48 protein-coding genes and 1 pseudogene are annotated in these 46,050 nt (G+C 75.6%); 29 read left to right on the plus strand and 20 right to left on the minus strand.

The window, feature by feature from the left end:
- Positions 1-201: 201 nt before the first annotated feature.
- Positions 202-1,074 (minus strand): AfsR/SARP family transcriptional regulator, encoded by an 873-nt coding sequence (locus ABTZ03_RS36335; protein WP_350517453.1) that lies wholly within the window; start codon positions 1,072-1,074, stop codon positions 202-204.
- Positions 1,075-1,581: 507 nt separating this feature from the next.
- On the opposite strand from ABTZ03_RS36335, the gene ABTZ03_RS36340 reads away from it, so the two are divergent.
- The 12 genes from ABTZ03_RS36340 to ABTZ03_RS36395 all read left to right on the plus strand — a co-directional run bounded on the left by ABTZ03_RS36340 (position 1,582) and on the right by ABTZ03_RS36395 (position 12,938).
- Positions 1,582-2,793, plus strand: a complete 1,212-nt coding sequence (locus ABTZ03_RS36340; protein ID WP_350517454.1) for an aminotransferase class I/II-fold pyridoxal phosphate-dependent enzyme — start codon at positions 1,582-1,584, stop codon at positions 2,791-2,793.
- A 35-nt stretch (positions 2,794-2,828) separates the two neighbouring features.
- A complete protein-coding gene (locus ABTZ03_RS36345; RefSeq protein WP_350517455.1) occupies positions 2,829-4,097 on the plus strand; it encodes a beta-ketoacyl-[acyl-carrier-protein] synthase family protein in 1,269 nt (422 codons plus the stop codon).
- Positions 4,094-4,990 (plus strand): MaoC/PaaZ C-terminal domain-containing protein, encoded by an 897-nt coding sequence (locus ABTZ03_RS36350; RefSeq protein WP_350517456.1) that lies wholly within the window; start codon positions 4,094-4,096, stop codon positions 4,988-4,990. The genes ABTZ03_RS36345 and ABTZ03_RS36350 overlap by 4 nt, the downstream gene beginning before the upstream one ends.
- Before the next feature lie 5 nt (positions 4,991-4,995).
- On the plus strand, positions 4,996-6,609 hold the full coding sequence (locus ABTZ03_RS36355) for an AMP-binding protein (protein WP_350517457.1): 1,614 nt from the start codon (positions 4,996-4,998) through the stop codon (positions 6,607-6,609).
- A 78-nt stretch (positions 6,610-6,687) separates the two neighbouring features.
- Complete coding sequence (locus ABTZ03_RS36360; protein ID WP_350517458.1) at positions 6,688-6,987, plus strand: acyl carrier protein; 300 nt, start codon at positions 6,688-6,690, stop codon at positions 6,985-6,987.
- A 3-nt stretch (positions 6,988-6,990) separates the two neighbouring features.
- On the plus strand, positions 6,991-8,022 hold the full coding sequence (locus ABTZ03_RS36365) for a hypothetical protein (protein WP_350517459.1): 1,032 nt from the start codon (positions 6,991-6,993) through the stop codon (positions 8,020-8,022).
- Positions 8,015-8,887: a tryptophan synthase subunit alpha gene (gene trpA, locus ABTZ03_RS36370; protein WP_350517460.1), complete on the plus strand. Its 873-nt coding sequence runs from the start codon at positions 8,015-8,017 to the stop codon at positions 8,885-8,887. The genes ABTZ03_RS36365 and trpA overlap by 8 nt, the downstream gene beginning before the upstream one ends.
- A gap of 14 nt (positions 8,888-8,901) precedes the next feature.
- Positions 8,902-9,276 carry an ectoine synthase gene (locus tag ABTZ03_RS36375; protein WP_350517461.1) on the plus strand — a complete coding sequence of 125 codons (375 nt, stop codon included), beginning with the start codon at positions 8,902-8,904 and terminating at the stop codon, positions 9,274-9,276.
- A 147-nt stretch (positions 9,277-9,423) separates the two neighbouring features.
- Entirely contained in the window at positions 9,424-10,569 is a 1,146-nt protein-coding gene (locus ABTZ03_RS36380) for an acyl-CoA dehydrogenase family protein (RefSeq protein WP_350517462.1), read from the plus strand.
- Positions 10,566-11,279, plus strand: a complete 714-nt coding sequence (locus tag ABTZ03_RS36385) for a phosphoribosylanthranilate isomerase (RefSeq protein WP_350517463.1) — start codon at positions 10,566-10,568, stop codon at positions 11,277-11,279. The genes ABTZ03_RS36380 and ABTZ03_RS36385 overlap by 4 nt, the downstream gene beginning before the upstream one ends.
- The gene (locus ABTZ03_RS36390; protein ID WP_350517464.1) at positions 11,276-11,971 is read left to right on the plus strand and encodes a beta/alpha barrel domain-containing protein; all 696 of its coding nucleotides are present in this window, start codon (positions 11,276-11,278) and stop codon (positions 11,969-11,971) included. Before ABTZ03_RS36385 ends, ABTZ03_RS36390 begins: the two co-directional genes overlap by 4 nt.
- A gap of 37 nt (positions 11,972-12,008) precedes the next feature.
- The gene (locus tag ABTZ03_RS36395; RefSeq protein WP_350517465.1) at positions 12,009-12,938 is read left to right on the plus strand and encodes an alpha/beta hydrolase; all 930 of its coding nucleotides are present in this window, start codon (positions 12,009-12,011) and stop codon (positions 12,936-12,938) included.
- Between the two features lie 172 nt (positions 12,939-13,110).
- Here the strand turns inward: ABTZ03_RS36395 and ABTZ03_RS36400 are convergent, their stop codons facing one another.
- Complete coding sequence (locus ABTZ03_RS36400) at positions 13,111-13,731, minus strand: TetR/AcrR family transcriptional regulator C-terminal domain-containing protein (protein ID WP_350517466.1); 621 nt, start codon at positions 13,729-13,731, stop codon at positions 13,111-13,113.
- Between the two features lie 105 nt (positions 13,732-13,836).
- On the opposite strand from ABTZ03_RS36400, the gene ABTZ03_RS36405 reads away from it, so the two are divergent.
- Complete coding sequence (locus ABTZ03_RS36405; protein WP_350517467.1) at positions 13,837-14,631, plus strand: alpha/beta fold hydrolase; 795 nt, start codon at positions 13,837-13,839, stop codon at positions 14,629-14,631.
- A 669-nt stretch (positions 14,632-15,300) separates the two neighbouring features.
- Here the strand turns inward: ABTZ03_RS36405 and ABTZ03_RS36410 are convergent.
- The 3 genes from ABTZ03_RS36410 to ABTZ03_RS36420 all read right to left on the minus strand — a co-directional run bounded on the left by ABTZ03_RS36410 (position 15,301) and on the right by ABTZ03_RS36420 (position 16,985).
- Positions 15,301-15,684: a hypothetical protein gene (locus ABTZ03_RS36410; RefSeq protein WP_350517468.1), complete on the minus strand. Its 384-nt coding sequence runs from the start codon at positions 15,682-15,684 to the stop codon at positions 15,301-15,303.
- Between the two features lie 158 nt (positions 15,685-15,842).
- On the minus strand, positions 15,843-16,238 hold the full coding sequence (locus ABTZ03_RS36415) for a hypothetical protein (RefSeq protein WP_350517469.1): 396 nt from the start codon (positions 16,236-16,238) through the stop codon (positions 15,843-15,845).
- Between the two features lie 234 nt (positions 16,239-16,472).
- Entirely contained in the window at positions 16,473-16,985 is a 513-nt protein-coding gene (locus ABTZ03_RS36420) for a hypothetical protein (RefSeq protein ID WP_350517470.1), read from the minus strand.
- A 124-nt stretch (positions 16,986-17,109) separates the two neighbouring features.
- On the opposite strand from ABTZ03_RS36420, the gene ABTZ03_RS36425 reads away from it, so the two are divergent.
- From ABTZ03_RS36425 to ABTZ03_RS36435, 3 genes are read left to right on the plus strand one after another with little or no spacing between them, the layout of a single operon-like run.
- On the plus strand, positions 17,110-17,661 hold the full coding sequence (locus ABTZ03_RS36425) for a MarR family winged helix-turn-helix transcriptional regulator (RefSeq protein WP_502894701.1): 552 nt from the start codon (positions 17,110-17,112) through the stop codon (positions 17,659-17,661).
- Positions 17,661-18,551, plus strand: a complete 891-nt coding sequence (locus ABTZ03_RS36430; protein WP_350517471.1) for an ATP-binding cassette domain-containing protein — start codon at positions 17,661-17,663, stop codon at positions 18,549-18,551. The genes ABTZ03_RS36425 and ABTZ03_RS36430 overlap by 1 nt, the downstream gene beginning before the upstream one ends.
- Positions 18,511-19,374 (plus strand): ABC transporter permease, encoded by an 864-nt coding sequence (locus ABTZ03_RS36435; RefSeq protein ID WP_350517472.1) that lies wholly within the window; start codon positions 18,511-18,513, stop codon positions 19,372-19,374. Before ABTZ03_RS36430 ends, ABTZ03_RS36435 begins: the two co-directional genes overlap by 41 nt.
- Positions 19,375-19,500: 126 nt before the next feature.
- On the opposite strand, the gene ABTZ03_RS36440 is transcribed toward ABTZ03_RS36435, so the two are convergent.
- From ABTZ03_RS36440 to ABTZ03_RS36450, 3 genes are read right to left on the minus strand one after another with little or no spacing between them, the layout of a single operon-like run.
- Positions 19,501-20,226, minus strand: a complete 726-nt coding sequence (locus ABTZ03_RS36440; protein WP_350517473.1) for a DUF6875 domain-containing protein — start codon at positions 20,224-20,226, stop codon at positions 19,501-19,503.
- Positions 20,223-20,912: a GNAT family N-acetyltransferase gene (locus ABTZ03_RS36445; RefSeq protein ID WP_350517474.1), complete on the minus strand. Its 690-nt coding sequence runs from the start codon at positions 20,910-20,912 to the stop codon at positions 20,223-20,225. Before ABTZ03_RS36445 ends, ABTZ03_RS36440 begins: the two co-directional genes overlap by 4 nt.
- On the minus strand, positions 20,909-22,456 hold the full coding sequence (locus tag ABTZ03_RS36450) for a pyridoxal phosphate-dependent decarboxylase family protein (protein ID WP_350517475.1): 1,548 nt from the start codon (positions 22,454-22,456) through the stop codon (positions 20,909-20,911). The genes ABTZ03_RS36445 and ABTZ03_RS36450 overlap by 4 nt, the downstream gene beginning before the upstream one ends.
- Positions 22,457-22,735: 279 nt before the next feature.
- Between ABTZ03_RS36450 and ABTZ03_RS36455 the strand changes: the two genes are divergently transcribed.
- Complete coding sequence (locus tag ABTZ03_RS36455; RefSeq protein ID WP_350517476.1) at positions 22,736-24,319, plus strand: multicopper oxidase family protein; 1,584 nt, start codon at positions 22,736-22,738, stop codon at positions 24,317-24,319.
- 69 nt (positions 24,320-24,388) lie between these two features.
- On the opposite strand, the gene ABTZ03_RS36460 is transcribed toward ABTZ03_RS36455, so the two are convergent.
- The 3 genes from ABTZ03_RS36460 to ABTZ03_RS36470 form a co-directional block, all read right to left on the minus strand.
- Complete coding sequence (locus ABTZ03_RS36460) at positions 24,389-25,879, minus strand: FAD-binding protein (RefSeq protein ID WP_350517477.1); 1,491 nt, start codon at positions 25,877-25,879, stop codon at positions 24,389-24,391.
- A gap of 96 nt (positions 25,880-25,975) precedes the next feature.
- Positions 25,976-26,335, minus strand: a complete 360-nt coding sequence (locus ABTZ03_RS36465; RefSeq protein ID WP_350517478.1) for a hypothetical protein — start codon at positions 26,333-26,335, stop codon at positions 25,976-25,978.
- A complete protein-coding gene (locus ABTZ03_RS36470) occupies positions 26,332-26,667 on the minus strand; it encodes a hypothetical protein (protein WP_350517479.1) in 336 nt (111 codons plus the stop codon). The genes ABTZ03_RS36465 and ABTZ03_RS36470 overlap by 4 nt, the downstream gene beginning before the upstream one ends.
- A 339-nt stretch (positions 26,668-27,006) precedes the next feature.
- On the opposite strand from ABTZ03_RS36470, the gene ABTZ03_RS36475 reads away from it, so the two are divergent.
- The 3 genes from ABTZ03_RS36475 (at position 27,007) to pgm (ending at position 29,871) form a co-directional block, all read left to right on the plus strand.
- The gene (locus ABTZ03_RS36475; RefSeq protein WP_350517480.1) at positions 27,007-27,804 is read left to right on the plus strand and encodes a GNAT family N-acetyltransferase; all 798 of its coding nucleotides are present in this window, start codon (positions 27,007-27,009) and stop codon (positions 27,802-27,804) included.
- On the plus strand, positions 27,789-28,019 hold the full coding sequence (locus tag ABTZ03_RS36480; protein WP_350517481.1) for a hypothetical protein: 231 nt from the start codon (positions 27,789-27,791) through the stop codon (positions 28,017-28,019). Before ABTZ03_RS36475 ends, ABTZ03_RS36480 begins: the two co-directional genes overlap by 16 nt.
- A gap of 211 nt (positions 28,020-28,230) precedes the next feature.
- Positions 28,231-29,871 (plus strand): phosphoglucomutase (alpha-D-glucose-1,6-bisphosphate-dependent), encoded by a 1,641-nt coding sequence (pgm, locus tag ABTZ03_RS36485; RefSeq protein WP_350517482.1) that lies wholly within the window; start codon positions 28,231-28,233, stop codon positions 29,869-29,871.
- A gap of 59 nt (positions 29,872-29,930) precedes the next feature.
- Here pgm and ABTZ03_RS36490 read toward each other — a convergent pair whose 3' ends face one another.
- A complete protein-coding gene (locus ABTZ03_RS36490; RefSeq protein ID WP_350517483.1) occupies positions 29,931-31,196 on the minus strand; it encodes an MFS transporter in 1,266 nt (421 codons plus the stop codon).
- A 191-nt stretch (positions 31,197-31,387) separates the two neighbouring features.
- Between ABTZ03_RS36490 and ABTZ03_RS36495 the strand changes: the two genes are divergently transcribed.
- The 3 genes from ABTZ03_RS36495 to ABTZ03_RS36505 all read left to right on the plus strand — a co-directional run bounded on the left by ABTZ03_RS36495 (position 31,388) and on the right by ABTZ03_RS36505 (position 34,174).
- Complete coding sequence (locus ABTZ03_RS36495; RefSeq protein ID WP_350517484.1) at positions 31,388-31,732, plus strand: ArsR/SmtB family transcription factor; 345 nt, start codon at positions 31,388-31,390, stop codon at positions 31,730-31,732.
- A gap of 11 nt (positions 31,733-31,743) precedes the next feature.
- Positions 31,744-32,472, plus strand: coding sequence for an HAD family hydrolase (locus ABTZ03_RS36500; protein WP_350517485.1), 729 nt, complete (start codon positions 31,744-31,746; stop codon positions 32,470-32,472).
- Between the two features lie 106 nt (positions 32,473-32,578).
- Positions 32,579-34,174 (plus strand): AMP-binding protein, encoded by a 1,596-nt coding sequence (locus tag ABTZ03_RS36505; protein WP_502894703.1) that lies wholly within the window; start codon positions 32,579-32,581, stop codon positions 34,172-34,174.
- 189 nt (positions 34,175-34,363) lie between these two features.
- On the opposite strand, the gene ABTZ03_RS36510 is transcribed toward ABTZ03_RS36505, so the two are convergent.
- Complete coding sequence (locus ABTZ03_RS36510; protein ID WP_350517487.1) at positions 34,364-34,885, minus strand: P-loop nucleotide/nucleoside kinase family protein; 522 nt, start codon at positions 34,883-34,885, stop codon at positions 34,364-34,366.
- A gap of 155 nt (positions 34,886-35,040) precedes the next feature.
- On the opposite strand from ABTZ03_RS36510, the gene ABTZ03_RS36515 reads away from it, so the two are divergent.
- Complete coding sequence (locus ABTZ03_RS36515; protein ID WP_350517488.1) at positions 35,041-35,436, plus strand: hypothetical protein; 396 nt, start codon at positions 35,041-35,043, stop codon at positions 35,434-35,436.
- Between the two features lie 22 nt (positions 35,437-35,458).
- Here ABTZ03_RS36515 and ABTZ03_RS36520 read toward each other — a convergent pair whose 3' ends face one another.
- From ABTZ03_RS36520 to ABTZ03_RS36535, 4 genes are all read right to left on the minus strand, one after another.
- A complete protein-coding gene (locus tag ABTZ03_RS36520; protein ID WP_350517489.1) occupies positions 35,459-36,064 on the minus strand; it encodes an AAA family ATPase in 606 nt (201 codons plus the stop codon).
- 81 nt (positions 36,065-36,145) lie between these two features.
- Positions 36,146-37,921 carry an Nramp family divalent metal transporter gene (locus tag ABTZ03_RS36525; RefSeq protein WP_350517490.1) on the minus strand — a complete coding sequence of 592 codons (1,776 nt, stop codon included), beginning with the start codon at positions 37,919-37,921 and terminating at the stop codon, positions 36,146-36,148.
- Positions 37,922-38,215: 294 nt separating this feature from the next.
- Complete coding sequence (locus ABTZ03_RS36530; protein ID WP_350517491.1) at positions 38,216-38,761, minus strand: DUF6328 family protein; 546 nt, start codon at positions 38,759-38,761, stop codon at positions 38,216-38,218.
- Between the two features lie 3 nt (positions 38,762-38,764).
- Positions 38,765-39,208 carry a PH domain-containing protein gene (locus ABTZ03_RS36535; protein WP_350517492.1) on the minus strand — a complete coding sequence of 148 codons (444 nt, stop codon included), beginning with the start codon at positions 39,206-39,208 and terminating at the stop codon, positions 38,765-38,767.
- 171 nt (positions 39,209-39,379) lie between these two features.
- On the opposite strand from ABTZ03_RS36535, the gene ABTZ03_RS36540 reads away from it, so the two are divergent.
- Positions 39,380-39,877: a hemerythrin domain-containing protein gene (locus tag ABTZ03_RS36540; RefSeq protein ID WP_350517493.1), complete on the plus strand. Its 498-nt coding sequence runs from the start codon at positions 39,380-39,382 to the stop codon at positions 39,875-39,877.
- Positions 39,878-40,198: 321 nt separating this feature from the next.
- Positions 40,199-40,891 (plus strand): annotated as a pseudogene (locus ABTZ03_RS36545) (RNA-guided endonuclease InsQ/TnpB family protein); the annotation flags it as partial.
- A gap of 78 nt (positions 40,892-40,969) precedes the next feature.
- Here the strand turns inward: ABTZ03_RS36545 and ABTZ03_RS36550 are convergent.
- Positions 40,970-41,833 carry an NAD-dependent epimerase/dehydratase family protein gene (locus ABTZ03_RS36550; protein WP_350517494.1) on the minus strand — a complete coding sequence of 288 codons (864 nt, stop codon included), beginning with the start codon at positions 41,831-41,833 and terminating at the stop codon, positions 40,970-40,972.
- 124 nt (positions 41,834-41,957) lie between these two features.
- Positions 41,958-42,461, minus strand: a complete 504-nt coding sequence (locus ABTZ03_RS36555; protein WP_350517495.1) for a P-loop nucleotide/nucleoside kinase family protein — start codon at positions 42,459-42,461, stop codon at positions 41,958-41,960.
- Positions 42,462-42,666: 205 nt separating this feature from the next.
- On the opposite strand from ABTZ03_RS36555, the gene ABTZ03_RS36560 reads away from it, so the two are divergent.
- Both ABTZ03_RS36560 and ABTZ03_RS36565 read left to right on the plus strand, forming a co-directional pair.
- Positions 42,667-43,515 (plus strand): class I SAM-dependent methyltransferase, encoded by an 849-nt coding sequence (locus ABTZ03_RS36560; RefSeq protein ID WP_350517496.1) that lies wholly within the window; start codon positions 42,667-42,669, stop codon positions 43,513-43,515.
- Between the two features lie 36 nt (positions 43,516-43,551).
- Positions 43,552-44,001: a DUF6193 family natural product biosynthesis protein gene (locus ABTZ03_RS36565; RefSeq protein ID WP_350517497.1), complete on the plus strand. Its 450-nt coding sequence runs from the start codon at positions 43,552-43,554 to the stop codon at positions 43,999-44,001.
- A gap of 30 nt (positions 44,002-44,031) precedes the next feature.
- Here ABTZ03_RS36565 and ABTZ03_RS36570 read toward each other — a convergent pair whose 3' ends face one another.
- Positions 44,032-44,628 carry a hypothetical protein gene (locus tag ABTZ03_RS36570; RefSeq protein WP_350517498.1) on the minus strand — a complete coding sequence of 199 codons (597 nt, stop codon included), beginning with the start codon at positions 44,626-44,628 and terminating at the stop codon, positions 44,032-44,034.
- Positions 44,629-44,993: 365 nt separating this feature from the next.
- Between ABTZ03_RS36570 and ABTZ03_RS36575 the strand changes: the two genes are divergently transcribed.
- A complete protein-coding gene (locus ABTZ03_RS36575; protein WP_350517499.1) occupies positions 44,994-45,755 on the plus strand; it encodes an NUDIX hydrolase in 762 nt (253 codons plus the stop codon).
- The last annotated feature ends 295 nt before the right edge of the window (positions 45,756-46,050 follow it).

The following is a 46,050-nucleotide window of genomic DNA, read 5'->3' on the forward strand; positions in this document are numbered from 1 at the left end:
GGCCGCCCCCCGCGCGCGCGGCCCCCCCCCCCCGCCCCCCGGGGGGGGGGGGGCGCGCCCCCGGGGGGGGGGGGGGGGGGGGCGGGGGGGGGGGGGGGGGCGCCCCGCCGGGGGGGGGGGGGGCGGGCGGGCGGCCCCCCGCCCGCACGGGGAAACCGCCCGCCCGCCCCGCCCCTCACGGGCCGGGCGGCGCGGGGCCGTTCAGGCCGCCCGCACCGGCGGCCCCGCCGGACGGGCCAGGCGGGCCAGCGCCAGCGGCTCGAAGATGCCCATCAGCACCGGGTCCACCGGCCGCACCACCGCCGGCGCCGGCACCGCCGGGACGGGGGAGCGCAGCAGCGACAGGTACAGCTCCTGCGTCTGGTCCGCCGGGTCGATCCCCAGCTCCTCCGCCAGCACCCGGCGCAGCTGCTGGTAACAGCGCAGCGCCTCGGCCCGGTTGCCCGCCGCCGCCAGCGCCTCCATCCGGCACCGGTAGGCGCTCTCGCGAAACGGCGCCCGGCGCACCGCCTCGTCCGCCCACCGCAGCGCGTGGTGCTCCTCGCCCAGCGCCGAGGCCGCCAGACTCGCCGTCTCCAGCGCGCCGATCCGCAGCTCCTCCACGTGCTCACGCACCCCCTGCGCCCACTCGCCCTCGTGGTCGGGCAGGAACGAGCCGCGCAGGTTGGCGATCGCCCCGGCGGCCAGCTGCTGCGCCACCGCGTGCGAACGCGCCGCCAGCGCCTCCCCGGCCTCGCCCACCGCGCTCGCGGCCGCCTCCAGGTCCACCGCCGCGTCCGCCGGCAGGCGCAGCACGTACCGCCCGCCCTGGGCGATCAGCGGCGTGGCCCCGGGGCCCTGCCCCGGCGCGGCCACGAACGCCCGCACCCGGGAGACCACGCTGCGCAGCGCCGAGGCCCAGGTGTCGGGCAGCCCGTCGGGCCACACGGTGTCGGCCAGCTGGTCGCGGCTGGTGCCGGTGGAACGCTCCAGCACCAGGCGCGCGAACGCGACCTGGGCCTGGGCGCTGGACAGGTGCTGCGGGGCGCAGCCCTCGTGCTCGATCGTCACCAGGCCCGTCAGTCGGATCAGCATCACGCCGTCCCCGATCTGCCGTACGGGCCCTCGTCCCGAAAACCGTTCAACACAGCTCCAACCCCCTCGAAGCCACAGCGGAAGTGACGGCCGCACGGTCGGCGGCCGCCGGCATGGGAATCCGGACCGGAACATGAAAAGACGCCGACCAGCCGTTCGGTTTCGGCGGATTTCGACCATACATTCGCCGCCGAGCACGGTGTCAACACCCGTAGAGGAAACATACCCGCCGACCGGTCGATGCGTCGTGGACGCAAGGTTCCTGCACGTCAGCGCGCCATCGCAGGCCAGGAAAGCGGCTATTGCGGACGCCTTGCGCATCCTGCCGTAGAAATGTAGCCATCCTTGAGCAGCCCACGTGAAGGCTTCGAGAAAAACCACCCGCCCGCTGTTTCCGATTTCACGGATATCCCGCCCGGCCGTAAAGCCGCCGAAGCCGTAGAGTCCGCCAGCCGTAAAGCCGTGTCAATGCCGTCAGCCGTCAAAGCCGTCGAAGGAGAACCGCCCGTGAACGCCACCGGAGCATGGGACCGCCTGGAGCCGAAGCTCGCCGCGACGAACGCCCGCGTGGCCGCCCTGGAGTCCGACCCCTCCCGCCGCAACAGCTTCGTCGCCTACACCATGGAACGCGACAGCGCCTACTGCGACCTCGACGGCGAGCGCCTGCTCATGATGTCCGGCTACAGCTACCTGGGCCTGGCCGGCGACGAACGCGTGGTGGCCGCCGCCAAGGCCGCCGTCGACGTCTACGGCACCGGCAACCACGGCGTGCGCGCCCTGGCCGGCACCATCCCCCTGCACGAGGAACTGGAGGCCGAGGTCGCCCGCTACGCCGGCCGCGAACGCGCCCAGGTCTTCGGCTCCGGCTACGCCGCCAACGTCGGCACGGTGGGCGCCCTGGTCGGAGCGGGCGACACCGTCCTGATCGACAAGTACGACCACGCCTCCATCGTCGACGGCTGCCGCCTCTCCGGCGCCACCGTCACCCGCTTTCGCCACAACGACGTCGACCACCTGGACCGCCGCCTCAAGGCCGCCTCCCCCACCGGGGTGCGCCTGGTCATCGTCGACAGCGTCTACTCCATGGACGGCGACATCGCCCCGCTGCCCGAACTGCGCGCCGTCTGCGACGCCCACGACGCCCTGCTGATGGTCGACGAGGCCCACGCCCTGGGCGTCATCGGCCCCACCGGCGGCGGCATCGAGGAGCACTTCGGCCACCGCCACCGCGTCGACATCAAACTCGGCACCCTCTCCAAGGCCATCCCCTCCATGGGCGGCTGGGTCGCCGGCAGCCACGACCTCATCGGCCACCTGCGCTACGCCGCCCGCCCGTTCCTGTTCTCCGCGGCCCTGGGCCCCGCGCAGACCGGCGCGGCCCTGGAGTCCCTGCGGATCCTGCGCCGCGAACCCGAACGCGTCACCCACATCCAGCACCAGGCCCGGCGCCTGCGCCGGCGCCTCAACGACGCCGGCATCTCCACCATGGACTCCGCCACCGCCGTGCTGCCCGTCATCGCCGGCAGCGACGACGCCGCCTACGACTACGCCACCGCCTGCCGCAAGGCCGGCGTCGTCGGCCTGCCCGTCGTCACCCCCGCCGTGCCCAACGACCTGGCCCGGCTGCGCATCGCGGTCACCGCCCGCCACACCGCCGCCGACATCGACTTCGCCGCGGACGCGTTCCTGACCGCCGCCGCCCAGACCGGCCTGATCTGACCCACCCCACGGGCCACGGGAGGAGGAAGGAAGCCATGGCACCCCAGCAGCCCCAGCCCCAGCACCGGCACCGGCCCCGCCACCGCGCCGAGATCGCCGTCACCGGCATCGGCGTGATCAGCCCCGCCGGCCACACCCTCGCCGACTTCTGGCACACGGTCAGCACCGCACGCTCCACCGCCACCGCCCTGACCGACCCCGAACTGGCCCGCCACAAGGTCCGCCTCGGCTGCCGGGTCACCGACCTGCCCGACAACGCCCTGGTGCCCGCCAAGGACGCCCGCCGCCTGGACCCCTTCGCCCGCTACGCCACCCTGGCGGCGCTGGCCGCCCACACCGACGCCGGCGCCCCGGCCCCCGACGCCGGGCGCAGCGCCGTCGTGGTCGGCAACGCGGTGGGCGGGCGCACCACCAGCGACCGCGAGTCCCTCCTGTACGCCGGCCACGGCCCGCTGCGGGTCTCCCCGCTGATGCCGCTGGTCACCATGCCCAACGCGGCCGCCGCCCAGATCGCCATGCGCCTGGCCTGGACCGGGACCGCGCTGACCATCGCCACCACCTGCGCCTCCGGGGCGGACGCCATCGGCCACGGCGCCCTGCTGCTGCAGAGCCACCGGGCGGACGTGGTCATCGCCGGCGGCTGCGAGGCCACCCTGACCCCGGTCACCCTGGCCGCGTTCGGCAACCTGGGCGCCCACTCCCAGCGCAACGGCGAACCCGCCCGCGCCTCACGGCCCTTCGACACCGACCGGGACGGCTTCGTGATGGGCGAGGGCGCCGGCTTCCTGGTCCTGGAACGCCTGGCCGACGCCCGCGCCCGCCGCGCCCGCCCCTACGCCCTGCTGGCCGGCTACGGCTCCAGCGCGGACGCCTACCACCTGTCCAACCCGCGCCCCGACGGCGCCGGCGCGATCGCCGCGATGCGCGCCGCCCTGGCCGACGCCGCCCTCGCCCCCGCCGACATCGCGCACGTCAACGCCCACGGCACCGCCACCGTCCACAACGACCGCGCCGAAGCCGCCGCGCTGGCCGCCGTGTTCGGCCCCCACGCCGTGCCGGTCACCTCCACCAAGGGCGCCATCGGCCACCTGATCGGCGCGGCCGGCGCGGTCGAACTGATCGCCGCGATCCAGGCCATGAACACCCGCCTGGCACCCCCCACCGCCAACCACGAGAACACCGAAGAGGGCCTGGACCTCGACGTCGTCCACACCGCACCGCGCCCCATCCGCCCGGGCGCCGCGCTGTCCAACTCCTTCGGCTTCGGCGGCCACAACTCGACCCTGGTGGTGACCCCGCTATGACCACACCCGCACCCGCGACCCCGGCCGCACCCCCGGCCGCACCCGCACCCGCGCCCGCGAGCGCCTCCGCGCCCCCGACCCGCACCCGCCTGACCGTGGACGCCCACGCGCTGGCCGCCTACCGCGCCGCCGCCCGCACCCGCCTGGACGCCCCCGCCCGCCCCGGCGCCAGCCCCGCCCACCCCTTCGTCCTGGCCCACGCCCTGGCCCAGCACACCGTCACCACCCTGACCGACGGCGACCCCGGCTTCACCGGCGTCGTCCACCTCGCCCAGGAGATCCACACCCACACCCCCCTGCGCCCGGGCACCGACCTCGACGTCACCGTCGAGGTCACCGCCGCCCGCCGCGAGAACCGCGGCACCCGCCTGGCCCTGACCACCCGCCTCAGCTGCGCCACCACCGGCACCACCGTGGCGAGCCTGGCCACCGCCGCCCTGCTCACCGGCGCCACCGCCGCCACCCCCTTCGGCACCCCCGCCCCCGCCGCCCACCCCGGCACCACCCCCGACGCCGAACCCGCCGCCTACGCCCTGACCCTCACCCGCGAGGACACCGCCGCCTACGCCCACGCCTCCGGCGACCTCAACCCCATCCACCTGGACGACCACGCCGCCCGCACCGCCGGCTTCCCCGGCGTCATCGCCCACGGCATGCACCTGCTCGCCCTGGCCGCCGAACACCTCACCGACCGCCACGCCGCCGGCGAGCCCTCCCGCGTCACCGCCCTGGGCGCCCGCTTCGCCGCCCCCGTGGCCCCCGGCACCCCGCTGCGCCTGACCCTGCAGCCCTACGACCGCGGCACGGTGGTGCGCTTCACCCTGGCCACCGAGGCCGGCACCGCCGTCAAGGCCGGCTGGGCGCACATCGCCCCCGCCGGGGCGGGGGAGTGAACCCCGTGACCACCGCCCCGGACAACCCGGCCGCCACCCCGGACAACCCGGGCCCCGGCCCGGACAACCCGGCCGCCACCCCGGCCGCCGGCCCGCAGGAAGCCGCACCGCAGGACGCGGGCCCCGCCGGGGACGGGGCGGCGCCGGCGGTGCCGCCGCTGCCGCTGCCCGACGCCGTCCTCGCCCACGCCCGCACCCGCCCCACCGCCACCGCCCTGATCTGGCACGAACGCACCGTCACCTACCGCGAACTCGCCGACGCCACCGCGGCCGAACGCGCCCGCCTGAACGCCCTGGACCTGGCCCCCGGCGAGCCGGTGGGACTGATCGCCGTCAAGTCCCCCGAGGCCGTCGCCCTGGTCCTGGCCTGCCTGGCCGAGCGCCGCCCCTTCCTGCTGCCCTCCCCGCAGCTGGCCCCCGCCCTGCTCGCCGCGCTCTTCGCCCAGGCCGGCGCCCGCCACCTGCTCACCCCCGTCGGCCAGCAGGCACCCGCCCTGCCCGCCCTCACCCGCCCGGCCCCCGTGCCCACCCTCGCGGCCGGCACCTCCTTCCTGCTCACCACCTCCGGCTCCACCGACCTGCCCAAGATCGTCCCCCTCGCCCAGGCCGCCGTGGACCGCTTCACCGCCTGGGCCCACGACACCTTCGACCTGGGCCCCGGACGCACCGTCTGCAGCTACGCCCCCCTCAACTTCGACCTCGCGCTCCTGGACGTGTGGGCCACCCTGGCCGCCGGCGGCACCAGCCTGCTCATCGACCCCGCCCACGCCCTGAACGGCCGTCACCTGCTCGCCCAGCTCCAGCGCCACCGCCCGCACGTGCTGCAGGCCGTCCCCCTGGCCTACGCCCTGCTCCTGCAGGCCGCCGCCCCAGGCGCCGTGCTGGAGGGCGTCGAGCACGCCGCGTTCACCGGCGACGCCATCGACGCCCGCACCCTGGCCGCGCTGCCCGCCCTGCTGCCCCACGCGCGCCTCTACAACATCTACGGCTGCACCGAGACCAACGACAGCTTCCTGCACCGCCTGGACCGCCTGGACGCCGCCGCCGCCCTCCCGGTGCCGATCGGCGAGCCGCTGCCCGGGGTGCGCACCCTCATCGCCACCGCGGACGGCACCGCCCTGACCGGGCCCGGCAGCGGCGAACTCTACGTCTCCACCCCCTTCCAGGCCGCCGGCTACCTCGACCGCTCCCGCGACAGCGGCCGCTTCACCACCCAGCCGGGCGGCGCCGGAGCGGGCCGGCGCTGGTTTCGCACCGGCGACCTGGTCACCCGCGACGAGAGCGGGCGCATCCACCTCACCGGCCGCGCCGACTTCCAGGTCAAGGTCCGCGGCGTGGCCGTCAACACCGCCGAGGTCGAACGCGTCCTGCTCGCCCACCCCGAGGTCAGCGAAGCCGCCGTCGCCGCCGCGAGCGACCCGCTGACCGGCAAGCGCCTGCACGCCGCCGTGCGGCGCACCCCCGGCTCCGCCCTCAACACCCTGCGCCTGCGCGAGCACCTGGCCCGCAACCTGCCGCGCGCCGCCGTGCCCGAGCGCCTGGCCATCCAGGACGCCCCGCTGGCCCGCACCGCCACCGGCAAGGTCGACCGCAAGGCCGTCCTGCCCGCCGCACCCTGAACCACCCCGCCCCACCGCACCCCGAACCACCCCCGTGCCCCCATCCAATTCACCTATCCAGCAAGGGAGTCGAGCGCCATGAGCAGCAACACCGACCGGATCAAGCGCTTCCTGATCGAGGAATTCCTGCCCGACGTCACCCCCGACGAGCTCGCCGACGACCACGACCTGCTCTCCGACGGCGTCATCGACAGCCTGGGCGTCCTCAAGCTCATCGCCTGGGTCGAGGACCACTTCGCCCTGCCCGTCGACGACACCGACCTGGACCCCAACAACTTCCGCTCCGTCACCGCCATCGACGCCTTCATCACCCAGCGCCGCACCACCGCGGCCACCGCCGTCGAGGCCGACGCGGCCACCGCCACGGTCGGCGGCTGACCCGTGCACCCGGCCCTCACCGCACTCCTGGCCGGACGCCCCGTCCCCCTGGAGGCCTGGCGCACCTGGTGGGACCAGCTGGAGCAGCGCACCCCGGGCCCGGCCCGCGACAGCGACCGGGCCCAGGCCGCCGCCCTGCTGGCCTGCCTGACCACCCGCCTGCCCGACCCCGCCACCCTGACCGCCCTGACCACCTCCCTCACCGAACGCAGCCCCCACCCCGGCACCCCCGTGGACGGCAGCGTCAACATCGTCGGCACCGGCGGCGGCCCCGCCACCCTCAACCTCTCCACCGCCGCCGCCCTGACCGCCGCCGCCATCGGCATCCCCGTCGTCAAGACCGGCTCCCGCGCCTACACCAGCGCCGCCGGCTCCGTCGACCTCCTCGAACGCCTGGGCATCACCCTCACCACCAGCCACAACCACACCGCCGACCACCTCGCCGACCACGGCATCGCCTTCGCCGGCCCCCACGTCTACCCGCCCCAGCTCACCCGCCTGGCCCGCACCCTGTACCCGCTCACCCTCAAACCCTTCGGACACTTCCTCAACACCCTCGGCCCGCTGCTGGCCACCGTCCCCGTCACCGCCCAGCTCACCGGCGTCTCCCACACCGCCCCCCTGGACGCCCTGCGCCGCCTGGCCGCCCACACCCCCGCACGCGCCGTGTGGCTGGCCACCAACCCCGCCGGCGCCGACGAACTGCTGCCCTTCACCGACAACACCCTGCACACCCCCGACACCACCGTCCACCTCACCGCCGGCTCCGTCGCCCCCGCCACCGGCAGCCTCGCCGACCTCGCCCCCCGCCCCGACCACCTCACCGAGCACTTCCTCACCGCCCTCGAAGGCCGCGCCCACCCCACCACCACCCACACCATCGCCCTCAACGCCGCCGCCCTCGCCCTCGCCTCCGGCCGCCACACCCACTGGCACACCGCCTACCACCAGGCCCTGGACGCCCTCGCCGACGGCACCCCGCGCACCCTCACCGAACGCCTGCGCACCCGCCACCAGGCGGTCACCCATGCCTGAACCCCTCTTCCCCGCGGACGAGTTCGGCCTGGCCGTGTTCCTCAACGCCGGCGACCCGCCCGGACGCCTCACCGACCTCGCCCTCACCCTCGACGAGGCCGGCGTCGACGTCCTCGAACTGGCCGTCCCCTTCCCCGACTCACCCACCGACGGACCCGTCATCCGCCGCTCCGCCGCCCGCGCCCTCACCCACGGCACCACCCTGGACACCGTCCTGGCCGAACTCACCACCCTCACCCCCCGCCTGCACCGCCTCAAGACCGTCCTGCTGGCCGACTGGAGCCACAGCCTGCGCCACCGCGACCCCGCCGCCTGCGCCCGCCGGATCGCCGACGCCGGAGCCGCCGCCCTGCTCGTCCACGCCCTGCCCCCACGGCTGCGCCCCGTCTGGCAGCACGCCCTGGAACAGGCCCGCCTGCCGCAGGTCACCACCTGCTACCCGGCCTCCACCCCCCAGACCCTCACCGCCGCCGCCCAAGGCGCGAGCGGCGCCTACGTCTACCTCGTCGCCCACTACGGACGCTCCGGCACCGCCCCCGGCGCCGGCCACCGCGCCCTGGCCGGCACCGTCACCGCCCTGCGCGCCGCCGCACCGGGCGTGCAGGTCGCCGTCGGCTTCGGCGTCAAGGCGGCCGCCGACCTCGACGCGGTCGCCGGCTCCGGGGCCGACGCCGCGATCGTCGGCTCCGCCGCCGTCGCCCGCCTGGAGGACGCCCAGCGCCACGGCCACGACCCCGTGACGCAGCTGCGCGCCCTGCTCACCGAACTGCGCCCGCCGCGCCCGGCCCGCCCGGACACCGCGCACGCACCCGCCACCACCCCCGCCACCACCCCCGCCACCAAGCCCGTCACCAACCCCGCCTGAGAGGACCCACCGCCATGCTGATCCGCGACCTCGCCGACGTGAAGACCGTCGAATGGGGCAACGGCCTGTCCCGCCGCTTCCTGCTCGCCGGCGACGGCCTGGGCTACAGCCTCACCGACACCGTCGTCAACGCCGGCACCAAGTCCCGCCTGGAGTACCGCAACCACCTGGAGGCCTGCTACTGCATCGCCGGCTCCGGGGAGGTCATCGACATGGACGGCAACTCCCACCCCATCACCCCCGGCCGGATGTACGCCCTCGACCGGCACGACGCCCACTACCTGGTCGCCAGCCCCGAGGAGGACCTGCGCCTGGTGTGCGTGTTCTCCCCGGCCCTGACCGGCGACGAGGTCCACCAGCTCGACGCCCACTCCTCCTCCGCCTACTAAGGCCCCAGGGCCCCAGGGCCCCGCCGGGCCCCGCAGAAGGGGCCCCGCCGACGAGACGAGCCGTGTGCCGGCGCCACCCACGGGCGCCGGCCCGCACACCCCGCACCCGGCACCCCGCCGGGCCCGGGAGAAAAGGCGGCAACTGCCATGATCCGCTGGAACGCCGACCAGAAGGCCCTGCGCGAGGGCCTGGCCCGCTTCGGCGAGGACCTGAGCGCCGGCCACATCGAAGGCGACGAGCAGGCCGCCTTCTCCCACGACAAATGGCGCCTGGTCCAGAAGACCGGCATCCTCTCCCTGCCCTTCGAGGAACGCTACGGCGGCCTGGACCAGTCCCTGCTCACCACCATGTACGCCCTGGAAGGCCTGGGCGAGCACTGCCGCGACGGCGGCCTCAACTTCTCCGTCACCACCTCCATGGCCTCCACCGGCGTCCCCCTGCAGGCCTTCGGCTCACCCGCCCTCAAGGAGACGTTCCTGCCGCGCATCGCCTCCGGCGAGGCCATCGGCGCCCACGCCATCACCGAGAGCGAGTCCGGCTCCGACGCCATGCAGATGCGCACCCGCGCCGTCCGCGAGGGCGACACCTTCGTCCTCACCGGCGCCAAGACCTTCGTCTCCAACGGCCCCGTCGCCGACCACATCGTCGTCTACGCCCGCACCCACCCCCAGGGCGGGGCCCTCGGCGTCACCGCCTTCCTCCTGGACCGCGCCATGCCCGGCCTGACCACCGGCAACCCCATCAAGAAGATGGGCCTGCGCACCTCACCCATCAGCGAACTCTTCCTCGACCAGGTCCGCGTCCCCGCCACCCGCGTCCTGGGCCGCGTCGGCGGCGGCTTCCTCGTCCTGGACCACGTCATGAAACGCGAGATCCTCTACTCCTTCATCGTCAACACCGGCGAGATGCAGCACCGCCTGGCCCGCTGCCTGGACTACGCCAAGACCCGGATGTCCTTCGGCAAACCCATCGGCTCCTACCAGTCGGTCGCCAACAAGATCGTCGACACCAAGATCCGCCTGGAGACCGCCCGCAAGTGGCTCTACGACACCGCCCAGCGCCTGGAAGCCGGCGAGAACGTCACCGTCGACATGGCCATCGCCAAACTCCTCACCAGCGAATCCAACCTCGCCACCTCGCTGGCGGCCGTCCAGGTCTTCGGCGGCAACGGCTACATGGCCGAGTACGGCCTGGAGAAGGACGTGCGCAACGCGGTGGCCGGCACCATCTACTCCGGCAGCAACGAGATCCAGTACAACCGCATCGCCGCCATGCTCGGACTGGGCAAATGAGCACCCCGCTGCTCACCCGCTCCGCGCTGGGCCACCTCAAGGTCTGCGGCGCCCGCACCCGCGCCGACCTCGACCTGCTCGCCGCCACCGGCCCCACCCTGGTGGGCCTGTGGCACGGCATCCCCGGCGGCCCCGCCGACCTGCCCCCCGAGCGCCTGGCCGACCTCGCCGCCACCGCCATCCGCCTGGGCCTGGAACCCGTCCTGGTCACCTTCCTCGACGACCCCGACCACCTCGCCCGCCTGGCCCGCGCCACCGGCATCCGCTGGATCCAGCTGCACGCCTACCAGAGCCCCGCCCTCGTCGCCCGCCTGCGCGCACAACTGCCGTACGCCGTCCTGGTCAAGGTCCTCCACCTGGCCCGCGGCCGCTGCCTGGAACGCGCCTTCACCCCCGCCTTCGAACGCGCCGGATGCGACCTGTTCCTCCTGGACACCGTCACCGACGACGGCCGCGTCGGCTCCACCGGCACCCCCCTGGACCCCGGCGACGTCCACGCCCTGCTGCCGCGCCTGACCATCCCCTTCCTCCTCGCCGGCGGCCTGAACACCGCCAACCGCGACACCTACCGCACCGTCACCGACCACCCCCTGTACGCCGGCGCCGACATCGACACCGCCGCCCGTGACCGCACCGGGCGCTTCACCCACGACGCCGTCACCGCCCTCGCCCGCGCCTGGCACCCCCGCCCCCAGGAGACCCCGGCATGACCTTCATCGAATCCCTGCTGGCCGCCCGGCGCCCCCTGGTCATGGAGGTCAAACTCCGCGACCCCCACGGCGGCGACCTGCTGGGCCCGCGCACCGTCACCGACCTCGTCACCCGCTACCAGCAGGCCGGCGCCCCCTGCCTGTCCGTGGTCACCGGCCGCTGGTTCGGCGGCACCCCCCGCCTGCTGCGCGAGGTCACCGCCGCCACCTCCCTGCCCGTCCTGCAGAAGGACTTCCTCACCCGCCCCGCCCAGCTGGAGGCCGCCCACGCCCAGGGCGCCTCCGCCGTCCTGCTCACCGCCGCCCTGCTGCCCGCCACCTCCCTGGCCCGCCTGGTCACCTGCGCCCTGGCGCTCGGCCTCACCCCGTTCGTGGAGATCACCTCCGAACGCGAACTCGACCACCTGCCCGCCGTCGCCGACTGCGTCATAGCCGTCAACAACAAGGACATCCGCACCCGCGAACGCGACCCGGGCGACCTCACCCGCAGCCTGCGCCTGCTGCCCGCCGTCCGGGCCGCGGGCTGCCGCGCCCCCGTCTCCGCCTCCGCCATCACCGACCCGGCCCAGGGCGCCCGCCTGCTCGACGCCGGCTACGCCGGCCTGCTGGTGGGCACCGCCCTGATGCGCACCGGCGACCTCCAGGGCTGGCTCACCGCCCTGGACGACGCCCGCACGGGGGTGGCCGCGTGAACGCCGCCGTCCCCGGCTCCCCGACGGGGGCCGGCGCGTGAACCCGGCCCTGCGCACCCGCTCGCTCGTCCTGGACGCCGCCGGCGTCCCCGTCTCCGCGCTGGTCGCCGAACCCGAGCACCGCACGCCCAAGGCCGTCATCCTCGCCGTCCACGGCCGCGGCATGCGCGCCGCCTACTTCGCCGGCCCCGCCCACCCCGACACCAGCCTGCTCACCCTGGCCGCCGACCTCGGCTACAGCGTCCTGGCCCTGGACCGCCCCGGCCACGGCGCCTCCGCCCACCGCCTGCCCCAGGGCCAGCTGATCGCCGACCAGGCCGCCACCCTGCACGCCGCCCTCACCGACTACGCCCGCGCCCACCCCGTCGGCGCCGGCGTCCAGCTCCTCGCCCACTCCTTCGGCGGCAAGATCGCCCTCCACCTCGCCGCCCACTGGCCCGACGACCCGGCCCTGCCCCTGCTCGGCGCCGACATCTCCGGCCTCGCCCAGCACTACGCCCCCGGCGCCTGGGAGCGCCCCGACGACCTGGCCGGCGGCGGCCGCCTCAACTGGGGACCCCTCCACCTCTACCCGCCCGGCACCTTCCACGCCGCCCGCACCCTGCTCACCCCCGTCCCCGCCCTCGAATCGCGCGAACTGGCCACCTGGCCGCGCCGGTTCACCGCCCTGGCCGCCCGCGTGCGGGTGCCCGTACGCCTCACCCTCGCCGACCACGAGGCCTGGTGGCGCCTGGACGGCGCCCACCGCGCCGCCCTGACCGCCGCCTTCGCCCCCGGCCTGGCCCGCCTGGTCACCGCCCACGGCGCCGGCCACAACCTGTCGCTGGGCCACGCCGCCCGCCCCTACCACCTGCGCGCCCTGGCCTTCACCGACGACTGCCTCACCCGCCCCCGCCCCACCCCCGCCGCCGCCCCCGCCGCCGCTGCCGCCGACGTGCCGGCCGGGCCGGTGCTGGCCGCCGTCTGACGGCGCCCCCTCGCCCCGGGCGGGGCTCATGAGGGTGCCGTCGAACGCGGCAAGGGCGCCCCCTGCCTGCCCGCGACGGCCGAGGACGCCGAGATCAGGACCCGCCGGCGCGCGAAGTACCCCGACAAGGTCCCGCCCAGGAAGGGCTAGACCCCCCGGGCCCCGGCCGCGCTCAGCCCAGCCCGGCGGCCAGCCCCGCGGTCAGCAGCGCGAGCCCGGCGTCGAACGGGGCGCCGGGGCCGGCCTGCCGGGCCTGTTCGGCCTGCCACTGCAGCAGGTTGGGGTAGCGCCCCGGGTCGAACCCCGGCCCGCCGCCGCCCCCGCCGTCCTCGGCCCGGGCGGCCTGCTCCTGGAGCACGAAGCCGATCACGTAACTGGTCACCGCGTGCCCCAGCACCGCCGCCTGCGCCAGCGCCAGGCCCTCGGCGCGCATCAGCGCCAGACCCTCCTCCACCGCCCCCAGCGTCGCCGCCCCCGGCGCCAGGTACCCCGACACCAGCCGCGCCCCGTCCCGGCGCCCCAGCAGCGCCGCCCGCAGCCGGTGCGCGAACGCCTCCGTCCGCGCGGCCCACCCCGCCTGCCCGCCGGGCACCGGCGCGGCGGCGAACGCCGGCGCGACCACGGCGTCGGCCATCGCGCCCAGCAGCTCCCGCTTGCTGCGCACGTGCCAGTACAGCGCCCCGGGGGCCACCCCCAGGCGCTCGGTCAGGGCCCGGGTCGTCAGCCGGTCCAGCCCCACCTCGTCCAGCAGGTCCAGCGCGGCGGCGACGACGTCATCACGGTGCAGTGCCATGGGACTTGAGCTTAGCTCAGGTCCCGTGCCTATGATCGACCCGAGCATTGCTCAAGTCGGCGGCAGCCGGCCGCCGCAGGACGGGAAGAACAGGGGACGGGGACCATGGGTGCGTACCTGGACGTGAACGGACTGGACACCTGGTGCGAGAGCCGGGGCGAGGGCGACCCGGTCGTGCTGCTCCACGGCGGAGGGGTGACCGCGGACAGCTGGTTCGCCCAGATCCCCGCCCTGGCCGCGCACTTCCGCGTCCACGCCCCCGAACGCCGCGGCCACGGCCGCACCCGCGACGTCGAGGGCCCCGTCACCTCCGGCCTGCTCGCCGCCGACACCGTCGCCCTGATCGAGACCCTCGCCGCCGGCCCGGTCCACCTCGTCGGCTGGAGCGCCGGCGCCACCGTCGCCCTGCGCACGGCGCTCGCCCGCCCCGACCTGGTGCGCCGCCTGGTCCTGATCGGCGGCGGCGTCAGCCGCGACGGCGCCACCCCCGAAGACCTCGCCGTCCTGGAGGACACCGCCCGCCTGGAGGCGATGCTCCGCCCCCAGTACGAGCCGCTGTCCCCGGACGGGCCCGGCCACTTCCCGGTCGTCTTCGCCAAGTGGCTCACCATGTGGCGCGAGGAGCCCGACATCGGCCTGCCCGCCCTCGCCGCCCTGCCCATGCCGGTGCTGGTCATGCAGGGCGACGACGACGGCGTGCGCATCTGCCACAGCGCCGCCATGGCGGGCACCGCGCCCGACGGCCGGCTCGCCGTGGTGCCCGGCACCTCCCACACCGCCCCGCTGGAGAAGCCCGACCTGGTCAACCGGATCCTGCTCGACTTCCTCACCGAGACCGGCCCCGCACCCCGCCACCTGCCCCTGGGCGCCCTCGCCCAGGCGGCCCGCGAACACCCCTGACGGCCCGCGCGGGGCGCGGCGGCCGGCGGTGGAGCGGGAAGTCGGCCGGTCCGACTTCCTGTGCGTCCCGTGGGTGTTCCGGCGGTCGGTGCCGGGGGTGCCCCCGAGGTGGCCGGCAGTAGGAGGTGGGTGAACCGGGTGCCTGTCGTGGCGTGCTGCACCGGTCGAAGTGCCTTCCGTGGTGGGGGAGTCGGGGCGTGTTGTTGCGGGGGCTTCCTGCCGGTGGTGTCTGTGGGGCGTGGTCGGCGGTGGAGCGGGAAGTCGGCCGGTCCGACCTCCCGTGCGTCCCGCGGGTGTTCCGGCGGTCGGTGCCGGGGGCGTCCCCGAGGTGGCCGGCAGCCGGAGGTGGGTGAACCGGGTGCCTGTCGTGGCGTGCTGCACCGGTCGAAGTGCCTTCCGTGGTGGGGGAGTCGGGGCGTGTCGGTGCCGCCCGTCCGGGTCCGGGCCCGGACGGGCGAGGGGCATGCCGTCGTGGGGGTGGCCGGCGGTGGAGTGGGGAGTCGGCCGGTCCGACTTCCTGTGCGTCCCGGGGGTGTTCTGGTGGGTGGTGCCGGGGGCGCCGGTGGGATGGCCCGGGCTCGGACGGGCGAGGGGCGTGCCGTCGTGGGGGGCGCCGGTGGTGGAGTGGGAAGTCGGCCGGTCCGACTTCCTGGGTGGCGCCGGGGCGTTCTAGTGGTCGGTGTCCAGGGTGCCGCCGAGGTAGCCGACGAGGTGGTCCGGGTGGAGGACGAGGTCGGCGGCGACGGCGGCGGGCAGCAGGAGGTGGATGAACAGGGCGCCCGTCATGGCGCACCGTGCCAGCCGAAGTGCCGTCTGCAGCGGGGGAGTCGGGGTATTCCGGTGCCGCACGTCCAGGCGGGCGCCGACGAGCCCCAGGCCCAGGCCCAGGCCCGCGCCGACCGAGGCCAGGCCCGCGAGGACGCCCGCGGCCCTCCCGTCGTACCGCAGGTGGGACAGCAGCCACCCGTCGAACGCGAGGGTGAGGCCGGCGAAGAGCAGGGCGTGGGCGAGGTCGCTGTCCGCGGCCCGCGCCGCCCGCCGGATCCACCGCATACCGCCAAGGGTGACGGATGGTCGGGCGGATCCGGAAGGCCCCTGCGGGAACCGGGCGGCGGGGCGCGATCCGCGGGCGAACGGGCCTGGGGAGCCGGGGAGTTCCACGATCTCCCGCGGGCCCGCCCGGCCGCCCGGCCGCCCGGCGGTGCGGCGTCCTAGAACGTGGTCCAGTCGTTGTCGTCCGGGGTGCCGAGGGTGCGGATGTGCTCGCCGTCGGCGTCGTCGAAGGTGTCCGTGGCGATCTTGAAGGTGCCGTTCGGCCCGATGCCGTACAGCACGACCTGGTCGTTGCTGATGCCGGTCAGCGTCAGGTAGGTGCAGCCGCCGCGCGGGACCTCGTGCGTTGCGGAGTTGCGCTTGGGGAACACCGCGTACGACGAGTAGCTGCCGTTCGAGCACAGGATGAAGTTGGGCTGCTGGCCCTGCTGCGCCCCGCCGGCGCCGCCCCCCATGTCGGAGGCGTGGGCGGCGGTGGCGCCGGTGAGGCCGAGCAGGCCGGTGGCGGCGAGCAGCAGACCGGCGGAGCGGACGGCGCGGGTCCTGGTGCGCATGGGGTTCCTCCAAGCGTCATCGGGGACGCACGCTGCGTCCCGATCCGCTCAACGGGCTTGCCGTTCAAGGAGGTTCAGGCCGATCCGGCGGCTCTTCCGGAAGCTCCCCGTCCGTAACGGGGAGTGCGCAGGTCCGGGCCCCTGTACGGGAGTTCGGGCGGCATCGAAGGAACGTCCGGGCCGGGGCGGCGGGTTGGGGGCCGACGTACCCGGCCCGCCGCCCGGCCCGCGCCCTCAGGCGCCCTCGGGCGAGGCGGGGGAGGAGCGCTGGACGCTCAGCGCGCCGCTGGTGGCGGGCGGGTCGGGCTGCCCGTCGTCGCGCTGGCCGCAGGAGCGGGCCAGGAACAGGCCCAGGCCCGCCGCCACGGCCGCCACCGCCAGGACCGCCGCCAGCACCCGCCCCCCACCGCGCCGCCCCCCGCCGCGCCGGCCGCCGCCCGCCGGAACCGGACCCGCCGCCCCCGGCGCGGGGGGCCACCGGCGCGCCAGCTCCCGGCCCAGGCCGGTGTCGATCCCCAGCAGCTCCCCGACCGCCGCCACCGCCTCCCGCCGCGCCCCCTCCTCGCCCGGCGCGGCCCCCAGCCGCCGCAGCGCCCGCCGCCAGCGCGGCAGCCGCTCCAGCCGCTCCCGTACGCGGCCCAGCAGCGGCCCGAACGCCGCCTGCTCCGCCCCCGCGGCCCCCGACGCCTGCTGCTCCAGCGCCGCCACCACCGCCTCGACGAGTCCGGAAACGTCCCCCTCGGACATCCAAATCCCCTTCGCCCTCACCGAGTTGGACCCGACCCCTACCCGCTCCGGCCGCCGCCCGCACCCCCGCCGGCCGGATTGCCCCCTCGACAGATACCTCTCACTGAGAGCTAAAATCGGAGGTATGACGACGGGAACCGCACGAGCCCCCGTACGACCGGGCCGGACACCCGACGGCGCACTCGCCGACGAGTTCTCCGCCCTGCTCACCGGCATCCAGCGGATGCTGCGCCGCCGCCTGCGCCGCAGCCTGGAACAGCCGCGCCTGCGCGGCGCCCAGGTGGAACTGCTGCGCCTGGTGACGGACACCCCCGGCCTGCGGGTCTCCGCGGCCGCCGAGGAACTGTGCCTGGCCGGCAACTCGGTCTCCACCCTGGTCAACCAGCTGGTCGCCCAGGACCTGCTGCGCCGCGAGGTGGACCCGGGGGACCGGCGGGCGGCGCTGCTGTACGCGACGCCGGCGGCCGAGCAGCGGATCGGGCAGTGGCGCCGGCGCCGCCGGGAGCTGATGGGCGAGCTGGTCGCGGACCTGCCCGAGCCGCAGCGGGCGGCGCTGGCCGCGGCCCTGCCCGCGCTCCAGCTCCTCGCCGAAGGCCTGCGCACCCTGCCCGAGGAAAGTGCCCTGCCCGAGGAAAGCGCCCTGCCCGAGGAACGCTCCCTGCCCGAGGAGGCGTGATGCACCCCGACGACCCCGACGGCCCGGCCGGTTCCGACGGCCCGGACGGCCCCGACGGCCCGGAGGCCGTGGTGTGCCGGGGGCTGGAGTACACCTTCGCCCACGGCCGCGGCAAGGCCACCCGGGCGGTGGACGGCATCGACCTGACGGTGCGCACCGGCGAGGTGTTCGGCCTGCTGGGCCCCAACGGCGCGGGCAAGACCACCACGATCCGCGCGATCACCACCCTGCTGCCGGTGGGCTCCGGCATGGTGCGCGTCTTCGGCCACGACGCCGCCCGCCGCCCGATGGAGGTGCGCCGCCTGCTCGGCTACGTGCCCCAGCAGCTGTCCGCCGACGGCGGGCTGACCGGGCGCGAGAACGTGGCCCTGTTCGCCCGGGTCTTCGACGTCTCGCGCGCCGAGCGCGGGCGCCGGGTCGCCCAGGCGCTGGCCGCCGTCGACCTGACCGACGCCGCCGACCGGATGGCCGCCACCTACTCCGGCGGCATGGTGCGCCGCCTGGAGCTGGCCCAGGCCCTGGTCAGCGCCCCGCGCCTGCTGGTGCTGGACGAGCCGACGATCGGCCTGGACCCGATCGCCCGCACCGGGGTGTGGGAGCGGGTGGACGCGGTGCGCCGGGCCACCGGCATGACCGTGCTGGTCACCACCCACTACATGGACGAGGCCGAGCGCCACTGCGACCGCATCGCCCTGATGGACCGCGGCCGCATCCGCGCGCTGGGCACCCCCGCCGAACTCAAGGACCGGGTGCGGCGGGAGGGCGGGGACGAGGACCCGACCCTGGACGACGTGTTCCGCCACTTCGCCGGCCGCGACCTGGCCGACGCCACGGAAGGAGACTTCGGCGATGTCCGCCGTACCCGCCGCACGGCCAACCGCGTCGGCTGAACCCCCGATATCCGCGCCCGCGCTGGACCTGCTGCTGGTGCCCCCGCGCGCCCGCACCGGCTGGCGCGTGGTGCCCGCCCGGGTGGCCGCGATGTGCGCGGTGGAACTGCAGAAGCTGCGCCACGACCGCACCGAGCTCTACACCCGGGCCGTCCAGCCGGCGCTGTGGCTGCTGATCTTCGGGGAGACCTTCACCCGCCTCAAGGCGATCCCCACCGGCGGCATCCCGTACCTGGACTACCTGGCGCCCGGGATCATCGCGCAGTCCGCGATGTTCATCGCGATCTTCTACGGCATCATGATCATCTGGGAGCGGGACTCCGGGGTGCTGACCAAGCTCCTGGTCACCCCGACCCCGCGCGCCGCCCTGGTCACCGGCAAGGCCTTCGCCGCCGGGGTCAAGGCCGTCCTCCAGGCGGTGGTCGTGGTGCTGATCGCCGCCGTCCTCGGGGTCGCGATGACGTGGAACCCGCTGCGCCTGCTGGGGGTGGTGGCGGTGGTGCTGCTCGGCTCGGCGTTCTTCTCCTGCCTGTCGATGGCGATCGCCGGGATCGTGCTGACCCGCGACCGGCTGATGGGCATCGGCCAGGCGATCACGATGCCGCTGTTCTTCGGCTCCAACGCCCTCTACCCGGTGCACCTGATGCCGGGCTGGCTGCAGGCGGTCAGCAAGGTCAACCCGCTCAGCTACCAGGTCGACGCGCTGCGCGGGCTGCTGATCGGCACCCCCTCCCACCTTCCGCTGGACTTCGCCGTCCTGGCGGCGGCCACGGTGGCGGGCATCGCGGCGGCCTCCGCCCTGCTGGGGCGCCTGGCCCGCTGACGCGCCGCAGGATCGCGGCCGTTGCGGGCTGTCCCGGGGGATGGGGGCGCGCGCGGAGCCCGGGCGCCGGCCGGGCTCCGCGCGCGTGGGGGCGGGCGGTCGCGGGTGCGGTTCGGGTGGTGCGGTTCAGGTGGTGGGGCTCTGGGTGGTGAGGCCGGTGACGAGCTGGTCGCGGATGCGGGCGGGGACCTGGGGGGCGAAGCGGGCCAGGTAGTGGGCCAGGTGGCCGGGGTCGCCGAGCAGGAAGGGCAGGTCGAAGACCAGCAGTTTGCGTACGGCCAGCAGCGGCACGGGTGCGCGCAGCGGGCGGAAGGTGCCGTTCCACAGGCCCGGTTCCTCGCACACCGGGTGGAACTGGCCGATCATCAGGCCCTGTTCGACGAACTCGTCCTTGGCGCCGCGCTGGAGCGCGTCCAGGGCGGTGGAGTCGGTGGGGTCCAGCTGGGGCAGGACCAGCAGCACGGTGAGCAGTTCGCGCTCGGCCTCCTCGGTGAGGTGGGCCAGCAGCCGGTCGTAGTGCCCGCGCAGTTCGCCGACCAGGGCGTGCAGGTCGGCGTGGGGGGCGCCGTCGGTGACGGCGAGGTGGAACAGGCCCCGGCGCAGCGAGGGCTGGGTGTAGGGGCAGACCGGGCCGCTGCGGCCCAGGTCGGGGTGGGCGGTGGTGAGGAAGCGGCGGGCCCAGCGCAGGATCTCGGCGGCCTCGGGGTGGGCGCGGGCGGCGCCGGCGTCGACCTCCTCGGCGCTGAACAGGCGCAGTGCGGCCGTGGCGAGGCCGGCCGTGGCGAGGCCGCCCGGGCCGGTGGAGGCGAGGGAGGGGGCCGGGGCGGGGGCGAGGGTGGCGGGGGCGGTCATCGGGGCCCCCGCCACACCGGGTTCAGGTGGGGTCCGCCGCCGGGCAGGGCGATCGCCTCGCCGAAGCGGGTGAAGCCGGAGGAGGCGCACAGCCGGGCGCCGGCCGGGGAGCTGGTCTCGGCGTAGGCGGCCTGGCCGTGGTGGTCGACCTCGGCCAGGAGGGTGTCGAGCAGGGCCCGGCCCGCGCCGCTGGGGCGGGCCTCGGGGAGCACGCCGATGAAGGCGAGGTAGAAGTGCGGGCGGTGGCGGGGGTGGCGGCGGATCTGCAGGCGGGTGATGGCGGCCAGGCGGCGGGCGGACTCGGGGTGGCGGGCGATGTCGATCGCCCGGTCCAGGGCGCGGGCGGCGCTGCGGTTCTGGCGGCCGGGGTCCTCCCACACCCCCGGCGGCAGGTACAGCACCGCGCCCTGGGGTTCGCCGGTGGCGCGGTCGTGGACGGCGAGCACGCCCCGGTGCGCCAGGCACTGTTCGAGGTGGACGCGGAAGAAGGCGGGCAGCACCCGCGCGCGGTGCTCGGGGTCGGGGAAGGCCCAGCGGGTGAGCGGGTCCTCCTGGAAGGCGGCGGCCAGGACGCGGGCCAGCGGCCCGGCCTCCTCGGCGCGGGCCGCCCGGGGCAGGAGCGGGGCGGCGGGCGGGGCGGCGGGTGCGGCCACGGGGGCGGGCCGCACGGCGGGGGCGGTGGTCAACGCGGGCTCTCCTCGGCAACGGCGGTCTCGGCGACGGCGGTCTCGGCGACGACGCTCTCGGCAACGGCGGTCTCGGCAACGGCAACGGCGGCGGCGGTGACGGCGGCGGCAACGGCGTCGGGCCCGGCCGCCTCGGGAACGGCGGCCCCGGGAACGGCGGCGACGGCCCCGGCGGCCAGGGCGGCCACCCGCGCGTGCAGCCGCGGCACCCACTCCTGGGCCTCCGGCTTCATCAGCACGCTGCGCAGCACCCGTGCCCCGTCGGTGTCCGCCGCCAGGTGCGGGTGGCGGCGGGTGAGGTCGGCGGCGTCCACCCGCAGCACGCTCAGGTAGACCGGGTCCCGGTCGTCGGCCATGCCCGCGCGCAGCACCCGGTCGCTGGCCGCGTCCACGGCGCTGAGCGTCGCGGCGCCGGCGCCCGGGGTGGGGAAGTAGCTGACGATGTCCAGCTCCGGCACCTGATACAGGGTCAGTTCCTCGCTGGAGTCGATCAGTTCGGCCCAGTCGAGGGCGGCGCGCCGCCCCGCCGCCAGCACCCGGCCCAGGCCGTCGGCGCTCAGCGGCAGCAGCTGCAGGGTCAGCCACAGGGCGGCGGCCGAGGCGCCGGCGCGTGAGCACTCCAGGCTGATCTGGCCCAGGTGCAGTTCGGCGTCGGTGAAGTAGGTGTACGGGGAGTCGTGGGCGAAGTGGCGTCCGATCGCCGGGTCGGCGAACAGCACCGCGCCGCAGCCGTAGGGCTGCAGGCCGTGCTTGTGCGGGTCGACGGTCACCGAGTCGCAGCCGGCGATCGCCCGCCACGGCGCCGGGTCGATGCCCAGCACGGCGGCCTGCCGCGGGTCGCGGCCCAGCAGGGCGAAGAACCCGCCGTAGGCGGCGTCCACGTGCACCCGCGCCCCGTAGCGGCGGGCCAGGGCCAGCACCTCGTGCACCGGGTCGACGGCGCCCAGCCCGGTGGTGCCGCAGGTGACCACCACGGTGCCGACGCGCCCGGTGCGCAGCAGCGCCTCCAGGGCGCCGGGGTCCATCCGCCCGGCGGCGTCGGCGGGCACCGGGTGGCCCTGGACGCCGAGCACGTGGCACATCCGGCTGTGGGTGTAGTGGGCCTGCGCGCTGTAGGCCACGCCCCGCTCGGGGTGGCTCTGGCGGGCCACGTACAGCGCCTCCAGGTTGGCGATGGTGCCGCTGGAGGTCAGGTGGCCCACGTGCGCGGGCAGGGCGAACATGCCGGCCAGCGCCGCCACGCACTCGCGTTCCATGTCGTTGGTGGCCGGACCGCCCTCGTAGGCGTGGTTGTTGGGGTTGAAGCGCATCGCCGTCAGGTAGCCCACCACGGCCGCCGGGTGCGGGGGCTTGACCATCTGCCCGGCGTAACGTGGGTGGAAGAACGGGGAGTTGTGCTCCAGGCGGGCGGCGAAGCGCTCGAACGCGGCGGCGAAGTCCGCCTCGTCCACGGCGTTCGCCGGGTGCGGGGTGTACGGCCCGAACCGCTCGCCCCACCGCTCGGCCACCTCGGCCGCCCTGGGCAGCCAGTACCGCAGGTCCACGGGGGCCCTTCCTTCGCATCCGCCGGACCCCCGTGCGGGGCCCGGTTCTTGAGGGTTCTTCGAGTGCGTCCCGAGCCACCGTGACCGCCCCCGCGCAAGGCGCCCGCAACATCCGCAGCTCACCGCCCTCCCGCCACGCGGCACCCGCCGCGCACCGCTCGCGGCCCCAGCCGGACCCCAGCCCCGCCACAGGAGGCGCTGCTGCAATCACCCCCGGAACACGCCCCCGGCCGGGGGAAGCGAGGGCCCGCACGGGCGTGACGGGGAGGACCTGAGGCGATGGTGACCAGACGCAGGATGATCGGCGCCGCCCTGGCGACCGGGGGAGGGGTCCTGCTGCTGCGCGCCACCGTGCGCCCGGCCCCCCTCCAGGCCGCCCACACCGCCGCCACCGGCACCGGCACCGGCACCGGCACCGGCACCGGCACCGGCAACGGCAACGGCAACGGCACGGCCATGGACATGGACATGGGCGCCGGCCCGGCCGCCGGCACCGGCGCGGCCGCGGACCCGGGCCCCGACGCCGGCCCCGCGCTGGCCGAGAAGTTCACCGCCGTCCTGCCGCTGCCCCCGGTGCTCAGCCCCGTCGACACCGCGGACGGCACCGACACCTACAGCGTCACCATGCTCAGGTCCTTCGCCCGCATCCTGCCCGGGCACCGCACCGAAGTCCTCACCTACAACGGCGCCTTCCCCGGCCCCGTCATCCGCGCCCGCTCCGGGCGCCCCGTCGTGGTGCGCCAGCGCAACCTGCTCGACGACCCGGTCTCCGTCCACCTGCACGGCGCCGCCGTGCCCGCCGCCTCCGACGGCGGCCCGATGAACCTCCTGGACGCCGGCGCCGCCCGCACCTACACCTACCCCAACGACCAGCCCCACGCGAGCCTGTGGTTCCACGACCACGCCCACCAGCTGGAATCCGAACACGTCTACCGCGGCCTGTCCGGCACCTACCTGCTCACCGACGCCACCGAGGAGGCCCTGCCCCTGCCCTCGGGCCGCTACGACCTGCCCATCGCCCTGCGCGACGCCCGCTTCGACCACGCCGGCCGCCTGGTCTACCGCATGGACGACCCCGCCGGCCGCGCCACCATCCTCGCCAACGGCCGCCCCTGGCCCAAGGTCGACGTCGCCGCCCGCAAGTACCGGCTGCGCCTGCTCAACTCCTCCAACCTGCGCTTCTTCTCACTGCGCCTGGCCGACGGCGGCCCGATCACCCAGATCGGCTCCGACGGCGGCCTGCTGGAACACCCCCACACCACCGACACCGTCGACCTCTCCCCCGGGGAGCGCGCCGACGTCGTCATCGACTTCTCCCGCTACAAGGTCGGCTCCAGCGTCGTGCTCACCAACTCCATGCCCCCCGGCCCGGCCGAACACGTCGGCGTCGTCCTGCGCTTCGACATCACCCGCGCCGCCCACGACCCCAGCTCGGTACCCGCCGTCCTGCGCACCCTGCCCGCCCTGCCCACCGCCGTCGCCCGCGAACGCACCGTCGTCCTGACGGTCGACGAGACCCCCGGCGCCGCCCCGCGCGGCATGATCGACGGCAAGGTCTACGACCCGGACCGGGTCGACGCGGCGGTGGCCTTCGGCACCTCGGAGATCTGGACCGTCGTCAACGGCAACAAGGAGACCCCGCACAACTTCCACCTGCACCTGGTGCAGTTCCGCGTCCTGGCCCGCAACGGCAAGGCCCCCGGCCCCGAGGAGTCCGGCCTCAAGGACACCGTGCGCCTGATGCCCGGCGAGAGCGTGCGCCTGCAGGCCTCCTTCACCTCCTACCGCGGCCGCTACCCCTACCACTGCCACCTGCTGGACCACTCCGCGATGGGCATGATGGCCCAGATGGAGATCACCTGACACCGCCGCCGGCGCCGGCCCCCTTCCCGGGAAGGCGCCTCCTCCCGGGAAGACCGGCGCCGGCCGCGGTCAGGAGGCGTGGATGCCCTGCCCCGGCGTCAGGACCCCCGCCGGGTCGAAACGCCGCTTGGCCCGCCGCACCCGCTCCCACAGCGCGCCGTAGTGCCGCGCCCAGTCCCCGCCCGTCATCCCCGGCACCGCCCCGATCAGGTACCGCTTGCCGCCCAGGGCCACCGCCCGCTCGTACAGGCGCCGGTTGCGCTCCAGCATCCCCGCCACGTCCGCGCCCGGCGCCGGGAACGCCAGCAGGTCGAAGTGCCAGCCCACCGGCTCCTGCGGCAGCACCGCCAGCGGCGTGCGCACCCGCTCCCGCGCGTACGGGTAGAACAGCAGCAGCCCCGCCCCCAGGTCCGCGGCCGTCAGGTCGGCGGCCGCCTCCCGCATGAACACCCCCGCCGTCGACGCCGGCAGGAACAGCGACAGCCACGGCTTGGGCAGCCCCCAGAACCCGGCCGCCCGCAGGTACCCCGCGAACGCGTCCACCCGGAACGCGTACTCGCGCCAGCTCTGCTCCACCACCGACGTCTCACCCGCCGCCGGCGACAGCCCCGCCAGCAGCCGCTCCCGGTCCACCGGCGCGCCCGCCCGCCCGTACGCCACCAGCTCCGCCGTGTACCGCCACCGCGCCCCGTCCGCGCTGCGCACCACGTTGCCGACCTGGAGGTCGAACCGCCCGTCGGCGAGCACCGTCCGCTGGTCGGCCAGGTAGGCGTCCAGGTCGTCGTAGGCCAGCGTGAACACCGTGGCCCGCTCGGGCGCCGGCACCAGCGAAAGCGTCGCCCGCACGATGATCCCCGCCTGCCCGCCGCCGGCCAGCACCGCCTCGAACAGCTCCCGCTCGCGCTCGCGCGAGGCCGTCACCAGCTCGCCCGACCCGGTCACCACCTCCACCTCGCGCACCGTGTCCGTCTGCAGGCCGTGGTGCTGCACCGCCCCGCCGATGCCGCCCACGCTCAGCGTCCCGCCCACCGACAGGTGCAGGTAGTCCGTCAGCACCGGCGGCACCCAGCCCTTGGCCAGGCCCGCGTCCGCCAGCTGCGCCCAGGTGACGCCGGCCTCCACCACGGCCACGCCCGGGCGCACCGAGACGATCCGGCCCAGGCCGCGGGCGTCGATCGCGATGCCGCCGCGCGGGTTGGCCTGGCCGTAACTGGAGTGCGACTCCAGGCCGGCCTGCCCGAGGGTCGCCGCGTCCCCGCTCTGCCCGTTGACGGCCACCGGGATGCGGTGACGGGCCGCGAAGGCGACCACCCGCTGCACGTCCCGCACCGAGCCGGGGCGCAGCACCGCGCGGGGCGCGGCGGTGACCAGGTGCCCGAAGTCGCAGGCGAAGCGCTCCAGGCCGTCGCCGGCCAGGGTCACGGCGCCGTCCAGGGCGGGCAGTTCGGCGACGCCGGCGCCGGGCTCGGCGGCCCAGGCGCGGGCGGCGGTGTTCCAGCCGACGACGGCGGCGCCGGCACCGGCGATCAGGGCGCGGCGGGACGGACCCGACCTGCTCATCAGGGTTTCTCCGATCAGTCGTCAAATAGGGATTGTTGTACCGCAACCATCCCGGCAGCGCCTACCGGCCCGCACCGGGCTCCCGGCCGTGCGGCCTCACGTCATCTCCTGTTCGCCCCGCGCCTGCCGGGACTCCTGCGCGTCCAGCTGTGCGAGCGCGCCGCGCACCCACTCGCCGATCCGCTCCTCGTACCAGGGGCCGCCGGCCGGGACGTGCGCCACCGCTTCGAGCGCCTCCGTCAGCAGTGCGCGCCGCGCCGCCCGGGGCAGGCGGGAGCGCCGGTCCCGGCCCAGGTCGAGCAGGGTGGCGGCGAGCCGGTAGGCGTACGCGCGCGGGCTGACGGCGAACAGGACCCGGTAGACGCGCATCGCCTCCTCTCCCTCCGGGGGCCACAGGTCGGAGCTCAGCAGCCGGATCCGGGCCCGCAGGACGAGGTCCTCGTGCGGGCGGCTCACCGCTCCGCCCGGCCCAGGCGCCGCTCGATGTCCAGCAGTTCGGCCGTGCTGTACTCCCACATGCGGCGCTGGTGGGCGGGCGCGTCGGCGGGGATGCGGGCGGCGACGGCCCGCGCCTCCTCCAGCAGCGCCCGGCGCACCTCGGGGTCGCGGGCCGCCCGGGGGTCGGTCTCGCCCAGCTCGCGCAGGACGTAGGCGAGCTTGTAGGCGTACACCTGCGGGCTGACGGCGAACAGGATCCGGTAGACCCGCATGCCCTCCTCGCCGGTCAGGATCCGCTCGTTGTGGCTCAGCAGCCGCATCCGCGCGGCCAGTACCAGGTCCTTGTCCACGGTCAACTCCCGTGTCCCCCTTCATCGTTGCTCATGCATCCGGCCACCCCCCGTGATGGCGCCGGGGCGCGACGGCGCGCACGCCGGCCGCCCGCACGAGCGGGCGGCGGCGCGTGGGCCGCGGAAGGGGGAGTGGGTGTTGCACGAGTGTGCGGGGTGCGCGGGGGAGCGGGCAAGGCGGAAAAAGGGTGTGCTGCGTCCTACCGCAACCCTGGCCTGACCTGGCAGGATAGGGGTCGAAACGCTCCTGGGGCCGTACGGGAGCCCCCGAGGTGGCCCAGTGCGGCCGCACCGGATTGGCCCGGTACGGCGGGCCAATTCCCCACTACCGTGGGTGCCATGACCACCGGATCCACCACCACCGCCCAGGCCCCCGCCGCCGACCGGGCCCCCGCCCTCGACCGGGCGCCGGCGCGCCAGGCCCGCAACTCCGCCGCCTTCTGGGCCGCGACCGGCCGCTCCCGGGGCCACCAGGTGATCCGGCGCCGCGGCTTCCTCGCCGTCGACGGCGACGGCCGCACCGGCCTGCGGATCCTGCTCCAGGAACCCGACCCCGACGCCGGCGACCTGGCCGAACTCGCCGACCTGGTACGCCGGGCCGCGGGCCCGGTCACCGCCGAGGACCCGTTCAGCACCACCGACCTGGCCCACCTGGGCCTGCGCGGCTGGCAGATGCCCGTCATGCTGCGCCCGGCCACCCCGGCGGGTGAGCCCGTGCCGGCCGGTGCGCCGGCGGTGGAGGTGGTCCGGGTACGGGAGGCCGGCGAACTGCGGGCCGCCGAGCGGGTCGTGATCGAGGGCTTCGAACTGTCCGCCCTCGAACCCCACCGCCCCGGCGAGCTCTTCCCGCCGGCACTGCTCGGCGAGCCCGGCGTGGACGTGTTCCTCGCCCGCGCCGAGGGCACGGCCGTGGGCGCCCTGGTACGGGTCGTGCACGGGGGCGCCGGCAGCCACTACTGGGTCGCCGCCTCGCCGCGGGCGCGCTCGCGCGGCGTGGGCCGGGCCGTCATGCTCGCCTCCCTCGCCGACCGGCCCGACCTGCCGTTCACCCTCACCGCCTCCAAGCTGGGCCGCCCGCTGTACGAGTCGCTGGGCTACACCGCCGCCGCGCCCGCCACCTGGTGGGCCTCCCGCTGAACCCCGCCGCCGCTCCGGCCCCCGTACGCGGCCGGCCCGACGGCAGGTTCGTACCGGAGCCGGAGCCGGAGCCGGAGCCGGAGTGGATCGACGGGGCCCTCGCCCGGCGCGCGGCGTGGCCGCAGGAGCCGTACGCCGCAGGGGTGTTCCCGGCCCCGGGGCGCACGGTGCCGCGCGAGGGCGGGGTGATCCGGCTGCGGGACGGGACCGGGTGACGCGGTCCGCGGCCGCCGTCACCGCCCCCGCGCCGCAGGCCCGCCGCGAGCAGCCCGCCCGCCTCCTGAATCCTCGCCGGCGCCCCGCCCGCGCCCCCGCGCGCCCCGGACCGGCCCGTTCGGTTCGGGAGGGCGCCGTGTTCTGGCTACGATCGGTCAGCGCGGGGCGAGGACGTATCGCGCGTCAGCTGATTTCGGCGGGAGTACAGGGATGGCACACGCACGGGCCGGGCAGCCGGCGCAGCCCGGGGACCTGGTGGACGTGGCGCGGCTGGTGACGGCCTACTACGCGCTGCGCCCGGACCCCCAGGAGGTGGCGCAGCGGGTCGCGTTCGGGACCTCGGGACACCGGGGTTCCTCGCTGGACGCGGCGTTCAACGAGGACCACATCGCCGCGACCACGCAGGCGATCTGCGAGTACCGGGCCGAACAGGGCGTCGCGGGACCGCTGTTCCTGGGCGCGGACACCCACGCCCTGTCCGAGCCGGCCAGGGCCACGGCGCTGGAGGTGCTGGCCGCCAACGGCGTTCAGGTGCTGATCGACGACGCCGACGGCTACACCCCCACCCCGGCGGTCTCGCACGCGATCCTGGCCCACAACCGGCGCAGCCCCAGGGCGCTGGCGGACGGCATCGTGGTCACCCCCTCGCACAACCCGCCGCGCGACGGCGGCTTCAAGTACAACCCGCCCAGCGGCGGCCCGGCCGGCTCGCAGGCCACCGGCTGGATCCAGGACCGCGCCAACGAGCTGATCCGCGAGGGCCTGCGCGGGGTGAAGAAGGTCCCCTACGCGCGGGCGCTGGCGGCCGCCACCACCGGGCGCCACGACTACCTGGGCGCCTACGTCCGGGACCTGCCCTCGGTGCTGGACCTGGACGCGGTGCGGGCGGCGGGACTGCGCATCGGCGCCGACCCGCTGGGCGGGGCGTCGGTGGCCTACTGGGGGCGCATCGCCGAGACCCACCGCCTGGACCTGACGGTGGTCAACCCCGTCACCGACCCGACCTGGCGGTTCATGACGCTGGACTGGGACGGCAAGATCCGCATGGACTGCTCCTCCCCGGCCGCGATGGCCTCCCTGATCGGCCGCAAGGACGAGTACGCCGTCGCCACCGGCAACGACGCGGACGCCGACCGGCACGGCATCGTCACCCCCGACGGCGGCCTGATGAACCCCAACCACTACCTGGCGGTGGCCGTCGACTACCTCTACCGCCACCGCGCCGACTGGCCCGGCGACGCCGCGGTGGGCAAGACCCTGGTCTCCTCCTCGATGCTGGACCGCGTCGCCGCCGACCTGGGCCGCCAGCTGCTGGAGGTCCCGGTCGGCTTCAAGTGGTTCGTCGACGGCCTGCTGGAGGGCTCGATCGCCTTCGGCGGCGAGGAGAGCGCCGGCGCCTCCTTCCTGCGCCGCGACGGCGGGGTGTGGACCACCGACAAGGACGGCATCCTGCTGGCCCTGCTGGCCGCCGAGATCACCGCCGTCACCGGCACCACCCCCAGCGCCCGCTACCGCGAACTGACCGCCCGTCACGGCGCCCCCGCCTACGCCCGCGTCGACGCCCCCGCCGACCGCGAGCAGAAGGCCCGCCTGGCCCGCCTGTCGCCGCAGCAGGTCGACGCCGGACAGCTGGCCGGGGAGAAGATCACCGCGGTGCTCTCCCACGCCCCCGGCAACGGCGCGGCCATCGGCGGCCTGAAGGTGTGCACCGACAGCGCCTGGTTCGCGGCCCGCCCCTCCGGCACGGAGGACGTGTACAAGATCTACGCCGAGTCGTTCCTGGGCACCGACCACCTGGCCCTGGTGCAGCAGGAGGCGCGCGCCCTGGTCGGCGAGGTGCTCGGCGCCTGACCCGCACGCCCGGGCGGGGCCGGGGGAGCACCCTCCCCGGCCCCGCCCGGGCCGGTGCCTCAGGCCCGCGGCCGCGCCCCGGCCCCGGCCTGCTTCCGGACCTCGTTCTGGACTCCAGTCTCAACCTCGGCTTTAGCGTGAGACTTCACCCCGCCGGCCCCGGCCCCGGTCAGCGCCCGCGCCCCCGGGCGCCGGTCGCGGGTGGTGCCCGCCGCCGACGCGCAGGCCACCAGCGCCAGCACCGCCGCCGCCAGCGGGAACCACCGCGTCCCCAGCACCGCGATCGCCGCCGACCCCGCCACGCCCCCCGCGGCCGTCCCCAGGTACAGCGCGCTGCTGTTCAGCGAGATCAGCAGCGGCGCGTTCGCCGCATCGAGCGAGGCCAGCCGGTGCGGCAGCGCCACCGACACCGCCCACCCCGCCAGCGGCACCACCACCGCGTACCCCAGCGCCCCCGGCATGCTGCGCCCCAGCCACGGCAGCGCGGCGAAGGCGCAGGCGGCGACGGCGGAGCCGGCCAGCAGCACGGCGCGCACCCCGGTGCGGTCGACCAGGCGCCCGCCCAGCCAGCTGCCGGCCACCGACATCACGCCGGTGGTGAGCAGGATCAGGCTGAGCCGGTCGGCGTCGCCGCCGGTGGCGCCGTGCACGGCGGTGGCGAGGTAGATGTAGACGCTCTGGAAGGCGAGGAAGAAGGCGAGGGTGGTGGCCGCGGCGCCCAGCACCCGGCGCTGCCCCAGCGGGGCCAGGCGCTCGCGCAGGGCGGGGGCGGCGGCGGGGGCGGGCAGGCCGCGCAGCAGGGCGGCGAGGCCGGCCAGTGCGGCCAGGCCCAGCGCGGTGACCAGCCACATGGTCGCCCGCCAGTCGGTGCGCCCGACCCAGGTGCCCAGCGGCACGCCCAGCGCGGTGGCCACCGTCATGCCGCCGAGCACGGTGGCCAGCGCCCGGCCGCGCCGTTCGGGGGCGACCAGGGTGGTGGCCACCGCGTTGGCGGTGGGGGTGTAGAGGGCGGCCCCGGCGGCGGCCAGCACCCGGGTGGCCAGCAGCAGCGGGTAGTTCGGGGCGAGGGCGCTGAGGGCGTTGGCGACGGTGAAGACGGCGAGCGCGGTCAGCAGCAGGCGCCGGCGCGGCCAGCGGGCGGTGACGGCGGCCAGCGGCGGGGCCAGCAGCGCGTAGCCGAGCGCGAAGACGGTGACCAGCTGGCCGGCGGCGCCCACCGACACGCCCAGGTCGGCGGAGATCGGGCCGAGGATGCCGGCCACGACCATGGAGTCGGTGCCCATGGCGAAGGTGCCGAGGGCGAGCAGGAGCAGGCGTACGGGCACGGGAGGGCCCCCCGGGGTGACGGCCGGACGGGTCCGGCCGGATTGTTGGATGAGCATGCAACGGTTTGATGCTCGCCAAACAATCGGGGATTGGTGGATGATTGTCAAACCATCCCCGCCGACCGCCGACCGCCGAACGCCGATCACCGACCGCCGACCCGCCGCAGGACCCGAGGACCGGAGCCGAACCCATGACCGACGACGAGCGCCTGCCCCAGCCCGCCACCGCCGACATCGACCTCGTCACCGTCCTGCACGCCCTCGGCGACCCCGTCCGCATGCGCCTGCTGCTCAGCTACGCCGACGGCGCCGAACACTCCTGCGCCCCCCGCGACCTCGGCCTGGAGCACCTCCACAAGTCGACCGTCTCCCACCACATGCGCGTCCTGCGCGAGGCCGGCGTCACCACCACCCGCGTCGCCGGCCGCAACCGCTTCGTCCGCCTGCGCCGCACCGACCTCGACACCCGCTTCCCCGGCCTGCTCGACGCCCTCCTCACCTCCGCCCCGGCCCCCGTCCCCGCCGCGGCCCGCTAGGAGGAACGCCGATGCCGATCAAGGGCGTGCTCTTCGACGTCGACGACACCCTGTTCGACTACTCCGGCGCGGAACGCGCGGGCATCCTCGCCCACCTGCGCGACCTCGGCCTGCTGGAGCGCTTCCCCACCCCGCAGGCCGCGCTCACCCTGTGGCACGACGTCATGGACGCCCAGTACGCCCGCTACCTCGCCGGCGAACTCACCTTCCGCGCCCAGCAGCTGGAACGCACCCGCCGCTTCCTCGCCCACCTCGACCGGGACGGCGCCGAACACCTCACCGACGACCGGGCCGCCGCCTGGTTCGCCGGCTACGCCGCCCACCGCGACGCCGCCCGCACCGCCTTCCCCGACGCCCTGCCCGCCCTCACCCGCCTCGCCCCCCACTACCGCCTCGGCGTCGTCTCCAACTCCGACACCGACCACCAGCGCCGCAAACTGGCCCACATCGGCCTGCTCGACCACCTCGGCGACGTCCTCGTCTGCTCCGAGCAGCACGGCGAACCCAAGCCCGCCGCCGGCATCTTCCACGCCGCCTGCGCCGCCCTGGGCCTGCCCCCGCACCAGGTCGCCCACGTCGGCGACAACTACGCCCTCGACGCCCAGGGCGCCCGCGACGCGGGCCTGCACGCCTACTGGCTCCACCGCGCCGGTGCCGCCACCGCCCCGGCCGTCCCGGTCGCCGAGGGCATCCGCGTCCTGCACACCCTCGACGACCTGCCCCGCGCCCTCACCCCCTGACGCCGCCGGGCCGGGCCCGCACGGGAAGCCGGCCCGGCCGACCTCCCGCCGCCACATCCGGCCCAACTCCCCACCGCAGGAACCGCGGTGGCACTAGGGTGGGAATATGGTTGCACCCTACACACAAGAAGTGGCCAGGCCCGACCAGGAGTTCGTCAGCGCCCCCGCCCTGATCCTCCGCTCCCTCACCGCCACCCCCGACCGACGCGCCGTCACCACCCCCGACGGCACCGAGATCACCGCGGGCGACCTCGCGGCCACCGCCTACCGCCTCGCCCACGAGCTGATCGCCCGCGGCGCCGGCCGCGGCACCACCGTCACCCTGCTCACCGGCAACACCCCCGAGGCCCTCGCCGCCCGCTACGCCGCGGGCCTGGCCGGCGCCCGGGTGGTCAACCTCTACGACGGCATGAGCGCCCCCGTCCTGGCCGAGATCACCGCCAGCGTCGACACCACCCTGCTCCTCGTCGACGCCGAACGGTACGCCGACGCCCCCGCCCTGCTGCCCCTGCTCGACGGACCGGACCGCCCCACCGTCCTCACCCTGGGCCCCGGACCCAAAGGCCCCGCCGCCGAGGCCATCGGCGAGGACGTCATCGCCGCCTCCGCCCACCACCCCGCGGAGGACCCCGCCGTCCCCGTCGGCCCCGACGACCACCTCGGCATCCGCCACACCGGCGGCACCACCGGCATCCCCAAGGGCATCCTCAGCCTCCACGGCCCCTACCGCCGCGCCTTCGACGGCCCCCTCGCCGACCCCCGCCCCGACGCCGTGCCACCGCGCTTCCTCGCCGCCACCTCCCTCGCCCACCTCGCCGGCGTCTACAGCGACCTGATCCTCCACCACGGCGGCTCCGTCGTCCTCCAGCGCTCCTTCGACCCCGGCCAGGTCCTCGCCGCCGTCGCACGCGAACGCATCACCGACCTGTGGGTCCTGCCCCCACTGCTCTACCGGCTGCTCGACCACCCGGCCGTCGCCACCACCGACCTGTCCAGCCTGCAGCGGATCGCCTACGGCGGCTGCGCCTCCTCCCCGGCCCGCATCCGCGAGGCGATCGAGGTGTTCGGGCCGGTCCTGCTCAGCGGCTACGGCATGTCCGAGGCGCAGAACATCGCCGTCCTCGCCCCGGAGGAGCACGACCGCGTCGGCCACGGCGGCCAGATCTCGGTGGGCCGCCCCCTGCCGGGCGTCGAGGTGGCGATCCGCGACGCCGACGGCACCGAGCTGCCCGTCGGCGAGCAGGGCCAGGTGCACGTGCGCTCCGCCACCCTCATGGCCGGCTACTGGAAGCGCCCCGACCTCACCGCCCAGGTGCTGCACGACGGCTGGCTGGACACCGGCGACATCGGCTACCTCGACGCGGACGGCTACCTCTACCTCGCCGACCGCCTCAAGGACCTGATCATCGTCGTCGGCGGCCACGTCTACCCCACCGAGGTCGAGGAACTGCTCCTCACCCACCCGGACGTCGCCCAGTGCGCCGTCTACGGCGTCCGCGACGAGCAGCAGGCCGAACACGTCCACGCCGCCGTCGTCCCCGCCCCGGGCCGGCACCCGCGACTGGAGGAGATCCGCGCCTTCGTCACCGCCGCCAAGGGCCGCATCTACGCCCCCGAGGCCCTCCACCTGGTGGACGCCATCGCGCTGACCCCGGTCGGCAAGCCCGACAAGAAGCGCCTGCGCGAGACCCTCCCGCACTGAGCCCCGCCCGCACTGAGCCCCGCCCGGACGGGCGGCCGGTGGAGCCGGCCGCCCGCTGCGGCAAGTCCCTTTCCGGGAGCCGGAATCCGACCCCGACGAAGGGGGACGGGATGCGCCACGGGCGGCCGGGCGAGCGCGAGCGGCGCCGAAGCGGCGGCACGCCCTGAACTACCGTGCCCGCCCGCCCGGTCAGCCCCGGGTGAAGGCCACGACGTCCGCCAGCGGAGGGTCGTAGCCGTCGCCGGTGTCCACCCACAGCGACGGCACGGGCAGGGCGAGCGGGGTGAAGTCGTCCAGCAGGTTGCCCGCCCCGGGCGGGGCGGCCAGCAGCCGGGCGTCGGCGTGGGCGGCGCGGTGCGGGTCGGCGGCCAGCCGGGCGGCGATCCGGCGCCGGGCCAGGGCCGGGTCCACCCGGCAGTGCACCACCCGCACCTGGGTGCGCCCGGCCAGCGGCGCCAGGCCCGGGCGCCAGAGCCGGTCCTGGTAGGCGGCCTCGGCGACCGCGCTCACCCCGGCGCCCACCAGCACCCCCAGGACGCCGAAGAAGGCGTCGCGCACCACCTCGTCGGGGGCCGCGGCGCGGGTGCCCGCGTGCAGCAGGCCCTGCTTGACCTCGTCGCGGCTGACCAGCGGACAGCCGACGGCCAGGGCCAGCGCCCGCGCCAGCGTCGTCTTGCCGCTGCCCGGCCCGCCGCCCACCACGATCAGCACCGCCGCACCCTCCCGTCCCGGGCGCCGGCACCGCGGCCCCTGTCGGGACGTTGTACCCGAAACCCGCACCGCCCGGGGCTCGTTGGACCCATGAGAAGGACCAGACGGCCCGGACGGCGCAGCGCCGCCCGGGCCCGGACGGAGGGGAAGAACCCATGACCGACACCGACACGGGCACCGTGACCCGCAGCGGCAGCCCGGACTCCGCGGTCGACCGGGTGGCCGACTTCTACGGCGCCTACATCGACGCCGTCGCCGACGGCACCGACGACCTGTCGGAGCGCCTGCGCGCCCACTACCTCACCGAGGACCTGCGCCAGCGGCTGGCGGCCTGGGAGGAGGCCAACCACGCCGACGGCGTGCTGCGCGCCCAGGACGTGCCGACCGCCTGGGAGGTGCGCTACCACGACTCGGGCGCCGGGCACCTGTTCACCACGGTGACGCTGACCTGGGGCACCGGCCCGGACGCCGGGCACACCGTGCTGGCGGTGCAGAGTGACCTGGCGACCAAGCTGATCTCGGACATCGAGGACGCCCCGGCCGGCTCGTGAGGGTCCCCGGGCGCCCGGCCGTTCACCCCAGGGCGGCGGCCAGGCGCTCGGGCAGGGTCTCGTAGGGGAGGCAGTCGAGCACGGGAAGGCCGTGGGCGCGGGCCCGGTCGGCGAGCCAGGCGGAGTAGCGGGCGCTGACGGCGGCGCGGGCGCTCTGGGGGCCGGCCCCGGGTTCGCGCTCGGCGTAGTTGGCGTCGATGCGGGCCGGGTCGGCCTCGTGGAGGAACACCGCGCGCACCCGCCGGCCCAGCGCGGCGGCCTCGGCGCGGGCGCGGGCGGCGGCCTCGGGGGTGAGGTAGTCGCCCTCGACGACGGCGGGCACGTCCACGCTCAGGCGGTTGCGTACGACGCCGAGCAGGGCCTCGTCCAGGGCGTGGGCGGTGGCGATCTGCAGTTCCACGACGCGGTCGGTGGCCAGGTCCCGTTCCGGGTCGGGGCGGGCGGCGAAGTGGTGCAGGTCGGGATGGCTGCCGGGGGTGGTGATGGCCTGGAGGGCGGCGACGACGTCGTCGAACTCGACGGTGAACGCGCCGTGCTGCGCGGCCAGGTGGGCGGCGGCGCGGCTCTTGCCGAGGCCGGAGGCGCCGCCGATCAGCAGGACGTCCCAGGAGCGGTGGTCGGTGTGCATGCGTTCACCCTACGGGCGGGCGGGGGCAGTTCGGGGGGTGCTTCGGGGGAGCGGGCCGGCTGCGGTGCGGTGCGGTCCGGGTCAGCCCGTGTACAGCTGGACGGTCTTGACGGCGACCAGGGCGACGGCGAGCAGCAGGTAGCCGCGCAGGGTGAGCAGTCCGGCCTTGCGCAGGGCGGAGAACTGCGGGCGGGGCAGGGTGTCCAGGGCGGGGGTGCGCCAGTGGGTGCGGTCGTGTTCGAGGTGGGCCCGGCGCTGGGTGCGGGTGAGCGGGGAGCCGTCGGGGTGCTGGACCTGCATCAGCCAGGTCTCGCCGGTGGGGTCGGGGGCGGGCTTGCTGTGGCGGGTGACGAAGGCCTCGATGCGGGCGCTCTGTTCGGTGTACTGGGTGTGCAGGATGATCAGGACGCCGCCGACCAGGCCGATCAGGGCGCCGGCGGCGAAGCCGAGGGCGAGCTGGGCGGTGGTGAGGCCGGGGTGGAAGGTCTCGGCGGTCAGGGTCAGGGAGAGCAGGACGAGGACCCAGACGATGACGCCGGCGGTGACGTTCTGGCGGGTGGTGTTGACCCAGGGGCCGAGCACCGGGCGGTCGTTGCACAGCAGGAGCAGGAAGACGGTGGCGGAGGGCAGCAGGACGCCGGCCAGGGCCTGGACGCCCTGGGTGATCAGGCCCTGGAGGTGGTCGTCGGCGAGCAGGCAGACGGCGGCGCCCAGGGCGATCAGGACGGCGTAGCCGGCGTAGAACAGAGGGGCCTGGCGGGGGCGCCAGTGCAGGGAGTGGCGCCGGCCGAAGGTGTCGCCGAGGGTGTAGGTGGTGGCCAGGCCGACGGCGTTGGCGCCGATCAGGGAGGCGTCGAGCAGGGCGAGGGCGAACAGGGTGCCCAGGGTGTGGCCGCCGTGGCGGGTGAGGGCCTCGGCGACGCCCTGGGCGTCGGTGAAGGCGCCGGCGGCGTCGGTGCCCTCGAAGGCGAAGGCGGCGGTGGCCATGACGGCGACGGCGCCGCCGGTGACCACGGCGATGCCGATGCGCAGGTCGGCGCGGGCGTAGCGGATCCAGCGCGGGGTGATGCGCTTGTCGACGACGTTGGACTGCTGGAAGAACAGCTGCCAGGGGGCGACGGTGGTGCCGACGATGGCGACGATGACCAGCAGCAGGGTGGAGTCCAGCCCGCCGGGGAACTGGGGCAGCAGGCCGGCGGCGCTCTCGTCGGCGCGGGGGTGGGCGAGCAGGGCCATCGGCAGCACGATCGCGTTGAGGGCGATCAGCGCGAACAGGAACCGCTCCCAGCGCCGGAACGAGCCGCCGGCCACCACGGCGAGCAGCAGCACGGCGGCCAGCGGCACCGAGACGGTCCTGGGCACGCCGAAGTGGTCCAGGGCCTGGGAGACGCCGATGAACTCGGTGACCAGGGTGAGGGCGTTGACCAGGAAGAGGTCGGCGACGCTGAACATGCCCCAGAACCGGCCGAAGCGCTGGAAGATCAGCCGGGCGTGGCCGACGCCGGTGACCGCGCCCAGGCGGATCACCATCTCCTGGTTGACGTAGAGCACGGGCACCAGCAGGGCCAGCGTCCACAGCAGCTTCATCCCGTAGTTCTGGCCGGCCTGGGCGTAGGTGGCCACGCCGCCGGCGTCGTTGTCGCCGACCATCACGATCAGGCCCGGGCCCATCACGACCAGCAGGGCCTTCAGGCGCTGGCGGCGGGTGCGGGGCTCGGCGGGGTCGTCCCGGCGGATGGTGCCGAGGGCGCCGACGATGTCGCCGAGGTGGGCGCTGTCCGCGACCGCGCCCTGCGGGGTCGCGCCGGGCCGGGCGGGGGCGGGGGCCGGCGGCGGGGCGGTGGGGTGGAAGGCCATGGCGCCTCTCCTCGGTGGCGGGCAGGCCGAGGACACGCCGCTGCCGGGGGCAGGGCGCAGGGCGCGGGGCGGGCGTGTCCGGCCCGGCCGGTCGGGCGGTCGGGTGCTGGGGTGCGGGCGGCTCCCGGTGGGGCGGCGGGGCCGCCCCGGGGCCGTCGGGCAGCGCCAGTATGCCCCTGATCGACGGTGACCTGTCAATTCGTCAACGGAGCACGTCCGGCTCGTCCACGGCACGTGAACGGCTCATCAACTCGGGCCGGGAAAAGGCGGGTTGGGGGCGGAGACGGGAGGAGGTCAGGGCCGGTCGCGGGCGGCGCGGCGCAGGGCCCAGGGCAGGACGAACCACAGCGTGGCGAAGATCAGCGCGATGACGGCGGTGATCGCGACGGCCGCCGCGGTGCCGAGGACGACGTCCAGCACCAGCAGCACCGCGCCGGTCAGCGCGCAGGCGAGCAGCAGCAGCCCGTACTGGGCGATGCGGGCGGACACGTGGACGATGCGGGCCTTGCCGGGGTGGCGGTACAGGCCGCGGTGCAGGGCCACCGGGGTGGCGAGCACGGCGGCGGCCACCACGGTCAGCAGCAGGGTGGTGACGTAGATGTCCTGCTGGGCGTCGGACAGTTCCGCGAAGCGCGGGGTGAAGGCCACGCCGAGCAGGAACGCGAAGACGATCTGCACGCCGGTCTGCAGCACCCGCAGCTCCTGCAGCAGCTCCACCAGGCGCCGGTCGGCCCGCACGGCCGGGTTCTCCCAGCCCTGCGGCAGCGGCGCGGGCCCGGGGTCGGGCGCGGGGGCGTCGGAGTGGTCGGGGCCGGGCGGGGGAGGGGGGCTGCTGGTCATGGGTCACATTGTGGCGCGGCGGCGGTGGTCGAGGATCGTGCGGTGGCGCACGTCGACCTCCTGCCACTCGGCGGGCTCGCTCCTGAAGGCGCGCAGGCCGGGCAGGGTGACGGGGCGGCCGGTCGCGCGGTGGGCCAGGAGCTGGCGGCGCGGGCCGCCCTTACCGTCGCGCTCGCGCATCGTGACCTCGGTGATCTCCGCCCAGGGCAGGAAGCGGCGCCGGTAGGGGGTGCGCAGGTGCAGGCCGCGCCCGGACAGCTCGGTGGAGCCGTACAGGTCCTGCGGGACGGTGCACAGCACCGGGGGCAGCCAGATCGCGGACAGGAACGCCGCCAGCTGCCAGGAGGCCAGCCAGGGCAGGCCGCACAGCAGCACGGTCATGACCGCGACGGGGATCTCGGTGCGGCGGCGCTGGGCGCGGCTGAGCGTGAATCTTCGGGTTTCCACCGGGTGATGGTAGGGGGCCGGGTGCGGGCCGTCAGCGGGGGAGCGGGCGGGGCGGCGGCCTGCGAGGGCTTGCCCGGGCGGCGGGTGCCGTGATCGGATGAGCGCCGCATCGCGTGCCGGTGGCGGACCGCGCCAGGCATGGAGGTGCGCAACCGAAGGGACCGCCCACCCGTGGCCTCCCCCGTCACCGGCCGAACCGCCGCCCTCAGTCTCCAACTCTCCCAGGCGCACCGGGAACTGCGCCGCCGCCTGGCCAACGTCCGCACCGCACTGGGCCGGCGCCACCTCCCCGACGACGCGCTGCTCACCCACTGCCTCGCCTTCTGCACCGCCCTGACCAGCCATCACCAGGGCGAGGACGAAGGCCTGTTCGCCGCCCTGGTACGGGAACGCCCCGACCTCGCCCCCACCGTCGCCAAGCTCGTCGAGGACCACGGCCTCATCACCGGAATCCTCGCCCGGGTCCGCGAACTCACCGACGAGGCCGCCACCCGCCCGCACGCGGACCTGGCGGCGATCGGCCGCGAACTCGACGGCCTGGCCGCCGTCATGGAGTCCCACTTCCGCTACGAGGAACGCGCCATCGGCGCCGCCCTGGACGCCGGCGTCCAGGACGCGGGCACCTGGCGGGAGCCGGTGCTGCGCTTCCGCGCACCGAAGGCGCCGTAACGGTGGTGACCCGGCAGTTGCCGCAACGCCAGGCCGTCGCAAAATCCCTCGCCCCACAGGTCTCGACTGCCCTGGATCCGCCACAGGGACGTGTTCCGAGGTACGGGTCCTCACTGACGGGAGAGGAGGAGGTCGCACCGAAGCGGAACTCCGCTGCCCTTCTTCTGTGTCGCGGCACAAGGCCATGGGACAAGACTTCGCGCAAATCCTTGCCTCCAGGTCGGGGCGCGGCGATCGCTCGTCCACTGTCGCGGAGCGACGGAGCGTCTGTCGGTGGCGCGCGCTATGTTGACCGCAGCTGTCGAAGGGAGGTGTTACGCGATGCTGTCGGGGCGTAGGTATCGGCTTGAACTCGATTCTGTGAAGGCCGAGTTGTGCGAGATGTTCGGCGATGTCTGCCGGTCGGTGTGGAACACCGCTCTGGAGCAGCGGCGGGAGTACCGGAGGCGGGGCGCGTGGATGAACTACGTGCCGCAGGCCGCTGAGCTGGCCGAGGCCAAGCGGGAGTTCCCGTGGTTGGCGGATGCGCCGTCACACGTGCTGCAGCAGAGACTTCGCGACCTCGACAAGGCATGCCGGGCGCATGGCACGTTCCGCGTCCGGTGGCGGTCGAAGGCGCGATGGTCGCCGTCGTTCCGGTTCCCGGCCGGGAACCGGATCACGGTCGAGCGGATCGCCCGGAAGTGGGGCCGGGTGAAGTTGCCGAAGCTCGGCTGGGTGCGGTTCCGCTGGTCCCGGCCTCTCGGTGGTGACGTCCGGTCGGCTACGGTCACCCGCCAAGGGCGGCACTGGTACGTCCCGTTCCTGGTGGAGGACGGCAAGGCCACGCCGGAGCGGCACGCGATGCCCAATTCGACGGTGGGCGTGGACCGTGGCGTGAAGGTCGCTGCGACCACCAGCAACGGTGACTTCCACGACCGGCCGTTCGCCACACCGGGGGAGACCGCCCGACTGCGACGGCTGCAGCAGCAACTGCCCCGGTGCGAGCGCGGCAGCAACCGGCACAGGGCGCTACTGGCAAGGATCAGGCAGTCCTCGACCGGCCCATCATCCGGAGCCCGTCCTTGTGAGGGACAAGCAGCGGGGCGGGTGTCACAGCGTCCCGGCCTCGGCCGCCGCCCACGCCGAGGGGTACAGCGGGCGCCAGCCCAGGTCCCGGCGGGCGGCCGCGGTGGACATCTGGCCCTCCCACGGGTCGAACTCCGCCTGCTCCGAAGTGCCGGGGTGGACAAGGCCGTTGAGCGCGTGCAGGTCCCAGGCCGTCAGCGGGGCGTCGTCCGACACGTTGTAGGTGCGGCCCTCGACGCCCGGGGCCACCGCCGCCCGCCACAGTGCCTGCGCCACGTCCGCGTGGTGCACCACCGCCAGGCGCTGGTGGGCCGGCCAGGACGCCGCCCACTGCAGCGACTGCGCCAGATGCGGATCGCCCTCCCCGTACACGAACGCCAACCGGGCCACCACCAGCGGCAGTTCGCCGTCCAGTTCGCGCAGCGCCGCCTCCGCCTCGGCCTTGGAGCGCGCGTACACGCCCCACGCGGGGTGCGGCGCCTGCCGGTCCCCCTCCACGGCGGGGCGGCCCAGCCCCCGCCCGTACACCAGGTTGGTGCTGGTGTGCACGAACCGGGCCACCCCGGCCTTCGCCGCCTCGCGCCCCAGCGCCACCGCCGCGTCCCGGTTCACCGCCCACGCCTGATCGTCCGGCACCCCGCGCAGCGCCGCCGCCACGTTCAGCACCACCCCGGCGCCGTCCAGCGCCCGCGCCCGGTCCGCCGGTTCGCACACGTCGCCGACCATCACCTCCACCCCGTCCAGCTCCAGGCCCAGCCGCCGCGCCTTCGCCGCGTCCCGCACCAGCACCCGCACCGAACGGCCCTCGGCCCCGGCCCACCGCGCCAGCCGCGGCACCAGCCGCCGGCCCACCGAACCGGTCGCGCCCGTCACCAGAATGTTCGCCATCGTCCCGTCCCCCTTCGAGGAGTTGCTCTCTCCGACGGGCACCACCCTGCCCGCGCCCGGGTGGTGGCGGCAGAGACCCGCCCAACCAGGGATCGCCGGTCCCTGGCAAGGGGGGCCGGGACCCTCACAGCGGGGGCTGCGCGATGACCCGCTCGCCCTCACCCTCCGGTTCCTCGAAGTGCTCCAGGTAGCGGTCGAGCAGCGCCCGGTCCACGGTGACGGCGTTGGCGCCGTCCTCGTCGTTGCGCCGCTCCAGGCGGCGGTCCAGGGTCGCGCGGTCGGCCTTGAGGTGGACCAACTCCCAGCGGCAGCCGTGACGTTCGACCAGCTCCTTGTAGTCCTCGCGGGCGGCCCGGCTCCAGAAGCTGTAGTCCACCACCACGTCGCGCCCGGCCAGCATCAGGTCGACCAGCTCCCGTCGCTGCTCGCGCCGGACCTCCTCCTTGAGCCGGTCGAACTCCTCGGCCGCCAGCACCCGGCCGGCGTCGCGCCCCCCGAGCCGCCGCCAGACCACCTCGTCGATGGAGAGCCGGACGTAACCGCGCCGCACCAGCCCCAGCGCGTAGGTGGTCTTGCCCGCCCCCGGCAGGCCGCACATCAGCACCACGGTGCTGAACTGTCCTGTCATCGTCCCAGGTTAGACCGGCCGCACCCGTGCGGGCGCGGGTGCGGTGCCGACGGCGGCCGGGCCGTCCGGTCCGGCCCGCGAGGTCCGGCCCGCGAGGTCCGGCCCGCGAGGTCCGGCCCCGGTCGGCTTCGCGTGCTCGCGCTGGAACCCCGCGGCCCCCGCAGGCCCCGCGGGCCCCTCGTGTGAGGTCATCTAGGCTGGCGCGGTGACTGACGATCAGGAGCGGGTGCAGCCGTCGGGTGTGTGGGCCACGGCGGTAGGGGTGGCCAGGGTGCGGGCGCTGGAGACCGAGCGCGAGGACGCGCTGTTCCGCGACCCGCTCGCCCGGGCCTTCGCCGCCGCCGGAGGACTGTGGCCCTCCTCGCCGCCGCCCGGCGACGAGGCCGCGCGCCGGCGCCGGCTGGCCGTGTCGTTCTCCATCGTCATCCGGACGAAGTTCCTCGACGACCTGCTGGAGCAGGCCTGCGCCTCCGGGGTGCGGCAGGTCGTGCTGCTCGGCGCCGGCATGGACAGCCGGGCCTACCGGCTGGACTGGCCCGAGGGCACCCGGCTGTTCGAGGTCGACACCGCCGTGCCACTGGACTTCAAGGCCTCGGTGCTGCGCCAGGAGGAGGCCGTCGCCCGCTGCGAGCGGACCACCGTCGCGGTGGACCTGCGGGAGGACTGGCCGGCCGCGCTGGCCGCCGCCGGGCACGACCCGACGGCGCCGACCGCGTGGATCGCCGAGGGCCTGCTGATCTACCTGCCCCAGGACGCGGTGGAACTGCTGCTGACCCGGATCGGCGCCCAGTCGGCGCCGGGCAGCCGGATGGGCCTGACACTGGGCTCGCGCGGCGTCCTGGAGCGTTTCGCCGCGGACGCCGTGCCGGGATCGGCCGCCTCGATGTGGGTCTCGGAGATGCCCGACGACCCGGTCCACTGGCTGTCCGGGCACGGCTGGGAGGCCGAGAGCCACACCCTGCGCGAGCGCGCCGCCGCCTACGGCCGCCCGATCAGCACCCCGCCGCAGCGCGAGGAGGGGCCCGGCGGCCTGATCTCGGCCCTGCGCCGCTAGCGCCTGGCCGGCGGGCGGACCGCCGATCCGGCCGAGGTGGTCAGGGCGGTTACGGCCTGGACCGGTGGAGCGGGGCTCGTCGAGACCAAGGACCGGGCCCCGTGCGTCGAGTTCCGCCCTTGGGCCCTCGCGCACGAGCGGGAGCCGCTCGGTGCCGTCGAGTTGGAGTGGTGCCGCAGGCTCGACGGCATCCACATGCCGCCGATGAACCGGTTCCCGCGCGTGCACGCACTGCTGGCGGCGGCGTACGCCCAGCCGGTGCTCCGCCAACTGACGCCGGTGACCAGCCACTTCAACCTCTGGTTCGCCACCGGTACCCCGGCGCGATGGGATACGACACGGGTCGGGTCCATGATCTGGCCGCACGACGAGGGGTTCTACGGGGTGCGGAACCGGAGCGAGTCGCTCGCGCGCTTCGAGACGCCGGAGGAGGCCGTCGCCTTCGTGGTGGCCGCCCTGCCGGAGGGGATCGGGCCGGCGCTCTGATCGCGGGGACACCGCCCGGCACCCGGCAGGCTATTCCCCGGGCGTGGGCGCGGGCGCGGGCGCGGGCGCGTGTGGTGCGGTGCGGGAGCGGCCCAGCAGGTGGACGGCGAGGGCGGTCAGCAGTGCCGCCCCGAAGGCGTACACCGGCAGCCAGAGGGTGGTGGTGGAGGCCAGGCAGTCGTTGACGGCGTGCCGGCTCTGGTCGCTCTGCGCGTACGCCAGTGCGGTGCCGGCCCGGTCGGTGAGCGGGCCGAGGGCGGCCTGTGCCTTCACGGTCGCGTAGTCGCCCAGGCGGGCGCAGTCGGTGCGGGTGCCCGGCATCGGGAACAGCCAGGCCCAGCGCTGCATCGCGGGGGCCAGGACCAGGGCCGTGCACAGGCCGACGACCAGCGAGTAGGCGGCCAGGCTGCGCAGGTGGCCGGAGCCCGCGCCGGGCGCGCGCACCGGCGGGGCCGCGAAGGAGAAGACCACGGCGAGCAGCGTCAGACCGAGGTAGGTGGAGAACCACTGCCAGGAGCCCGAGGCGAGCGCGGCCGCCAGCACACCGGCGAGCGCGGTGCCCAGCACCCCGGCCTGGCCGCCGGGGGCGGTGCGGCCGGGGCTGCTCGGGCGGGTGGCGTCGTCCATGGTCGTCTCTCCTGCCTGCGTCCGGGCGCACCAGTGTCCGGTGGCGGTGCCGGGCGGGCGGCGGCGCCATGCCGGGCGCCGTGGCGCCTCGCCCGGTTGGCGGCCGGGCGGACGCCGTCGAGCCGGGCGGACGCCCGCACCGCCGGTGGCCCTCACGCGCAGGAAGTCGGCCCGTCCGACTTCCTGCGCACCGTCTCACCCCGTATCCCGGCCCGCCGAGCAGTGCTCAAGACGTGTGGACCGGTTCCCGAAGGAACGTGAAGGGCGTACCTTCCCGGATGATCCTGTGACGGTCACCGATGGGACCCGCGTTCGCGGCGCGGGTCGGGAAGGTACGCCCATGCTCGTCTGCTCGTCTGCTCGTCGTGGTCACCGCCGACGGCCTGACCCGGTCCGGTTCCTTGATCGACGAGATCGTGCGCGCGGGCGCCCGCCGGATGCCCGCCGCCGCTCCTGAAGCTGAAGTCGACCAGCAGAAACCCGAGTTGGAGGACAGTATCGACGAGGGCGCCCAGGCCGGCCGGCGCGCGGTCACCGGCGCCCACCCGGTCGCCTCGGTCCGCGCGGGCACGCGCTTCGAGGACGGCCGACTCGTCGAACGGGCCGGGGCCCCGCAGCGGCGTGACCACCGCGCCGCCGCCACGACATGCCATGAAGGGACTTCAATGCAACCTGCGCGCGTGAGAACGGCTGCCTACGTGACCCGCGACGTTCCCGGCGGCCGGGAGCTGCTCGTTTTCGATCACCGGGATCACCCCGAGGCCGGCACCCAAGTGCCGGCAGGGGGTGTGGATCCCGGGGAACCTCTCGTCGATGCGGTCCTCAGGGAGGTCACGGAGGAGACCGGCGTCACCGCCGTCACGCTCGGCGCGGCCCTGGCCGTTCAGCAGCGCCCGCATCCGCACACCGGCCGGCCCCGGGTCACCGTGTTCTTCCACGCGCAGACCACCGAGACCCGCGACACCTGGACGCACACCGTCGCAGGCCAAGGGGACGACCAGGACCACGGCATGGTCTTTCGGTGCTACTTCGTCCCGATGCGGGAGGCAGCCGGCCTGCTGGCCGACGACCAAGGGGAGTTCATGCCCCTCGTCGAGACGTCCGACATCCCGACGACCACTTACTGATCACGGTCCACCGGTCTTGACCGCTGCTCGGCGGCCGGCCCGCAGTTCTCGGCTTGCGCCGCCCCCCTCCGGCTGGCCGCTGTGCACAGGAAGTCGGCCCGTCCGACTTCCTGTGCGGTGCCCCGTCGCGCGTCCCGGTCCGCTGGGGCTGCGCTGCTGGCCGGCGGCCGGTTCGTGTCCCGGGCCCTGGGCGGCGCGCAGGGATGCTCTTATGGATGTCAAGCAGCGGTGGTGAGCTGCTCGGCGGTGATGGATGTAGTGCTGGGTGTGGTCAGGACCTGGTAGATCTCGCGGG

Origin of the sequence: Kitasatospora sp. NPDC096077 (assembly GCF_040303245.1) — a bacterium.
GTDB lineage: Bacteria > Actinomycetota > Actinomycetes > Streptomycetales > Streptomycetaceae > Kitasatospora.

Bases quoted from the DNA above. Each gene is read 5' to 3' on its own strand.
- trpA (WP_350517460.1), top strand. From the start codon at position 8,015: ATGCCTGAACCCCTCTTCCCCGCGGACGAGTTCGGCCTGGCCGTGTTC.
- ABTZ03_RS36495 (WP_350517484.1), top strand. From the start codon at position 31,388: ATGACCGACGACGAGCGCCTGCCCCAGCCCGCCACCGCCGACATCGAC.
- ABTZ03_RS36550 (WP_350517494.1), bottom strand. From the start codon at position 41,833: ATGGCGAACATTCTGGTGACGGGCGCGACCGGTTCGGTGGGCCGGCGG.
- ABTZ03_RS36555 (WP_350517495.1), bottom strand. From the start codon at position 42,461: ATGACAGGACAGTTCAGCACCGTGGTGCTGATGTGCGGCCTGCCGGGG.
- ABTZ03_RS36415 (WP_350517469.1), bottom strand. From the start codon at position 16,238: ATGCGCACCAGGACCCGCGCCGTCCGCTCCGCCGGTCTGCTGCTCGCC.
- ABTZ03_RS36410 (WP_350517468.1), bottom strand. From the start codon at position 15,684: ATGCGGTGGATCCGGCGGGCGGCGCGGGCCGCGGACAGCGACCTCGCC.
- ABTZ03_RS36460 (WP_350517477.1), bottom strand. From the start codon at position 25,879: ATGAGCAGGTCGGGTCCGTCCCGCCGCGCCCTGATCGCCGGTGCCGGC.
- ABTZ03_RS36500 (WP_350517485.1), top strand. From the start codon at position 31,744: ATGCCGATCAAGGGCGTGCTCTTCGACGTCGACGACACCCTGTTCGAC.
- ABTZ03_RS36570 (WP_350517498.1), bottom strand. From the start codon at position 44,628: ATGGACGACGCCACCCGCCCGAGCAGCCCCGGCCGCACCGCCCCCGGC.
- ABTZ03_RS36505 (WP_502894703.1), top strand. From the start codon at position 32,579: ATGGTTGCACCCTACACACAAGAAGTGGCCAGGCCCGACCAGGAGTTC.
- ABTZ03_RS36360 (WP_350517458.1), top strand. From the start codon at position 6,688: ATGAGCAGCAACACCGACCGGATCAAGCGCTTCCTGATCGAGGAATTC.
- ABTZ03_RS36345 (WP_350517455.1), top strand. From the start codon at position 2,829: ATGGCACCCCAGCAGCCCCAGCCCCAGCACCGGCACCGGCCCCGCCAC.
- ABTZ03_RS36530 (WP_350517491.1), bottom strand. From the start codon at position 38,761: ATGACCAGCAGCCCCCCTCCCCCGCCCGGCCCCGACCACTCCGACGCC.
- ABTZ03_RS36350 (WP_350517456.1), top strand. From the start codon at position 4,094: ATGACCACACCCGCACCCGCGACCCCGGCCGCACCCCCGGCCGCACCC.
- ABTZ03_RS36525 (WP_350517490.1), bottom strand. From the start codon at position 37,921: ATGGCCTTCCACCCCACCGCCCCGCCGCCGGCCCCCGCCCCCGCCCGG.
- ABTZ03_RS36385 (WP_350517463.1), top strand. From the start codon at position 10,566: ATGAGCACCCCGCTGCTCACCCGCTCCGCGCTGGGCCACCTCAAGGTC.
- ABTZ03_RS36520 (WP_350517489.1), bottom strand. From the start codon at position 36,064: ATGCACACCGACCACCGCTCCTGGGACGTCCTGCTGATCGGCGGCGCC.
- ABTZ03_RS36475 (WP_350517480.1), top strand. From the start codon at position 27,007: ATGACCACCGGATCCACCACCACCGCCCAGGCCCCCGCCGCCGACCGG.
- ABTZ03_RS36430 (WP_350517471.1), top strand. From the start codon at position 17,661: ATGCACCCCGACGACCCCGACGGCCCGGCCGGTTCCGACGGCCCGGAC.
- ABTZ03_RS36455 (WP_350517476.1), top strand. From the start codon at position 22,736: ATGGTGACCAGACGCAGGATGATCGGCGCCGCCCTGGCGACCGGGGGA.
- ABTZ03_RS36390 (WP_350517464.1), top strand. From the start codon at position 11,276: ATGACCTTCATCGAATCCCTGCTGGCCGCCCGGCGCCCCCTGGTCATG.
- ABTZ03_RS36405 (WP_350517467.1), top strand. From the start codon at position 13,837: ATGGGTGCGTACCTGGACGTGAACGGACTGGACACCTGGTGCGAGAGC.
- ABTZ03_RS36440 (WP_350517473.1), bottom strand. From the start codon at position 20,226: ATGACCGCCCCCGCCACCCTCGCCCCCGCCCCGGCCCCCTCCCTCGCC.
- ABTZ03_RS36515 (WP_350517488.1), top strand. From the start codon at position 35,041: ATGACCGACACCGACACGGGCACCGTGACCCGCAGCGGCAGCCCGGAC.
- ABTZ03_RS36335 (WP_350517453.1), bottom strand. From the start codon at position 1,074: ATGCTGATCCGACTGACGGGCCTGGTGACGATCGAGCACGAGGGCTGC.
- ABTZ03_RS36425 (WP_502894701.1), top strand. From the start codon at position 17,110: ATGACGACGGGAACCGCACGAGCCCCCGTACGACCGGGCCGGACACCC.
- ABTZ03_RS36420 (WP_350517470.1), bottom strand. From the start codon at position 16,985: ATGTCCGAGGGGGACGTTTCCGGACTCGTCGAGGCGGTGGTGGCGGCG.
- ABTZ03_RS36375 (WP_350517461.1), top strand. From the start codon at position 8,902: ATGCTGATCCGCGACCTCGCCGACGTGAAGACCGTCGAATGGGGCAAC.
- ABTZ03_RS36380 (WP_350517462.1), top strand. From the start codon at position 9,424: ATGATCCGCTGGAACGCCGACCAGAAGGCCCTGCGCGAGGGCCTGGCC.
- pgm (WP_350517482.1), top strand. From the start codon at position 28,231: ATGGCACACGCACGGGCCGGGCAGCCGGCGCAGCCCGGGGACCTGGTG.
- ABTZ03_RS36400 (WP_350517466.1), bottom strand. From the start codon at position 13,731: ATGGCACTGCACCGTGATGACGTCGTCGCCGCCGCGCTGGACCTGCTG.
- ABTZ03_RS36435 (WP_350517472.1), top strand. From the start codon at position 18,511: ATGTCCGCCGTACCCGCCGCACGGCCAACCGCGTCGGCTGAACCCCCG.